The sequence below is a fragment of the Chitinophaga sp. MM2321 genome (assembly GCF_964033635.1).
GTDB lineage: Bacteria > Bacteroidota > Bacteroidia > Chitinophagales > Chitinophagaceae > Chitinophaga.
Genome location: NZ_OZ035533.1, coordinates 4,440,695 through 4,498,365, shown reverse-complemented (window position 1 = coordinate 4,498,365; position 57,671 = coordinate 4,440,695). Strand labels below are relative to the sequence as shown.

Annotated in this window: 34 protein-coding genes (2 of these 34 running past the window's edge); 17 read left to right on the top strand and 17 right to left on the bottom strand. The window is 47.6% G+C overall.

The annotated features are described in order from the left end of the window. The 6 genes from ABQ275_RS17290 to ABQ275_RS17265 all read right to left on the bottom strand — a co-directional run. A protein-coding gene (locus ABQ275_RS17290; RefSeq protein WP_349314405.1) for a TIM barrel protein crosses the window boundary here: on the bottom strand, nucleotides 1–444 show its start. 603 nt of this gene lie to the left of the window's left edge; the window shows 444 of its 1,047 coding nt (coding positions 1–444); its start codon is at nucleotides 442–444; its stop codon lies off the left edge, out of view. Between the two features lie 28 nt (nucleotides 445–472). Next, nucleotides 473–1,687: a hypothetical protein gene (locus tag ABQ275_RS17285; protein ID WP_349314404.1), complete on the bottom strand. Its 1,215-nt coding sequence runs from the start codon at nucleotides 1,685–1,687 to the stop codon at nucleotides 473–475. An 18-nt stretch (nucleotides 1,688–1,705) separates the two neighbouring features. Then, on the bottom strand, nucleotides 1,706–2,755 hold the full coding sequence (locus ABQ275_RS17280; protein ID WP_349314403.1) for an aldose 1-epimerase family protein: 1,050 nt from the start codon (nucleotides 2,753–2,755) through the stop codon (nucleotides 1,706–1,708). Nucleotides 2,756–2,851: 96 nt separating this feature from the next. Beyond that, a complete protein-coding gene (locus ABQ275_RS17275) occupies nucleotides 2,852–5,575 on the bottom strand; it encodes a c-type cytochrome (RefSeq protein WP_349314402.1) in 2,724 nt (907 codons plus the stop codon). 94 nt (nucleotides 5,576–5,669) lie between these two features. After that, a complete protein-coding gene (locus ABQ275_RS17270) occupies nucleotides 5,670–7,151 on the bottom strand; it encodes a RagB/SusD family nutrient uptake outer membrane protein (protein WP_349314401.1) in 1,482 nt (493 codons plus the stop codon). A 24-nt stretch (nucleotides 7,152–7,175) separates the two neighbouring features. Continuing rightward, nucleotides 7,176–10,328 carry a TonB-dependent receptor gene (locus ABQ275_RS17265; RefSeq protein WP_349314400.1) on the bottom strand — a complete coding sequence of 1,051 codons (3,153 nt, stop codon included), beginning with the start codon at nucleotides 10,326–10,328 and terminating at the stop codon, nucleotides 7,176–7,178. Nucleotides 10,329–10,754: 426 nt separating this feature from the next. On the opposite strand from ABQ275_RS17265, the gene ABQ275_RS17260 reads away from it, so the two are divergent. Further along, nucleotides 10,755–13,973: a glycosyl hydrolase gene (locus tag ABQ275_RS17260; protein WP_349314399.1), complete on the top strand. Its 3,219-nt coding sequence runs from the start codon at nucleotides 10,755–10,757 to the stop codon at nucleotides 13,971–13,973. Between the two features lie 36 nt (nucleotides 13,974–14,009). After that, nucleotides 14,010–15,752 (top strand): alpha-L-rhamnosidase C-terminal domain-containing protein, encoded by a 1,743-nt coding sequence (locus tag ABQ275_RS17255; RefSeq protein WP_349314398.1) that lies wholly within the window; start codon nucleotides 14,010–14,012, stop codon nucleotides 15,750–15,752. Between the two features lie 94 nt (nucleotides 15,753–15,846). On the opposite strand, the gene ABQ275_RS17250 is transcribed toward ABQ275_RS17255, so the two are convergent. The 6 genes from ABQ275_RS17250 to nirB form a co-directional block, all read right to left on the bottom strand. Then, on the bottom strand, nucleotides 15,847–17,298 hold the full coding sequence (locus tag ABQ275_RS17250) for a rubredoxin domain-containing protein (RefSeq protein ID WP_349314397.1): 1,452 nt from the start codon (nucleotides 17,296–17,298) through the stop codon (nucleotides 15,847–15,849). A 2-nt stretch (nucleotides 17,299–17,300) separates the two neighbouring features. Next, a complete protein-coding gene (locus tag ABQ275_RS17245; RefSeq protein ID WP_349314396.1) occupies nucleotides 17,301–20,807 on the bottom strand; it encodes a molybdopterin-dependent oxidoreductase in 3,507 nt (1,168 codons plus the stop codon). 22 nt (nucleotides 20,808–20,829) lie between these two features. Further along, nucleotides 20,830–22,119, bottom strand: coding sequence for an MFS transporter (locus ABQ275_RS17240; protein WP_349314395.1), 1,290 nt, complete (start codon nucleotides 22,117–22,119; stop codon nucleotides 20,830–20,832). A gap of 19 nt (nucleotides 22,120–22,138) precedes the next feature. Continuing rightward, entirely contained in the window at nucleotides 22,139–22,648 is a 510-nt protein-coding gene (locus ABQ275_RS17235; protein ID WP_349314394.1) for a hypothetical protein, read from the bottom strand. 76 nt (nucleotides 22,649–22,724) lie between these two features. Next, on the bottom strand, nucleotides 22,725–23,087 hold the full coding sequence (gene nirD / locus ABQ275_RS17230; RefSeq protein WP_349314393.1) for a nitrite reductase small subunit NirD: 363 nt from the start codon (nucleotides 23,085–23,087) through the stop codon (nucleotides 22,725–22,727). Nucleotides 23,088–23,113: 26 nt separating this feature from the next. Further along, on the bottom strand, nucleotides 23,114–25,612 hold the full coding sequence (gene nirB / locus ABQ275_RS17225; RefSeq protein WP_349314392.1) for a nitrite reductase large subunit NirB: 2,499 nt from the start codon (nucleotides 25,610–25,612) through the stop codon (nucleotides 23,114–23,116). A gap of 192 nt (nucleotides 25,613–25,804) precedes the next feature. Here nirB and cobA point away from each other — a divergent pair, with 192 nt between their 5' ends. Both cobA and ABQ275_RS17215 read left to right on the top strand, forming a co-directional pair. Continuing rightward, nucleotides 25,805–26,590 (top strand): uroporphyrinogen-III C-methyltransferase, encoded by a 786-nt coding sequence (cobA, locus tag ABQ275_RS17220; protein WP_349314391.1) that lies wholly within the window; start codon nucleotides 25,805–25,807, stop codon nucleotides 26,588–26,590. Next, complete coding sequence (locus tag ABQ275_RS17215; protein ID WP_349314390.1) at nucleotides 26,577–27,281, top strand: Crp/Fnr family transcriptional regulator; 705 nt, start codon at nucleotides 26,577–26,579, stop codon at nucleotides 27,279–27,281. The genes cobA and ABQ275_RS17215 overlap by 14 nt, the downstream gene beginning before the upstream one ends. Here ABQ275_RS17215 and ABQ275_RS17210 read toward each other — a convergent pair. Continuing rightward, entirely contained in the window at nucleotides 27,271–27,903 is a 633-nt protein-coding gene (locus ABQ275_RS17210; protein ID WP_349314389.1) for a Crp/Fnr family transcriptional regulator, read from the bottom strand. The genes ABQ275_RS17215 and ABQ275_RS17210 overlap by 11 nt on opposite strands. Nucleotides 27,904–28,053: 150 nt before the next feature. On the opposite strand from ABQ275_RS17210, the gene ABQ275_RS17205 reads away from it, so the two are divergent. The 4 genes from ABQ275_RS17205 to ABQ275_RS17190 all read left to right on the top strand — a co-directional run bounded on the left by ABQ275_RS17205 (nucleotide 28,054) and on the right by ABQ275_RS17190 (nucleotide 36,644). Continuing rightward, nucleotides 28,054–29,847 carry a chloride channel protein gene (locus ABQ275_RS17205; protein WP_349314388.1) on the top strand — a complete coding sequence of 598 codons (1,794 nt, stop codon included), beginning with the start codon at nucleotides 28,054–28,056 and terminating at the stop codon, nucleotides 29,845–29,847. 64 nt (nucleotides 29,848–29,911) lie between these two features. Next, nucleotides 29,912–30,943 (top strand): MBL fold metallo-hydrolase, encoded by a 1,032-nt coding sequence (locus ABQ275_RS17200; protein WP_349314387.1) that lies wholly within the window; start codon nucleotides 29,912–29,914, stop codon nucleotides 30,941–30,943. A 143-nt stretch (nucleotides 30,944–31,086) separates the two neighbouring features. Beyond that, nucleotides 31,087–33,813: an aconitate hydratase AcnA gene (acnA, locus tag ABQ275_RS17195; RefSeq protein ID WP_349314386.1), complete on the top strand. Its 2,727-nt coding sequence runs from the start codon at nucleotides 31,087–31,089 to the stop codon at nucleotides 33,811–33,813. A gap of 269 nt (nucleotides 33,814–34,082) precedes the next feature. After that, nucleotides 34,083–36,644 (top strand): TonB-dependent receptor, encoded by a 2,562-nt coding sequence (locus tag ABQ275_RS17190; protein WP_349314385.1) that lies wholly within the window; start codon nucleotides 34,083–34,085, stop codon nucleotides 36,642–36,644. A 131-nt stretch (nucleotides 36,645–36,775) separates the two neighbouring features. Here the strand turns inward: ABQ275_RS17190 and ABQ275_RS17185 are convergent, their stop codons facing one another. Together ABQ275_RS17185 and ABQ275_RS17180 are read right to left on the bottom strand one after the other, a co-directional pair. After that, complete coding sequence (locus ABQ275_RS17185; protein ID WP_349314384.1) at nucleotides 36,776–39,016, bottom strand: cation:proton antiporter; 2,241 nt, start codon at nucleotides 39,014–39,016, stop codon at nucleotides 36,776–36,778. 214 nt (nucleotides 39,017–39,230) lie between these two features. Continuing rightward, the gene (locus tag ABQ275_RS17180) at nucleotides 39,231–40,109 is read right to left on the bottom strand and encodes an AraC family transcriptional regulator (RefSeq protein WP_349314383.1); all 879 of its coding nucleotides are present in this window, start codon (nucleotides 40,107–40,109) and stop codon (nucleotides 39,231–39,233) included. Nucleotides 40,110–40,304: 195 nt separating this feature from the next. Between ABQ275_RS17180 and ABQ275_RS17175 the strand changes: the two genes are divergently transcribed. Both ABQ275_RS17175 and ABQ275_RS17170 read left to right on the top strand, forming a co-directional pair. After that, nucleotides 40,305–41,135, top strand: a complete 831-nt coding sequence (locus tag ABQ275_RS17175) for a phytanoyl-CoA dioxygenase family protein (protein ID WP_349314382.1) — start codon at nucleotides 40,305–40,307, stop codon at nucleotides 41,133–41,135. Nucleotides 41,136–41,159: 24 nt separating this feature from the next. Continuing rightward, nucleotides 41,160–42,533 (top strand): sugar porter family MFS transporter, encoded by a 1,374-nt coding sequence (locus ABQ275_RS17170; protein ID WP_349314381.1) that lies wholly within the window; start codon nucleotides 41,160–41,162, stop codon nucleotides 42,531–42,533. Nucleotides 42,534–42,550: 17 nt separating this feature from the next. Here the strand turns inward: ABQ275_RS17170 and ABQ275_RS17165 are convergent, their stop codons facing one another. Both ABQ275_RS17165 and ABQ275_RS17160 read right to left on the bottom strand, forming a co-directional pair. Then, the gene (locus ABQ275_RS17165) at nucleotides 42,551–43,336 is read right to left on the bottom strand and encodes a response regulator (protein ID WP_349314380.1); all 786 of its coding nucleotides are present in this window, start codon (nucleotides 43,334–43,336) and stop codon (nucleotides 42,551–42,553) included. Beyond that, nucleotides 43,312–46,521, bottom strand: coding sequence for a two-component regulator propeller domain-containing protein (locus ABQ275_RS17160; RefSeq protein WP_349314379.1), 3,210 nt, complete (start codon nucleotides 46,519–46,521; stop codon nucleotides 43,312–43,314). Before ABQ275_RS17160 ends, ABQ275_RS17165 begins: the two co-directional genes overlap by 25 nt. A 136-nt stretch (nucleotides 46,522–46,657) precedes the next feature. On the opposite strand from ABQ275_RS17160, the gene ABQ275_RS17155 reads away from it, so the two are divergent. The 7 genes from ABQ275_RS17155 to ABQ275_RS17125 form a co-directional block, all read left to right on the top strand. Further along, nucleotides 46,658–47,680 (top strand): glycoside hydrolase family 43 protein, encoded by a 1,023-nt coding sequence (locus ABQ275_RS17155; RefSeq protein WP_349314378.1) that lies wholly within the window; start codon nucleotides 46,658–46,660, stop codon nucleotides 47,678–47,680. A gap of 42 nt (nucleotides 47,681–47,722) precedes the next feature. Further along, nucleotides 47,723–49,567, top strand: a complete 1,845-nt coding sequence (locus tag ABQ275_RS17150; RefSeq protein WP_349314377.1) for a sugar-binding domain-containing protein — start codon at nucleotides 47,723–47,725, stop codon at nucleotides 49,565–49,567. A gap of 4 nt (nucleotides 49,568–49,571) precedes the next feature. Further along, a complete protein-coding gene (locus ABQ275_RS17145) occupies nucleotides 49,572–51,623 on the top strand; it encodes a beta-L-arabinofuranosidase domain-containing protein (RefSeq protein WP_349314376.1) in 2,052 nt (683 codons plus the stop codon). A gap of 50 nt (nucleotides 51,624–51,673) precedes the next feature. Next, entirely contained in the window at nucleotides 51,674–54,817 is a 3,144-nt protein-coding gene (locus tag ABQ275_RS17140) for a TonB-dependent receptor (protein WP_349314375.1), read from the top strand. A gap of 18 nt (nucleotides 54,818–54,835) precedes the next feature. Beyond that, nucleotides 54,836–56,794, top strand: coding sequence for a RagB/SusD family nutrient uptake outer membrane protein (locus ABQ275_RS17135; RefSeq protein ID WP_349314374.1), 1,959 nt, complete (start codon nucleotides 54,836–54,838; stop codon nucleotides 56,792–56,794). Between the two features lie 11 nt (nucleotides 56,795–56,805). Continuing rightward, nucleotides 56,806–57,510, top strand: a complete 705-nt coding sequence (locus ABQ275_RS17130; RefSeq protein WP_349314373.1) for a DUF3823 domain-containing protein — start codon at nucleotides 56,806–56,808, stop codon at nucleotides 57,508–57,510. Between the two features lie 150 nt (nucleotides 57,511–57,660). After that, nucleotides 57,661–57,671, top strand: the beginning of a protein-coding gene (locus ABQ275_RS17125) for a YihY/virulence factor BrkB family protein (RefSeq protein ID WP_349314372.1). The gene runs 919 nt beyond the window's last position; 11 of the gene's 930 nt are visible here — the first part of the coding sequence; it begins with the start codon at nucleotides 57,661–57,663; its stop codon lies off the right edge, out of view.

Below are 57,671 nucleotides of genomic sequence, written 5' to 3'. Positions count from 1 at the left end.
AGCCGGATCTTTTGCCCAGCTTTCCGGTGAGCTGGCGGAATCGATACGGATCACACCACCGGGACGAATACCCAGTTCACGCAGTTGCTTAGCCACCTGGCAGGATTTACGTACCTGTTCTACGAATTGTGCGCGTTCTTCTTTGCTGCCCATAGCAGAACCACCGCTGGGAGGCCATATCGGCGCCACCAGGCTACCTATCTCCAGGTTGTAGGAAGATACCTTGTCGGCCAGTTTTTTAAGGCCGTCAGCAGAACTATCCACACTTACGTGCGGATCAAAAAGACCAATATCCACCCCGTCAAACTTTACGCCGTCTACTTCCGCAGCAGCTGTCATTTCCAGGAGTGTGTCAAATGCTATGATGGGTTCAGAACCGGGTCCTTTGCCTACAATGCCGGGCCAGGTAGCGTTGTGTAGTTTTGGATAATTATTTTCTTTCATAACGTAGTCGTATTGATTCAGTAATTTATTACAACACCAGGTCGGGGTTACCCGGACCAAAATGTTTCAGCATTACGATTGGATCTGTAGCAGAGGCGTTTACAATTTTAACACCAGCTACTGCGGCGGCTTCGCTGACAAAGAACTCGTCATTGGTGAGTTGTCCGTAGCGGATGAGCGCAGGTGTTTCAATATCCCATACACCCATTTTACCATGTCCCTGCATCATGATCATACCATAAGCAGCACTGTCTTTTATCACTACGGTGGCACCTGGCTCAATGGTCAGTTCCTTGGCGCTGAAAGCGTCGGATTTGTAACAGATCCAGTTTTCGGTATAACCGGCTGCATTCATTTCTGCCAGTGGTTTCACCGGTTTTGGATGCATGTAGCGGTTTTCGTGCATGTTCGGATCGAGGTTGAGGTCCCAGTCAATTACATCGAGCAGTTGTTCAAAATCGCCGATGCTGTCTGCCGGAGTACCATTCCAGAGCAGTTCTTCCGGGATGATGGCTTCATTTACCAAAGACTGGTACATCGCAAAAACATCAGATGCTTTTTGCGGTTCGTAAGTACACATACTACCGGGTGCGTGCAACAGTCCGGGAGGTACATCCCATCCTGTACCGGGTTCCAGGCGGAAAGCCTGTGAGTAGTTGGTTATTTTATTATCTCCCTTGGTGAAATTTACCAGGCATTCGCGGATTTGTTCGCGGGTTGTACCCGGTGAAATACCCATGAAAGTATACGGGAAATCGCCTCCGTGATTGTTCAGTTGTGGCGGGAAGTAGTATGCTTCCGGTTTTCCCATCTGTCCGATGAGAGCCGCCTTTTCATCATTGTGATGGATGTGGTGGGGGAGTGGTCCCATGTTATCAAAGAACTTGGAGTACATCGGCCATCCACCATGTTCATCCCACAGCCGTTTGCCGATCAGTTTACCTTTTAATTCGCTGACAGCATCTTTCAATAAAACGCTTTCTGTGGCAGCACCATCATTTACGATAACCATGCTTAACCCTTCGTTTTCTCCCGTCAACGGGCCGTTCTTTGCCGGTGTGGTAGACGAAAACCAACGTTCATCGATACCGCCGCGCTGGCCTCCTAATATGTAATAGTCGTCCGGATGTAATTTTATTCTCCGGCCTGGTACACAGAACGATCTGGGCACCCAGGTGGGCGCCAGCCGCAGTATTCCTTGTCCTTGTTCCAGTGCTTTTTCGGCTAAACTTAATTTTTCCATGGGCTTTAATTATATAGATTATGATAGATCAGTTAAAAATTGTGCGATTTTTTCTTTATTCCTGAGTACATCGATTTCCAGGTCGTATTGCCTGCTTTCTCCGGGCGCCAGGAAGAGGAGTGTTCCCTGTTTCCTTGCCACGGATTGCCCGATAGGTGGATTGGTACCGGGTTCCAGCCCCATTACATATTCTCCTTTACCCCAGTGTTGCCAGTTGGTGAGCCAGGGGAGTTGTGCTTTTTTAAAACGTATGGAAAGTGCGATGCCGATATCGGCATTATGAACACCACAGGCGCACCATCCGTTGGTGTCTGCAACGGGATCAATGAACGCAGCTTCTTCACCGGCACCGGCGTGGCTGTCCAGTGGTGCCAGGCATTTATGAAAATCATGATCTTTCTGGAAGATGCGCGTGATATCACCTTCCCTGGCTTTCCAGGACCCTTTCCAGCAGATGGTGGCGCCTTCATCTACGAGCGGCCATCCGAGGTTGAAATGATAGAGGAGCATGTGCGGTGTATCGGTATTGCCCTGGTTGATCACCTCATCTCTGATACGAATGGAGGCTTGCCCCAATGTGCCGGAGATAGTGCGTTTTAATACCAACTTCGGACCAGCTACCCTTGATTGGTGCATGATACCCGTAATGCTCATCTCCATATTGCCCGCTACCGGATCGGGTTGCAGGATAGATATTATTTCGGCAGGTGTGTTACTGATGGGGCCATGCAGACCACGATCCCCGTGTTCATCTTTTTCCGGCCCGCTTATATGCGTAAGACCGCAGGTGGTCATTAATCCACCACCAAAGGTTTGGAGCCAGTCCAAACCTTTATCAGCAGAGCGTTGTGGCGCTATGATGCCTCCATGACTTAACCAGGCGAGACTATGTTCATTGTAAAAAGTATCCACAATATCCATGGCCCGGTCTATCACTACCTTATAGCGTAGGCCCGTTCCCGTATTGATCCAGGCGATGCGTGTGCCGCGGCCCGCGCCATTATCCATTACAGCTGTTTCAATGCCGCCCAGCTGCGCATGATGTGAGATCTTATTCTTCCAGTCCATGTCCATTTTTCATTTACTTATTTATTCACTTTGCCATTTTGCTATTCTTTTAAGATAAAAAAATAACAAAATGGCAAAATGAATAAATGGTAATTATTATTTGTTAGTCAACTGTTTTGAACCGGTAAAAACAGAATCCTGTTTGTTGCCACCGGATTTCAGGTAGGCAATCAGGTCTTTTAATTCATCTTCATTCAAACGGTTGATCAAACCAGGTAACATTACGGAAACCGTAGATACTTTTGTGCCGGTCACATCTTTCTTCAGCAGTTCGCGGTGTGTTTGTGGTGCGAACGGATTCTGAGAGATGATGTATTTATCCTTGTCCTGGCTTACCAGTCTGCCTACAATAGAACCACCATCTTTCAATGCAAATACGGTAGCGCCATATTGATCAGAAATAGTTTTGCTCGGGTCAATGATTGCTTCCAGGATATCTTTGGTAGAAAAGCGTGTACCCAGTTGCGTGAGATCAGGACCAGCTACGCCGCCTTCTCCCTGCATACCATGACAGGAACCGCAAAGTGAAGTATTGAACATGGCTTTACCCTGTTCAAAATTGCGACCGGTTAAGCCACTTTTTATTACAGAATCAGCTTGTTCCAGTTTCCAGTTCCTTCCGGGACCTTTAGGTTGTGCATATCCCTGTGCAAGGCCACCGCTGTTGTTGATGAGCGAATCACCTGAGAGGGTGTTGAAATGTGCGAACTGATTTTTTGGCACATTGGCCAGTGCACTTTTCCTGGCGTTGTTAATAAATCCGATAAAGCTATGTCCGCCTTTAAAAGTAAACGCGTGATAGAACCATTGGAAGTATTGTTCCTGCAGGGCAGGTGTCCAGCCATTCTTTGCCTGGCTTAATGCTACTGCATACCAGGTTTGTTGTAATGGCGGCATTTTAGACAGCATACCGGCTATATCCAATCCGTATTGCGGGTTGCGCATGATCAGATCAGCAGATTGCATCGCTGTTTTCTGTGCAGCAGTATCGTCTTTTGCTTCTGCCAGCAAAGCCATGGTTTTTTCTACTGCATGCGGTGCATCCAGGTATACCAGTACTTTACTCAGGGAGCGGTTAAGATCATTGGTTTTGGCAGGATAGTGCGGATCCAGGTAAGTGGTTATCTGTGCGTTCAGCGCAGCATCCGGTTTACCCATGCGCGCAAATACCAGTTCAAATGCACGGAGGAGATCTATTTGCTGGGATTCAGACAATTGCGCGTAGTCAATTGTTGTGAGTTGTTTCAGCAATGCCTGTTTGGCATCTGACTTACCCTTACCCTGACGGGCCAGTGCGATAGTGCCCTGGATCAGTGTTTCAGGATCTTTTTCCTGTAATAATTTATTCTGCCATTCGCTCACCGGCTGGTTTTCTACTGCAACCCTGGCGGCAAAGCGGATGAAGCGATCACTATTTTTCAAATAAGGCCATGCGAAATCTATAGCACCTGCTTTAGGTCCACCATGGTATTCTTCCAGTTGTCTGCGTGTTTTCTGCGCATCGCTGGGTGTTACAGCTGCCAGTGGTGAGTTGTCTTCCTTGTTGTCTTTGTAAATAACACGATACAGATCTGATTCCAGTCTGCGTCCGCCTGTCAGGAAATACAAGGCGCCATCAGGACCAATCACACCGTCTGTGAGGGGCAGGGGAGAACCAGAAAGGAACTCTTCTGCACTTGCTTTGTAAGAAGCGCCATCGGGTTGTAAATGAACGGCGTAGATGATACCAAAGCTCCAGTCGAATGCAAATAATGATTTGCGGTATTTTTCAGGGAACCTTGCTTTACCACCGGAGACAAAGTTGGTAGGGCAGCCCTGGCCAATGTTCAACACTGCCGGTAAATTATCAGGATAGGCAGGTGACCATTTTTCGGTGCCTGGTCTCCATCCGAATTCACTGCCGCTTGTTACATGGCAGATACGGGTAGGACGATACCATGGTGTTCCGAAATCCCATTCCATATCAGAATCGTAGGTGAACATATCACCTGCGTCGTTAAAAGTAAGGTCAAAAGGATTACGGAAGCCGGAGCTGATCAGTTCCCAGTCGGTACCGGTAGAATCGATATGCGCAATCCAGCCGCCATGTGTGTTTACCGTATTATCATGACCGTTAGGGTCTCTGATTAATGGCAACACGTTATCTATTTCCCAGGATGGGGGTACTTTGTAGTTCTTCATCTCCGGGATCTTGGTAAAGTTACCGGCGATCACGTAGATGGATTGTTTGTCGGGTGACAGTACCACGCTGTGTGGACCGTGTTCACCTTCACCTTCCAATGCTTTCAGCAGGGTGATTTTATCAAACTGATCATCACCGTCCGTATCCTGGAGGCGATAGAGTCCACTGCCTTTGTTAAACTTATCATCACTGTTGTGATTTACCATTACGTACAGGCTGTTAAAAGCATACAGTAATCCCTGTGCGTAGCCCATCGAAACTTTTGCATTGGAAGAGTCAGCGGGATTATCTTTTCCGATGATCAGCTTCTCAATTTTTAGTTTGGATGAATCTTCGCCAACAGCGGGCAGCTGGAGGCGGTAAAGAAAGCCATATTGATCAGATACGATCAGACGGCCTTTGTCGTCGAAGGTCATGGATACCCAGGACCCTTGCTTGTTGTCGCCGGGGCTGTAAAGATGCTCCGCTTTAAAGTTGTCTGGCAGCTTCAAGGCATCGATCCTGGCGTTTTTAGGGCCGATATTCCCTGACGTAGAGTCCCCTGACGTAGAGTCGTTCCCGTTATTACAGGCCACCACTGATGAAACAGTGGCAGCCAGTAATAATAATTTGAAAGTTGATTTTCGTGACGTGATCATATTGTATATACTTATAGGTTCCTGATCTATTAACGCGGAATGGCTTGTTCACTTTGGTAATATAAGCAAACGGTTTCCGTTTTTTCAACATTTTTTACCAACCGGTATTTTGTTCAAATCCATTCAACCGTACTTCTCTTTCAGGTATCGGATAAAGCAATTGAAAAGGCTGAATATTGTATGATGCGGCGCTGAGGCGGCTCAATCTCAGTTTTTCTTCCTTTCCGTGTTGTGTCATTACTTCCACTGCTTTACCGGTGCGGAGTAACTGGTACCAGCGTTGATCTTCAAAAGCCAGTTCCACGCGCTGTTCATGCGCTACCGCATCTCTGAAGGCAACCTGACCCAGGGCGGGTAAACCAGCTAAACCAGCACGTGCACGCACTTCGTTAATGTATGGAAGTGGATCGCCTGTACCTGTTTCATTGATGGCTTCTGCCAGCATCAGCAATACCTGTGCGTAACGATATACCGGCCAGTTTTCATTGGCACGGCCGTCCAGCGCATATGGCGGATGGTAGAATTTTTTGATGAGCGGTAATTTGCCACCAAACGCAACAGATTCTGCAAAAGCTGCATTGGTCGGACTGTCATACATGAAAATAGACGCGTCTTTTCTCTTGTCGTTTGCTTCGTAAGCGTTTACAATACTGGGGGTAGGCATATTCACGCCTCCCAGGTTGCCGTTGAAGCCGGTCAGGTCTTTCTTGCCATTACGCGGACCGAAGTTAAAAATGAAATTACTGCTTTCTGTTTCCATACCTGAGTTATACTGTACGGAAAATATGGATTCAGTATTATTCTTTTTAGCCGGATCAAAGTTATCTGCGTAATTGGTTACCAGGGTATAACCCATTCCTTTCACTTGTTGCAGAGTAGTCACCGCTTTTGGATAATCCTTGGTGGTCAGGTACACATCGCCCAGCAATGTTAATGCTGCACCTTTGGTAGCCCTGCCAATAGCACTGCTTCCGTATGTTGCGGGCAAACTGGCAGCAGCATCGCCTGCATCCTTAATGATCTGCGCATACACTTCTTCTACACTGGATCTTTTAGGGGTGAGCGCCTGTTCAGGGCTGGCCACTTCCTCCACTAATAAAGGTACCCCACCAAATAATCTTACCAGGTGGAAGTAGTAAAGTGCACGCAGAAATTTTGCTTCTCCGATATATTGGTTTTTGGTAGCGTCATCTGCGAATGGCACACCATCTATGCGGGAGATGATAACATTTGATTGCTGGATATTTCTATATAACAGTGCCCAGGTATTATTGATGTAGTTATTGCTGGTGGTAGTCAGGAACTCATCTATTTCTTCCCGTTGCTGTGCACCGCGATCACTTTCATCATACTGGTAGTTGGTATTATCTGACCTCATTTCAGACATGGCCCAGTAATCACTGGTGTATAATGTCTGTAGTTCGCCATAACAGCCATTCACAGCACGTTCGATCTGCGCTTCTGTTTTATAGTAGCTGGATCCGCTGGAAAAAGAGTTTGGCTTTACATCCAGCATGCTGTTGCAACCATTCAATGCTATTGCCAGTAGCGTTATAAGAGTTATTTTAGTTTTCATGTTGCTAGTCTTTTTGATACTGAATTAAAAGGAAAGGTTGGTACCCAGTGAAAAAATTCTGGGAACAGGATAGTTGGAATAATCTATCCCTGGTACCAGTGCACCACTTCCTCCTTTGCCCAGATAGTTGGTCACTTCAGGATTGCCGCTGTATTTGGTGAAAAGGATGGCATTCTGCACACTTACATACACCCTTGCGCTTTGTACAAATCCTTTTTTCGGGATCGTATATCCCAGCGTGATATTTTTAACCCAGGCATAATTGTTTTTCTCTACTGTCAGGGAGCTTACATCTCTGTACATTACCCTTCCACGGCCGGAACCATTGGTAGTAGGTACACGTCCGTTACCTGGATTGGATTCTGATCTCCATCTGTCAGCCACATCTTTTCTTACGTTGAATACGCCATCTATATTACCGTTGTAATCATTGGTGGCGTGGAGTCTGTCTGCTCCCATAGATCCTACGATCAATACGCGGAAGTCGAAGTTTTTGTAGCTCAGAATGTTGGTCAGTCCCCAGTTGAAATCAGGATAAGGATTGCCGATGATGTCAAAATCTTCCCGTGGATTAATTACACCATCACCATTGATATCTTTAAAGCGGATATTTCCCGGAATAGCACCTGGAAAAGCAGGGCCTTTATCTACTTCAGCCTGGTTCTGATAGATGCCATCAAAAACATAACCATACAACATGGCCAGCGGCTGGCCTACCCTGCTCACGTTGGTAGGGTTACCTTCACTACTGTTACCGGAATAAATAGGTGCATTGTCTGTACCTAATGCCAGTACCTTGTTGCGGTTAAAGGAAATGTTGAAGTTGGTAGTCCAGGAGAATCTTGGTGTTTCAATATTGCGGGAAGAAATACCGAGTTCAAGTCCTTTGTTCTCCATATCTCCTTTGTTCTGTGTTACGGTGCTGAATCCGCTGGACTGTGGCACTTCCACATTTAAGAGGAGGTCTTGTGTATTTCTTTTGTAAATATCAGCAGTAACATATACACGATCTTTCCATAAGCCGATGTCGACACCTATGTTCAGCTCGCGCATTTTTTCCCAGCCCAGGCTGGGATTTCCCAGTGAATTCATCACACGGCCACCAGCCAGTGCTCCGCCTAATACGTAATCGCTGGTACCGATATTACTCATGTAAGGATAGTCACCAATATTGAAATTACCGGAGAAGCCATAGGAAGCCCTTATTTTCAGATCACTGAAAGTATTGGATGATTTCATGAAATCTTCCTGTGAAACGCGCCATCCCAGGGCTACAGAAGGAAAAGTACCCCAGCGGTTGTCAGGTCCGAATCTGGAAGACCCGTCACTTCTTACGGTAGCAGTAACCAGGTATTTATCTTTATAAGCGTAGTTGATCCTGGCCAGGTAAGATAATAATGCCCACTCTGTTTTGTCGGTACTACCTGTAATGGTAGCAGCGGCATTTAAAGTTTTGATATCATCATCCGGGTAGTTGCTTCCGTTGAAGCCGGCAAACTGTTCTTTCTGAGACTGTATAGAATAGCCGAGTAAGCCTGTGAAAGCATGACCATTGCTGGTATTATACTGATAGGTGAGGGTATTTTCATTCAACCAGTTTAAGTAATTACCGTTGTAGGCGCTGCCGCTTGGAATGCTGGGTGGTGCCGCATTGGTGTTACCAATAGTGGATGGTCTGAAAAATTCGCCGCTACCTTCCTGATAGTCTACGTTGAAAGTAGATTTGAATTTCAGGTTCTTTATTACTTCATACTCTCCGTAAGTATTGAAAAGGATACGGGTACTCTTGGATTTGTTGGTGACATCATTCAATGTCATCACCGGGTTAGGTAATCCAAAAGTGCCGGGGCTTTGTATAAATTCGTTATAGCTACCATCCGCTTTATAGACCGGCTCAACCGGACTGGCGATCCCAAAAACGTCACCCCTGCCTTCACCTGAGCTAAAGCCTTTACGGGTAGTGTAGGATGGAGCCACGTTAAAGCCTACTTTAAATCTGTCTGATAAAGTAGCGTCTACATTCGCTCTTACAGAAAAACGTTGGTAACCTGAATTGATGATAACCCCATCCTGGTTGAAGTAACCTGCGGATACATAGGTCCTTATTTTTTCAGTACCACCGCTCATGCTGAGATTGATTTCCTGCATAGGTGCTACGCGTGTGATGGCATCAAACCAGTTGGTTCCTTCGCCGATCAGTGACGGGTTGCGATAAATTTCAGGAATATCGGTATCTACTGGTTCCCGGTGTTCTGTAAAACGGATATTGTCTTCGATAGACTCTTTCCTGAATTGTGCAAATTCCTGTCCGTTCATCAGTTCAGGCCGGCCTTTTTGCGGGATCTGCTGCAAACCATAGTTAGCAGTTAACTGAACAACCGGAATACCGGCGGCACCTCTTTTTGTAGTGATCAGCACTACACCGTTAGCACCCCTGGAACCGTAAATAGCGGTTGCGGATGCATCTTTCAATACAGCCATAGACTCGATATCCTGTGGATTGATCGCATTCATTGGATCGGATATCTGGTCGGAAGAGGATGCCAGCGGATAACCATCCACTACATACAGTGGTTGGCTGCCGGCACCTACAGCGCCGATACCTCTTACCTGTACCTGTGGTCCGCCACCGGGGATACCATTGGAAGTACTTACCTGGATACCGGCGATCTGTCCGGCTAATGCCTGATCAGGACCGGATACCGGCATATCCTTGATGTTTTTCATGGAAACAATTCCCACGGAACCGGTTACATCCTTTTTTTGTTGTGTACCATAACCAACTACTACTACCTGAGTCAGTGTTTTGTTGCTGGATTCCAGTGATGCACTGATTTTTGTCCGATTGCCTACATGTATCACTTTTGTGGCAAAACCTACAAAACTGAAAACAAGTGAATCTGTGGATGCGGCCTGGATGGTGTAGCGGCCGTTGGCATCTGTGAATGTACCCTGGTTGGTACCTTTAATGCCGATGGTAACACCTGGAAGCGGTGAACCATCGATTGCATCTGTAAGCTGTCCTGTTATGGGCCCGGTCTTATGGGCAGCGCCATTTGTAGACCCTGTCTGTTGTGCATAGCCATATGTACAAATAAGAAACAGGAGAAAAAATAGTCCCCCGAAGCGTGCAAGACAGGGGTGTCCTTTTTGATAAAGGATGGAAACTTTGATCATAACGAGTGGAATTAGATTTGGTGAAAGGGCATTTGGTTTTACAGCAATGAATTTAATCGAAGAAGAGTATATCCCTGTCCTGTTGCATCCTGTACTGTTCCGTACTGTACTGATCTGACCTGAATTATTTGATTAAATGACCGTATTAACAGGATTTGCAGGACGGAGCAAGTGACCAGGATTAAAGGATGATGGGATTAAGCAGGATGGGACAGGTTCTATAACAGATATAATAAGAGATATAATAAATAAGTACCGCTTTCTATCTCCTTGTTCCATCCTGCTTAATCCTGCTTAATCCTGTTAATCCTGGTCATGAGGGTACAGGACAGTTTTCCAGATCCCCTTTATTATTTTAAAGCAATGTTATGCGACCAATACACCTATGTATATAGGTATGCTGCGTGACGTCATAAAAGAACTGACATGAGAATTCCACGCTATGTATCTCTGCCGTTTATTTGCTGTGCCTGCGCTTTTTCTGCGAAGGCACAGTCATTACAAGCAGGCTTTCATTCACCCCCCGATTCCGTGAAACCGTCCATTTACTGGTACTGGATGAGCGACAATATTTCTAAAGACGGAGTGGTGAAAGACCTGAAGGCCATGGCAAAAGTGGGTATCGGCCGTGCTTTTATTGGTAACATCGGGATGGATAAGGCGGAAACGCCCTATGGTAAAGTGCGGATCTTTAGCAAAGAATGGTGGGATATAACGCAAGAGGCTATACGAACTGCGGGTAAAGAAGGCGTGGATATCGGACTTTTCAACAGTCCCGGCTGGAGCCAGTCTGGCGGCCCCTGGATAAAGGATGAACAGGCTATGCGCTACCTCACCGCCTCGTTGCGCCGTATCAGCGGACCACAGCAGTTTTCCGGTCGTATTGATCCGCCCGCCGGCGCATTGCAGGATGTTGCCCTGCTGGCTTTTCCGGTACCGGCAGCAGATACCGACGAAATCGCCGCACACAACCCGGCTGTGCAGGCAAACGTGACCATTTCAGCACTGCCTGCTGTAGCAGATAAAGACCTCTCCACGGCGGCTTTCCTGCCTGCGGGGCAGCAACAGATAACAATTGACCTGGAAGTAAAAAATAATTTTACCGCCCGTAGCCTGGTTATCTATCCGGCGCCTTCCCCCTTTGCTGCACAATGTGAACTACAGGTATATAACGGTAAAGCATATACTACCATCCAGTCATTTGCGATAGACCGCAGTAATCCAAATAATAATGTAGGCTTTATGCCTTACGGGCCGGTGGGTATTTCCTTTCCGGCTACCACCGGTAAACAGTTCCGCCTCGTTTTTACCGGCATCAAGGGTAAAGCGGGCCTGGCAGAAATACAGCTCAATACTGCTCCCAGGGTAGAACATTATATAGAAAAACAACTGGGGAAAATGTTCCAGACCCCGCTGCCTTTATGGAAGGAATATCAGTGGAGACAGGCGCCTGAACCGGATGAGCTGTCACTGATGATAGATCCTGCGAAAGTGGTGGACCTCACGGCTTATCTGAAAAAAGACGGTACACTCTCATGGAAGGTGCCTGCGGGCAACTGGATTGTGATGCGCTACGCGATGGCAGCTACCGGTGTGCATAATGCACCTGCGGTGCCGGAAGGTACGGGACCGGAAGTAGACAAAATGAATAAAACAGCCCTTGCTGCCCATTTTAAGGCTTTTGTGGGAAAGATACAGGAGAGTATGCCTGCGGCAGACCGCACGGCGCTTAAATACGTGGTGGCGGATAGTTACGAGACTGGTTCACAAAACTGGACGGATGACATGAGCAGCGCATTTAAAAAACAATATGGTTATGATCCCTTACCATGGCTGCCGGTGCTGAGTGGCCGCGTGGTGGGTAGTGCTGATCAGTCCGACCGCTTCCTGTGGGACCTGCGCCGCCTCGTGGCAGACAGGGTCGCCTATGATTATGTAGGCGGTTTGCGTGAAATTAGTCACCAGCACGGATTACGCACCTGGCTGGAAAACTACGGCCACTGGGGATTTCCCGGCGAGTTTCTGCAATATGGCGGACAGTCGGACGAAATAGGTGGTGAATTCTGGAATGAAGGTGAGCTGGGCAGCATCGAAAATAAAGCCGCTTCTTCTGCGGCACATATCTACGGAAAAACAAAAGTATCAGCAGAATCTTTTACCGCAGGCGGACTACCTTATCAACGTTATCCGGCTTTGCTGAAAAAACGCGGCGACTGGTCTTTCACAGAAGGAATCAATAATACGCTGCTGCATGTATATATAGAACAACCCTATGAAGACCGTAACCCGGGCGTAAATGCAGGTTTTGGTACAGAGTTCAACCGCAAGAACACCTGGTTTTTTATGGGTAAGGCATTTATAGATTATATCAGGAGATGTAACCTGCTGCTACAGCAAGGTAAACCCGTGAACGATGTGGCCTATTTTATAGGAGAAGATGCACCAAAAATGACAGGTACCCGCGACCCCGCATTACCTGCGGGCTATGGATTTGATTATATCAATGCAGAAGTGATCGAAACACGGTTACAGGTAAAAGATGGCAGACTGGTATTGCCGGACGGTATGGAATACCGCGTACTGGTATTACCAAAACTAACCACGATGCGTCCTGCGCTGTTGCGTAAACTGAAAACGCTGATCGCTGCGGGTGCAGTAGTACTGGGGCCGGCACCGGAACGGTCACCCAGTATGCAGGATTACCCGGCGGCAGACGCCGAAGTGAAAAAACTGGCAAAAGAAATATGGGGTAACGTAGACGGACATACGATAAAATCCGGATCTTATGGAAAAGGGATGATCCTGTCTGGTATGAGCATACCCGAAGTAATGGCCCTGTTGAAAACAGTACCTGATTTTAATTTGCAGACAGACGCACCTGTATTATATACACACCGCACTACGGCGGATGAAGAAATTTATTTTGTTACTAACCAGGATGCGCCGCAGGTAAATATCGCCCCGGCTTTCCGGGTAACCGGTTTACAACCGGAGTGGTGGGACCCTGTAACGGGTACCTGTCGCGCTTTACCGGAATATACCCAACAGGATGGTACCACCACGGTGCCGCTCAAACTGGATGCTTTTCAGAGTGGGTTTATCATCTTCCGGAAAAATAAAATAACAACTGCTGCAAAAAAGAACTTCCCCGAACCACAGGTACTGCAACAATTGCAAGGCCCCTGGGCAGTGCAGTTCGACCCGGCTATGCGGGGACCTGCATCCCCACAGCAATGGACAACATTACAGGATTGGAGTAAAAATAAAAATGAAGCCATCCGCGATTATTCCGGCAAAGCAGTATACACCACGGTACTGAAAGTAAAGACGCTGCCAAAAGACCAGCGGATATACCTGCACCTGGGTGAAGTAAAAGTGATCGCTACGGTAAAGATTAATGGCGTAGATGCCGGTACTGCATGGACAGCCCCCTGGCAGGTAGATGTAACCAACTTACTCAACGCGGGTGATAATAAAGTAGAAATCACCGTAGCCAATACCTGGGTAAACAGGTTGATAGGAGACGCCAGGCTCCCGGCAGAACAACGGGGTACCTGGACAAGCTCGCCACTGTACAAAGCAGATAGTCATTATGAACCGGCAGGTTTGCTGGGACCGGTCACTTTACATACAATCGCATACTAACAAAAAAATAAACACTTTAAACGTAATCACTTGTTGATGAAGAAGAGACTGATCATATTTTTTTTGATGCTGCATCAGGGCATCTACGCGCAACTGCCGCCGGTATTTGACAGCAAACAGGCGGCTGCAGCCCAAACAACACCCACTATCCGTAAATACCTGTCGCCGGTACGTGTTGTGTGGCAGGCAGGAGATATTCAGAATACCGCCGCATTGCTGCGTACAGGCAATGGACAGGCGGACCTGGCCGGTAAAAATATCTGCACATTAAAACCGTCCGGTACCACGAAACCGGCTATCCTGCTGGATTTTGGAAAGGAACTACAGGGTGGTATCCAGATTGTTACGGGCATGACAGCGGGCAATAAAGCCGTGAAGATCCGTATTCGTTTAGGCGAATCCGTTAGTGAAGCCATGAGTGATATAGAACCGGAAAAAAATGCCACCAATGATCACGCGATGCGTGATATGATTGTACAGGTACCCTGGCTGGGAAAACTCGAAATCGGTAATTCCGGTTTTCGTTTTGTAAGAATAGATGTAATAGATGAGGTCCCTGCATTTTTATTGCAGGAAGTAAGGGCCATCTTCAACTACCGCGATATTCCCTACCTGGGCTCTTTTCATTGCAGCGATACTTTATTGAATAAAATATGGATGACCGGCGCCTATACCGTACATCTCAATATGCAGGACTACCTGTGGGACGGTATCAAACGTGACCGGCTGGTATGGGTAGGGGATATGCATCCCGAAATAGCTTCCATCAATGCGGTGTTTGGCTACAACGATGTGGTGCCCCGCAGCCTGGACCTGGTACGTGATATCACGCCGCTCCCCGGCTGGATGAATGGTATCAGCACTTACTCTATGTGGTGGGTGATTATTCATCACGACTGGTACCTGCATCAGGGCAACCTGGCTTACCTGCAACAACAGAAAGCATATTTGCTGCCATTGCTGCGGCAGATCATGCAACATATTGATGAAAACAACAGCGAAAAACTGGACGGACGTTTTCTTGACTGGCCTTCCAGCGAAAACCCCGCAGGTATACATGCAGGGCTGCAAGCTATGATGGTACTGTGTTTACAGTCGGGCGCAGATTTATGTAAAACATTAAAGGAACCTGCTGTAGCAGCGGAATGTGAAGCAGCGGTAGCGCGGTTGAAAAAACATGTACCGGATGTAGCGGGTAGTAAACAGGCAGCTGCATTGCTTTCCCTTTCCGGGTTAGCGCCTGCGGAGAAAATGGATAAAGAGGTATTGTCGGTGAATGGTGCGCATGGCTTCTCTACTTTTTATGGCTACTACATGCTGTCGGCGATGGCCCGTTCCGGTAACTACCAGGGCGCACTGGATGCGATCCGTTCTTACTGGGGCGCGATGTTGCAATTGGGCGCTACTACTTTCTGGGAAGATTTTAACCTGGACTGGATGGATAAAGCAGGCCGTATAGATGCATTGCTGCAACCGGGAGAAAAAGATATTCATGGCGACTATGGCGCTTATTGTTATAAAGGATTCCGGCATAGCCTGTGTCATGGCTGGGCTTCAGGACCTACACCCTGGCTGACCGAATATGTACTGGGCATCAGTGTAAAAGCGCCGGGATGTAAGGTGATCAGCATCACCCCTCACCTGGGTGACCTGGAATTCGCATCCGGTACCTTTCCTACTCCTTATGGCGTAGTAAAAGTACAGCATGTAAAACAGCCTAATGGAAAAGTGAAAACGACCTGGAACGCACCAAAAGAAGTCAAAGTTATTCTGCAATAAATAGCAACAAGATTCTCATGACAAATAATACGTGTTAGGTTAAAAAGGGCCGGATTCTTCCGGCCTTTGTTTTTTTATACGCGTATTTTTTCTGCTAATGATGTTGTAAAGATGCTGCGGTGATGAGCCGGAAGTCAGATAACGGTGACGTACATACGTAGCAATGGTAATCTGCCGGTAAATTAGCAAACGGGGTGCCTGGAGTCACCGCCTGTCCTTCATCTCCCGATAATTCATCATACACGGTAAAGCAGCGTTGACATTGATGCAGCGTTTTTTCCGGCGCACTAATGCCGGGTGGCGGTTGTTGTGCTGCTACATATTTTTGCAACAGGTCGGCTGCACTGTTTTCTTCATAAAATTGTTTGCAGAGTGCTGTGATGTAAGGTCCCAGGTATTCTTTCGGCACACCTTCGCGGTATACCAGCAACTGCGCGGAATTAGGATTGTAGCCGGCAGTATGCAGAATATCATACCGTTGCATATATTTCAGTTTGCTGCCGTATTTATTTTCCTGTTTTCTGATCACGATGGTGCCAAAAAGGCTATCCGCCTGTTCAATACGTATGCTGAAGCACAGGCCATAGGTGCGCACATCCGCCGTATCGAAGTAGCGGATAATGTGCCGCTTCAGAATCAGGCCATCTTCGCAATTATCTTCCACCTGCCAGCTCAGTTCATTGGCAGCATGCCGCACATTAATGCCGTATTTGCCCAGCACATAATCCCACAGCCGACGGTGCGTAGGGTCAATACCTTTGATGATGAGCGATTTCCAGGTGGTAGTATACAATTGTCCCGTGCGGGTTTCAAGACAAATAGAACAAATATCTTTCAGGAATGCCACCGGAAATTCTTCCTCCCGGCGGTAAATTCCCAGCCAGTAATTGTTGTCATATTTATTAAAACCTTCGTAATAAGGGAGATGGAATGCCGGTAATTCCAGCGCCTGGTCCGCAGGGCGACTGATATAACTACACACCGATTTTACTTGTGCATAAAGGGTTTCAGGGGAATCTGCCTGTGGCGATAATTTTTCAATGGCTTTGCTCACAGCAGAAATATTATTGGTATAGATCAGTTCCGGCCATGAAAAAAGCTGCCTGCTGCCCGGCACCCGTACATACAGGTGCCAGTAATGCAGGTGGGAAGAAGTGATCCAGTTGATATGTCCCGTAAAAAAAGGAACAAATGTTTGCTGGCTGTCACAGATATTTATTTTGAGGGAAGGTATATAATCAAACAAATCAAAAACATCTTTATAAATCCCTTCACTCAGCCAGCTGTTACTGATAAAAATACCTGCTGCGGGGTAAGAGCTGATGATATTTGGTGTTGTGGGGAGATGGATATTTTTCTGCGCACAGTTTTTTCTGAATGCTGGCAGTTCTTTCTCCGGGATATGCAGTATTAATTGTTGCCGCAAACCAAAACGAACATGCGTTACCTGGGCTGCGGTGGCCACTTCCAGTACTTCCAGCAGATGCCCCGGTGAGATGATGCCACCGATAAAATTAACAGCAATAGTATGTGTATGCCTGGCCATATTTATGCAAATGCTTTAACGGGTTTGTTAATCTGCTGTTGCAGTATCGCTTTCACTTCCGGTTTACAGCTACCACAACCTAATCCCGCGCCGGTGAGCTGGCATAATTGTTCCAGGTCAGCACAGCCTGATCTTATTTTTTCCCGGATGTTGCCTTCTCCTACATTTCCGCAGGAGCATACCAGTTTACCCGATACGGGGGTAGCTTTTTTGTTGGAGCGCAATAGTTGCAACCGCTTGTCAGACAGCTCGATCCTGTTTTGTATGAGATCTTTAAATTCATTGAATTCTGTTTTATCACCGATCAGGATGGCGCCTACCAGCCGGTCCTGGTGGATGATACATTTTTTATAATAGCGTTTGGCTTTGTCTATAAACACTACCTCTTCATAAGCCGGATCGTTGGGCATTTCCACCATGCCAAGTGAGCAAAGGTCTGTGCCATGCATTTTCAGGATGTTCATAAATAAGGAGCCCTGGTAATAGGTGCTGATGTCGCCGTTCAGGTGGCGGGCTACCACAGCGGCTTGCTGTTCTGCGGCGGCGGTGATACCATACAGGGTTCCATTGAATGCAGCAATTTCGCCAATGGCGTAGATCTCCGGATCGCTGGTTTGCAGGTATTCATTTACAACAACGCCGCGGTTGCACAAGAGTTGTGCGGCCGTAGCCAGCTCAATATTCGGAACGGTGCCGATAGACATTACCACCGCCTGACAGTCAATGTGGCGGCCACTTTTCATGCGGATGCCTTCCAGTTTCGTTTGCCCGGTGAAGCGTTCAATTTCATCATTGTAAAATATTTCGATGCCGCGGTCAGTCAGTTCCTGGTAAAGCAGCTGACCGCCCAAGAGATCCAGCTGCCGGTCCATGAGCCGCGAAGTGCGTTGTATAACGGCAACGTCTATATACATTTCTTTCAGGGAGGCGGCGAGTTCTATACCCAGCAAGCCGCCACCGGCAATCATTACCCTGCCTTTTGCCGGATCGAGGTGTTGTTTGAAGGCGTCCGCATCCAGGCGGGTGCGCATGGTGAAAATGCCGGGAAGGGCCGGTACATCTTTTAAAGTAGCCGCCCTGCTGCCTGTTGCCATGATCAGGATATCATACGTATGTACGTTGCCGTTACTATCGGTTACTACTTTATGTGTGCGGTCAATATGTGTAATGCTCACGCCTTTGTGCAGCATGACGTTCAGCTCCAGTTCTTCTTCTTCCGTCATTTTAATAAGCTGTTCCCATTGCTGTGTGCCGCTGATATAATCCGGTAGCATCACGCGGTTGTAGAAGGGAAGATTTTCTTTGCTGAACACCACGATTTCATCGGTGGTATTTAGTTGCCGGTACGACTTCACAAACCCGCAGGCACCCGCCCCGGCGCCAATGATGACGATCTTTTGCGCTGGTTTTCTGTAGCGTTGTACCTGCACGGCGGAGTATTTAAAATCCGGTTGCCGGGAAATGGGGTCCAGTAGATTTTGGGTTAAATTATTTGCCCGGTTAAGATCATTGTTTAATATTTTCCCCCAGTGCATCGGTAAGAATACCACCCCTTTTTTGATAGTATTGGTCAACTGTGCTTTTACCCTTGCCGTTCCCCGGCTGTTGTTGATCTCTACCATATCATCCTGCCTGATCTGCCGCCGGCGGGCATCTTCGGGGTGTATTTCTAAAAAGGCGCGGTCAATATGTTGTTTCAGTTTGCCCACTTTACCCGTTTTACTCATGGTATGCCATTGGTCACGGATCCTGCCGGTGGTGAGGATGAGCGGATAGTCATGGTCGGTAGGAGTGGATTTATTTTCATCTTCAAAGCTGTGGATAACTGCTTTGGAATTATCTGTATAAAAATGATGATCTGTAAAAAGCCGGGCGGTACCATTCCCCGAGGCGCCGCCGGGGTAGGGCCATTGCACGCTTCTTTTTTCTTGCAGGACTTCGTAGCTCAACCCGCTGATATCAATATTGGTGCCTGCTGTCAACCGGCAATGCTCTGCATATATGGCGGCCATATTCGTATAATCGAAACCGTGATACCCCATTTTTTGTGCGAAGCGGCAGATGATGGTGGCATCCGGCAATGCTTCTCCCGGCGGGGATATTATTTTTGTGAGATAACTGATGCGACGCTCGGCATTGGTCATGGTACCTTCTTTCTCTGTCCACGCTGCTGCGGGCAGCACCACATCTGCATAGCGAAGTGTTTCGGGTTTGGATGATATTTCCTGCACCACTACAAATGTTGCTTTTTGCAGGGCGGCTTCTGCGAAGCGGGCGTCAGGAAGACTCACCAGCGGATTGGTACACATGATCCAGATGGCTTTCAGCCGCCCGTCGTGCAGGGCGGTAAACATCTCGGTAGCTGTTAATCCCGGTTTGTCTGACAACGCTGTGCCACCCCAGAATTCCTGTACCGCCTTGCGATGCGCCGGGTTGCTGAGTACACGGTGTGCAGGCAACAGGTTCGATAAGCCGCCTACTTCGCGCCCACCCATGGCGTTGGGCTGCCCCGTTAAAGAGAAGGGACCGCTGCCCGGTTTACCGATATGCCCGGTGATGAGATGCAGATTTATTAAACTAAGGTTTTTGTGTACGCCTACTACACTTTGGTTGAGGCCCATCGTCCACAATGTCATAAACCCGGTGGCATTGCCGATGTAAGCGGCGGCTGTATAAATATCTGCTGCATCGATGCCACATATATCAGCTGCTTCTTCTACCGTCCGTTGCATAACGGTTTCCTGGTACTGTGCAAAGCCTTCTGTATGTTGTTGGAGGAAAGCACTGTCTGTATGGCCTTCCATGATCAGTATCCTGCCGATGGCATGATGCAGGGTGATGTCGGTGCCGGGCAGGAGTTGCAGGTGTATATCCGCGATGGCGCAGCTTTGTGTGGCCCTCGGATCACTTACAATTATTTTCAGCGCAGGATTGGCGGCCTTGGCGGCTTCCACGCGCCGCCACAATATCGGATGACACCAGGCAGGGTTGGCGCCGGCTACAAAAATACAATCAGCCAGTTCAAGATCATCGTAAGTGCCAGGTACGGCGTCTTCTCCCAATGCCATTTTATAAGCCGCTACGGCACTGCTCATACAGAGCCGCGAGTTAGTATCAATATTATTGCTGCCAATAAATCCCTTGATCAACTTATTCACCACATAATATTCTTCTGTAAGGCATTGTCCGGAGGCATAGAAAGCAACGGCATCAGGCCCATACTTTTCGATGATGGCGGCAAATACGGCAGCGGTCCTGTCCAGCGCCTGGTCCCATGTAACCCTTTGCCGTGGCAGGTTACGATGATAGCGCATTTCAGGATACAGCAACCGGTCGGAGGTATCCATCACGGTATAATGGAGGTTCATGCCTTTGGAGCATAACATACCTTTATTCACCGGATGGTCTTTATCGCCTTCTACATGCAGTTTCCCCTGCCGGTCCTGGTGTACCTCAATGCCACAACCAACGCCACAGTAACAACAGGTAGTTTTATATGATGACTGCATGTGTAAGGATTTAATGAATGATTCAGGATACGGCTACAGGTGTTCTTACCGGCGCGTCAACCGTTGCTTCCTGTTTGCTGAACCGGGTCAGCATCACTATGCAGGATACGCCGATCACAATAAAACCAATATACGTGAACGCCTGTACGTAGCTGATGGTATCTGATTTAAACAGGAAGCCGAAAAGCATCCCGCCCATGTTGCCGCCAGCACCTACGATGCCGCTCACCATGCCTGCATTTTTTTCATGAAGAAACGGCACAATGCCATAAGTGGCGCCATTGGCCATTTTCAGGAACAGGGCAAAACTCAACATGGAGATGATCGCCAGCGTAAGGTTACCTGACTGTGCAAACAGTAACAGTCCTATTCCTTCAGCCAGCAACACCAGCGCCAATAACCATCCTTTGCCTTTCATGCCATATTTAGCGCCGGCCTTGTCTGAAATATATCCGCCTAATGCCCTGGCAAAGAGATTCATGAATCCGAAAATACCAGCCCAGAATCCGGCGCTGCTTTGAGAAAGATGAAAGGTGTCTACGAAATGTAAGGAGGCCACATTATCGAAAGTGATCTCCATGCCGAAACACATACCGTAGGCCAATGTGAGCGCCCAGATGCGCCAATCGGCCAACAGTGACCAGTCTGTTTTGCTGTTGTTTTTGTTGTAGCCGGTTTCCTCAAAATTCCCTGCGGGTGTATCCTGGGTATACCGGTAGTAGAGCCAGGCCACGCCCAGCATCATCAGGCCCGGAATGATCATGGCGTATCGCCATGCTTCTGCTTTCGTATAACCGAAACCAACGATGGCGGCAAAGATCAGCGGCATCACCATGTTGGTAACACCACCACCAAGATTGCCCCAACCGCCGGTAATAGCGTTGGCAGTACCTTTGATGGCTGGTGCAAACATGAGCGAAGTATGAAATTGTGTGATCACAAATGAAGCCCCTATAACGCTGATGGCTAAACGGAATAATAAAAAGGAGGTATAATCTTTTGCCAGTCCTACGAAGAAAACAGGTAGCGCACCTATCAGTAGTAGCCGTATCGCGGTTTTACGCGGCCCCCATGTATCGCATAACCTGCCTATCACCAGCCTGGCGATAATGGTACCGGATACGGATGCAATAATGATATTGCCTATCTGTGCTTTTGATAATCCCAGGTCTTCGCGGATGGTGGGCATCAGCGGCGCCAGTCCGAACCATCCGAAAAAGCATACAAAGAACATGAGCCAGGTGATATGAAACGTGCGCATCTGCACGGTGTCAAGACTAAATAGCTGTAGTTTATTAAGCGGTGCTGCCATAGTAAAGATATTGGTTGAATTATTTAATAAGGATTTCCGGCCGGATGCTGATCATCAGGTATGCCCAGTTGCTGTTGCTGCTGGCATCGGTGATGTTTTTCACCGTGGGCGAGGTGAGTGTGGCGGTATTCCAGAAGTGACTGTAACCGGCTTCAAATGCGATCATTTTAGTGAGGGCATAGGTGGCGGTGAGGTCGGCTTCCGTACCAAACTGTTTGCGCATGGCCGTAATATCCGTGTCCTGCGTAGTAGTGCGGTTGATGGTAGAAGCGTCTTGTCCCCATACGCGTGTATCCTGTACCGTTAGTCCGAGTTTAATGCGGTAGGTGCTGAAAGTGCCAAAGAGCCGGCTGCGTTGTGAGGTGAAGAGTGCCGGACCGGCGCCCCGGGGGAGTGGGGTGCCTTGTCCGTCGCGTAGCTCCGTGCGTGTTCTGAGTTGCGCACCAAGCGAGAGTTGTGCATAACAATGGGCTATAAACAGTGTATCCGAAAGGATAAACAATGCCCCGCCAAGGAACCATTTTTTCATGTAACTTCGGTTGATTTTAAATGAGCCATCATATTAGAATCAGAAGCCCGGATGGCCTGCCAGCCTCCGGGTTTCGTTATTTTACTACTTCTACACCGATGTATACCAGGTCGTCTATTATTTTTACAGGATATACGGTGAGACTGCATTCCGCTTCATCGGAGAGGCAACGGCCATCTGCCAGCGAGAATGTTTTTTTGTGAAAAGGACAGGCTACTTTGGGTTCATCCTGGATGGTGCCGGTCATGCCGCGGCTGAGAGCCATCTGCCGGCGGTGCGGACACAGGTTTTGTGTAGCATACCATTCATCCCTCCGGGCAAAATAGAACAAGGCAATCTGTTCATCTTTATACTTTACACATACGCCTCCGTTGGCGGGTACATCAGATGTTTTGCAGGCGAAGAACCAGTTGGTGGTAACGGTTTGAGTTAAAGACATAGCGGTATCATTTTATTATAAAAAGATTATTTCCATTCTGCGGCTTTCTTCTGTGCGCGCAGCGGATCAAATTTTACGGTCGGATCTTTATCTTCAGGTGCATTCACGAAGTGAGAGAAACGCTTGCGTAGCGCCGGGTTTTCCACCACTTCTCTCCACTCACATTTGTAGTTGTCTACCAGGAACTGCATATCTGTTTCCAGTTGAGCGGCAATACCAAGACTGTCATGCACCACGATGTTGCGGAGGTAGTCCATGCCGCCATCGAGCTTGTTGAGCCAGGTGGCGGTACGGGTGAGCGGGTCTGCTGTTTTGATGTAGAACATGAGAAAGCGGTCGATGTAGCGGATGCAGGTATCGCTGTCCAGGTCTGCTGCCAGTAGTTTGGCGTGCTGTGGTTTGGAGCCGCCGTTGCCGCATACATACAGGTTCCAGCCTTTTTCTGTAGCGATGATGCCGAAGTCTTTCGACTGTGCTTCTGCGCATTCGCGTATGCAGCCGGATACGGCTGATTTTATTTTATGCGGGGCCCTGAGTCCGCGGTAACGTTCTTCAATCCGGATGGCGAAGCTCACGCTGTCGTGCAGACCGAAGCGGCACCAGGTGGAGCCTACGCAGCTTTTTACGGTACGTAATGCTTTGCCGTAGGCATGCCCGCTTTCAAATCCGGCGGCAATCAGTTCTTCCCATATATCGGGCAGGTCGCTGAGATGCGCGCCGAAAAGGTCGATGCGTTGTCCGCCGGTAATTTTCGTATATAGGTTGTATTTAGTGCCGATCTGCCCGATGACGATCAGTTTTTCCGGGGTGATTTCACCGCCGGGAATGCGGGGTACTACAGAATAGGTACCTCCTTTCTGAATATTGGCGAGATAGCGGTCGTTCGAATCCTGTGCGGTATCGTTGCCTTTTACGAGGATCATTTCATTCCACAAACTGGCCAGTATGGATGATACCATGGGTTTACAGACTTCGCAGCCTTCGCCGTGACCATAATGATCCAGTACTTCATCATAAGAGCGGAGCGATTTTATTTTGATGAGATCCAGCAGTTCCTGGCGGGAATAGGTAAAGTGTTCGCACATCACCTCGCGGATGTATTTGCCCTGTTCCCTCATGGTGGCGGTGATGAGATCTTTTACCATCGGGGTGCAGCCGCCGCAGCAGGTGCCTGCTTTGGTATATTTTTTTACCGCTTCCAGTGTTTCCATACCCTGTGTTACGGCATTGCAGATGGCGCCTTTGCTCACGTTTTCGCAGCTACAGATCATGGCATCATCGGGGAGGGCGCTTACACCGGGACCTGTATCTGCGCCACCACGGCTACCGCCCAGGAGTATGTCTTCGGGGTTGGGAGGCAATACCAGTTTATTCCGGGTTGTTTGTAATAACATATTATAGGCTGCTGCATCGCCGATTAAGATACCGCCCAGCAGGTACTGACCATCGGGGGAGATGTTGATCCGCTTGTAAGTACCTTTCCGGTTGTCTTCATACACAATGCTGTGGCAGCTTTCAGGGGCGGGGAAGGGATCGCCGAAGCTGGCCACGTCTACGCCGATGAGTTTTAATTTGGTGCTCATATCAAAACCGGTGAAGCTTTTTTCTTCACCGGTGATATGTGCGGCGGCTACTTCCGCCATTTCGTAGCCGGGTGCTACCAGGCCATAGATCATGTTGTTGTATAAGGCGCATTCGCCGATGGAATATATAAAGGGATCTGTGGTTTGTAATTGTTCGTTGACGATAATGCCGCCACGGGCACCTGTTGCCAGTCCTGCCTGCCGGGCCAGTTCATCGCGGGGTTTGATGCCGGCGGATACTACCAGCATATCAGCGTGCAGGATGCTGTTGTCGGTAAACTGCAGACCGGTAATGGCCCCGTTGCCCAGAATTTCGCGGGTGTTTTTGTTGGTATGTATTTGCAGACCAAGACTTTCGAGTTTACTTTGCAGGATGAAAGCGCCTTTATCATCAATTTGCCGGGGCATGAGGCGGGGGGAGAATTCGATCACATGGGTGTTGCTGACGCCAAGGTCCAGCAGGGATTTGGCGGCTTCCAGTCCTAACAGGCCGCCGCCGATAACAACGCCTGCAGTGGCTTTGGGCGCGTAAGCCTGCATCATTTCCAGGTCTTCGATGGTGCGGTAAATGAACACACCCTTTTTGTCCATGCCGGGTATGGGCGGAACAAAAGCCGATGAACCGGTAGCGAGTACGAGATAGTCGTACGTTTCAATAACGCCTTTATAAGAGGTCACTGTTTTGGCTTGCCGGTCGATGTGCAGTACGGGATCACCCAGGTGTAGCCGGATGTTGTTTTCGGCGTACCAGTCGGTTGTTGCGAGGGAAAGTGCTGCTGCTGTTTTGCCGGCAAAAAATTCGCTGAGGTGTACACGGTCGTATGCGGGCCTGGGTTCTTCGCCAAATACAACCAGATGGAGCGGGGTGTGGGTTGATTTTGCGATGATCTTCTCGCAAAATTTATAACCTACCATACCATTACCAATGACTACAATTTTCATCTGATTAGATTTTAGCGTTCGTAGATGATGAAAACTATTTATATTATAAATAAATTAATATAATATAAATTATTGCTTTGGAGATGATTTTATGGGTAGGTGTATGATGTTAATGGTGAAATTACAGGTTTTTGTTCTAAATTTAAGTATGGTTGATGTTAAATTTGTTAGATAATTATAATTATAATATGTATGAATGTGCCAAAACCCCGCTTATCTTTAGTAGGTGCAGGACCCGGAGACCCGGAAATGATCACGCTCAAAGCCATTAATATTATCCGTCAGGCAGACGTGATTTTATATGATGCACTGGTAAATGAATCATTGCTCGGTTATGCATCGCCGGCGGCTGTGTTGCTATTTGTAGGCAAACGTTATGGCTGTCATGCGCTCTCCCAGGAGGAGATCAACCGGCTGATCGTGGAAAATGCGCGGGCACACGGGCATGTAGTCAGGCTGAAAGGCGGTGACCCGTTTGTTTTTGGCCGCGCCACAGAAGAAATCCTGTTTGCCCGGCAGCACGGTATCCCGGTGGCGGTCATCCCCGGCATCTCCAGCGCGATAGCTGTACCCGCTTCCCTAATGATCCCGCTTACGAGCAGGGGCGTTGCGGAAAGTTTCTGGGTAACAACCGGTACCACGCGCTCCGGCAGCATCTCGGCCGACATTGAGCTGGCAGCGCGTTCTTCTGCTACCGTTGTGATCCTCATGGCGATGAGTAAACTGGAAGGCATTATGGATTTATTTGCACAACAAGGAAAAAGTGAGATGCCCGTAGCGATTATAGAAAACGGCACCACTCCGCAGGAAAGGATCGTGACCGGCACAGTACGCGATATTGCCCTGCGGGTACAGGAAGCGGGCATCGGCAACCCGGCGGTGATTGTAGTGGGGGAAGTAGTGCACCTGCATACCTTATTAACAGGCGATGCTTTTCAGGAGATCCGGAAAATGAATAATACACATGAAGAAAGATAAACAGGGCTGTGATCTGAAAACCTGTCTCTTATGCCGACTGTCGCTCAAAGAATGGACACCGGCCATCAAAGAGCACCGCAGGAACTTCATCTTAAACAAAGGCCAGACGCTTTTCAACGAAGGCGATAAAGTAACCGGTATCTATTTTATCTATGAAGGCCGCATGAAAGTACACAAACACTGGGGGCCCGAAAAAGAACTGATCGTGCGTTTTGCCCGGCAGGGTGATATTGTGGGGCACAGGGGCGTTGGCGGAAATGACCAGGTATACCCGGTATCTGCTACGGCACTGGAGCCGGTAAAAGTATGTTTTATTGAGATGGAATTTTTTCAATCATCTCTCAAAGTAAATCAGTCGCTCTTATATGAACTGATGCTCTTTTATGCACAGGAATTGCAGGAGTCAGAAAAAAATATGCGCAACCTGGCCCATATGTCTGTTAAAGAACGCATTGCCTGTGCGTTACTCTTCTTAAAAGATAAATTCGGTTTTAATAAAGAGGGATTTATCGACCTGTCGCTCAGTAAACAGGACCTCGCTTCTTATACGGGTACTACTTATGAAACGGCTTTCAGAATGTTGAATGAACTGATAGAAGCGCGTATGATAGCGGTTTCGGGAAAAAATATTGCCATCCTGCATGAAGCGAAGCTGCAACAGCTATGCCGTCAATCGGGTATTACCCCGTAATTAATTGTTGTAATTTTTTTTCCTGTAAGATGGTAATTGCTTTTCCATCTACGGCTATCAGGCGTTGCTGGATAAAGTCCTGGATGATCCTGTAAATGGTTTCATAGGTGGTGCCTGCAAAAGAGGCGAGGTCCTGCCGGTTGATCGTGAATTGTTTGTCATGATACGAACGGCTTATTTCCAGCAAAGCATTTGCCAGTCTGCCTTTCACATCCATATGCACGAGGTTGCGCATTTTTTTCTCTGCTTCTTCCAGTTCTGTCGCATAAAACTGCATCAGCTTATAAGTGAGGGTGGTATTAACTTTCAGGGATGCTTCAAAAAAAGGTAGGTCCATATAACATACGGTGATGTCTTCCATTGCGGTGGCGGATACCGGGTATAAACGCTGGCTGCTCACAAATCCACGATGCCCCAGGATATCTCCTTTCCTGGCGAAGCGAACGATGAGGTCTTTATCTTCTCCCCATTGCTTATGAACTTTCACCCTGCCTTCATATAAAAAAAAGATGCCTGTAGCCGGAGATCCTTCCAGGAAGATGGTTTCCCCTTTTTTAAAAAACAGGTGTTGCCTGTTTATCTCCACAGAAGAAAGCCATTCCGGTATACAGAACTGGCACAAAAAACATGTCTTTAGGTCACAGGCTCCGGCTTTTTTCATGTGTGCAATACTAATACTTTTTTGAGTTTAGAGAAGAAAAAATAGGGTTTAATATGATTTAGATCATACTTTTGCAGGGAATTTAAGAAAATAGTTGTCACTTAATATATTATGGATCATATAAAAGAGCCAAAATTGGCTGGTGCAGTATCAAGAAGAGTACTTTATTTAAGTTTACAGGCACTTATCAACGCAATGGTGATTGGTGCTGTTGCAAAAGGGCTGGTAATGCTGATTAATTTAATTACCAACCTGTCATTTTACGGGGAATTTACATTTGCAGAAAAAGGACCGGCAGGTAACCACCTGGGATGGTATGTGGTATTGATTCCGGTAGCCGGTAGCCTGTTGGTAGGCGTGATGGCGCGTTTTGGCAGTAAAGCAATACGCGGACACGGGATTCCCGAAGCCATGGAAAATATTATCCTGAATGAGAGTAAGATACCTCCTATCATTACCCTTCTGAAACCTTTGTCGGCTGCCCTTTCCATTGGTACGGGCGGACCCTTTGGTGCGGAAGGCCCTATCATAGCCACAGGTGGTGCCATCGGATCATTTACCGGTCAGGTCATTCATATTTCTTCGGCAGAGCGCAAAGTGTTGCTGGCAGCAGGCGCTTGTGCCGGTATGGCGGCCATTTTCGGTAGTCCGCTGGCGGCCATCCTGTTGGCGATTGAACTGTTGTTGTTTGAATTTTCTCCCCGCTCTGTTATTCCCGTAGCCATCGCTTGTGTTACCGGCGCGGGAATGCACCTGTTGTTTTTTGGCAACGAGCCGGTGTTTGCGATGCCGGCGATCCCGGCAGTATCTGATGTGGCACTGATCACTTATGTACTGATGGGTGCTGCCATTGGCGTAGTAGCCGCTTTGGTGTCCAAATCAGTATACCTGGTGGAAGATCTCTTTGAAAAATTACCGATCCACTGGATGTGGTGGCCCGCGCTGGGCGCTGTAGTGGTGGGTGTGATTGGTTACTATGCACCGCATACCATGGGTGTGGGTTATGATAATATCAAAGACCTCCTGACGGGTAATCTGTCTATGGCGCTGATCATCTCCCTCTGTGTACTGAAATATCTTTCCTGGGTTATTTCACTGGGTAGCGGTACTTCCGGTGGAACACTGGCGCCGTTATTCACTATCGGCGGCGCTTTTGGCGCATTGATGGGTGTGTATGTACTAAAAATATTTCCCGGCAGCGATATCAATATTGCTACGGCAGCACTGATAGGCATGGCAGCGATGTTTGCCGGCTCATCCCGCGCATTACTTACCGCCATTGTGTTTGCCATGGAAACAACCGGGCAGCCACATGGATTACTGCCACTAATAGGCGCTTGTACCACCGCTTATTTTGTATCGTTTTTCCTGATGAAAGGTACCATCATGACAGAAAGAATCCGGCGCAGGGGCATCATTGCTCCGGATGAGTATACCCCTGATGTGATGCAGCAGATCAGCGTATCTACTGTAGCTGTGCAGCCGATGCTGCTGCTCCTGGATAGCATGACACTGGGACAGGTAAACATGTTGCTGGACAATTACGCTTACTATCACCGTCAGATGGTGGTAACGGATGCAGCCGGCCATTTCAAAGGATACCTGAGCCGGGATAAATTATCCGGTGTGGAAACGGCCACGGTGGAATCTGTACAGGATCATACGTCGCCTTTTGTATATGCAGGAGATGATATTACTACCGTGGCGGCGCTGTTTAATAAATACAGCAACGATGTATTGGCGGTAGTGGATAAAGATAAAGTAACCGGCCTCGTCACGGCTGATGCGGTACTGCGGGAATACGGAATGCGCCGTACCACAGAAGCCAGGTATCATTCCGCATTCTTTGGTAACACCCGCCTGTTGCGGCTCATGGCCCGCGGAAAGAAGTTGCTTGTACGTTAATCATGATAGAAGTTCTGATGGTGTGCGCAGAATATCCGTACTTTTGTAGCAGTAATACACCAACATGCTATACAAGTCCGCAAGAATAAGAGAAAGGTTACTTCAGTCCGGCAATTTTAAAAACGGGGCGTTTCAGAATTTATCACTCACTCCCATGAAGCTGGAAGAGGTATCTTATTTTAAATTATTAAAAGACAGCTTCAGACGGCCTGACACGATCAGGCCGTCTGCTCCTTTGCCCAGCGTACAAAGAAATCTGAAAACCGTTCATTCAACAAAACCGGTAGTAACCTGGTTCGGGCATTCTTCTTATCTGATACAGATCAATGATATCAACATCCTGGTAGACCCTGTTTTCAGCGGCAGCGCCGCCCCCATGTCATTTATGGTGAAAGCGTTTCCCGGTGCAAATGTATACAGTGCTGCGGATATGCCACCCATCGATATGCTGATCATTACGCATAACCACTATGATCATCTTGACAAAAAAACCATTGCACAGCTAAGACCGATTACGAAAGAAGTGTACACCGCATTGGGTGTAGGGAGAGATCTGCAGGGTTGCGGTATGGGTCAGCGGCATATCACGGAACTGGACTGGTGGGATACCGTGGAAGTAGCGGAAGAGATCACACTAACGGCCACGCCTGCACGTCATTTTTCCGGCAGGGGGATTAAAAGAGGCGGCAGTCTCTGGGCCTCTTTTGTACTGCAACTTTTCGGGTATACCATTTATATCGGTGGCGACTCCGGTTATGATACGCACTTTAAAGCCATCGGGGAGGAGTTTGGTCCGTTTGACCTGGCGATCCTCGAATGCGGACAGTACAACGACTCCTGGCCTTTCATTCATATGAAGCCGGAAGAAACGGTGCAGGCAGCCATCGACCTGGATGCGAAAGTATTGTTGCCCGTACACTGGGCAAAATTTGCATTGGCCAATCACCCGTGGGACGAACCCGCCATCCGTGTTGTGAAAAGCGCGGCGGAGAAAGGAATGGCTACCACCACGCCACTCATAGGCGAGCCGGTGATCATCGGCGAAAGTTATCCACAGCAACACTGGTGGATGGATATATCCAACGGGCATGGCTAAACGGAATGCGCAGTCATTGCAACAAGCCGTAAGCCAGACCTGGAAATGAAGGGAACAGGAAAATAATAAAAATTTTAAGCCGGGAAGATAATAAACAAAAAGGTCCCTTTGTTGTTTGAAAGATACGTCATCAATACAGAACTATGCAACAACGAATCGCGTCTCTCAGCAAATTGGAGCAAGAGGGCAGGCAAATTTCCCGGCTGCCTTTCTCCATCAGGATTTTATTGGAAAATGTATTGCGCAACCAGGATAACTTTGCCATTACAGCAGAACATCTCGATACCCTCGTAAACTGGGTGCCGGCGGGCATGGACAAGGAAATTCCTTTTAAACCGGCGCGGGTACTCATGCAGGATTTTACAGGTGTGGCCGCTGTTGTGGATATTGCCTCTATCCGCGCGGAAGTGATCCGGAAAGGGAAGGATGGGTCGCGTATTAATCCGGCTATCCCGGTAGACCTGGTAGTGGACCATTCTGTGCAGGTAGATTTCTTCGGAACGGATTATTCCTATACTAAAAATGTAGCCTACGAATATCAACGCAATAAAGAACGTTATCAGCTGCTCAAATGGGCGCAGCAAGCCTTTGATAATTTTACCGTTGTACCACCGGGTATGGGTATTTGTCACCAGGTAAACCTGGAATACCTTGCCAAAGGCGTGATTGAGCGCGATGGCTGGCTGTTTCCCGATACCCTGGTAGGTACGGATTCGCATACGCCTATGGTCAACGGCATCGGTGTGCTGGGCTGGGGTGTAGGTGGCATTGAAGCAGAAGCCGCTATACTGGGACAGCCTATTTATTTCTCCTGTCCACAGGTGATAGGGCTGAAGCTCACAGGACTGCTCAGTGAAGGCACTACCGCCACCGACATGGTGCTGGCCATCACAGAAATGCTCCGCAAGTACGGAGTAGTGGATAAATTTGTGGAAGTGTTTGGCGACGGACTGGATCATTTATCAGTACCCGACCGTGCCACCATCTCGAATATGTCGCCCGAGTTTGGCTGCACCGTTACCTATTTTCCCATTGACATGCAAACCTTGCAGTACATGCGCCGCACCAACCGCTCTGAAGAACAGGTGGCGCTGGTAGAATCTTATTGCAAAGAGAACATGCTCTGGCGTCATGGCAATGAAAATATTACGTACTCAGATATCCTGGAGCTGGACCTGTCGCAGGTGCAATCCGCCGTGGCAGGCCCCAAGCGGCCGCAGGACCGCATCCTTGTAAAGAATGTACATGCGGATTTTGAAATGCTGCTCAACAAAGAATTCAAGCGTATGTATACGCCGGAAAGCAAGCGCCGCGACACCGCCTGGCTGTCGGAAGGCGGCTCCGGTACCACTTTCACCTACGAAATTCAGAAACATGTGGAAGAGGTGGCCGTGGAAGTGGACTACCTGAAATCAGTCCGCATCAAACTAAAAAATGAGGAATATGTGCTGAGTGATGGCGCTATTGCTATCGCCGCCATTACCAGTTGCACCAATACATCCAATCCCAGTGTAATGATAGGTGCGGGGCTGGTAGCCCGGAAAGCCATCAGCCGCGGGCTGAATGTGAAGCCCTGGGTAAAAACAAGCCTGGCGCCTGGTTCCAGGGTAGTAACGGAATACCTGAAACGTTCAGGATTGTTATATGAGCTGGAAGCACTGCGTTTTCATACCGTAGGCTATGGCTGTACTTCGTGTATTGGTAACAGTGGTCCGCTGCCACCGCATATTGCAGAAGCAGTGGATAGGGGCAACCTGATTGTCGCCTCCGTGCTGTCCGGCAACCGTAACTTTGAAGCCAGGGTACATCCGCAGGTGAAGATGAACTTCCTGGCATCGCCACTGCTGGTAGTGGCCTATGCTATCACCGGCCGCATCGATGTGGACATGCTCAACGATCCGTTGGGCTACGATCCTAACGGAGAACCCGTGTTTCTGCGCGACATATGGCCCACCCAGGAGGAAATCAATGAAGCTGTAGCTGCTGCTGTGAAGCAGGAAGATTTTGAAAAAATATACGCTGTTATATTCGATGGAGATGAACAATGGCAAGGACTACAGGCGCCATCCGGGAAAGATTATCACTGGAGCCAGACCTCTACCTACATCAAAGAAGCGCCGTTTTTTAACGGGCTGCCGGAAGAATGGGCTGCGATAGAAGACGTTAAAGACGCCCGTGTATTGCTGAAACTGGGCGATTCTGTTACTACAGACCATATATCACCCGCAGGCTCTTTCAAATCAGATACGCCTGCCGGCAAATATTTGCTGGACTGCGGCATAGATCCTAAGATGTTTAATTCTTACGGCTCACGCAGGGGGAATCATGAAGTGATGATCCGTGGTACTTTCGCCAACGTGCGGATTAAAAATGAACTCTCTCCCAAAGAAGGTGGCTTTACTACTATGATTCCGCAGGGCGTGGTGCTGTCTGTATACGATGCCGCCATACAATATGCTGCGGCAAAAGTGCCTTTGATCATACTGGCCGGCAAAGAATATGGCAGCGGCTCTTCCCGCGACTGGGCCGCGAAGGGCACCAACCTGTTGGGCGTGAAAGCTGTTATTGCAGAAAGCTATGAACGGATTCACCGCAGCAACCTGGTAGGAATGGGTGTACTCCCACTGGAATATGTGAATGAAGAAACCGCAGCATCGTTGGGATTATCCGGTACAGAATCATATAGCATCACGGATATTGCACAAGATCTTACTCCTGGAAAAATAGTAACGGTAACGGCTAAACCGGCAACAGGAGCTGCCATCGTTTTTAAAGCGAAATGCCGCTTAAACTCTGCTATAGAAATTGAATACTACCGCAATGGCGGAATATTACAGTTTGTGTTGAGAGACTTTTTGAAGAAAGGATAGAAAGCATTTATTTATTTATTTAGAGATGTAAATATCTACATCTCTAAATAAATAAATAATTACTACCATCAATAACTCCACTTTATAACGCATACACTTTAACGCTCGCCCCCACTAATTTTTCGTTTTCTCCCCAAGCATAAATCCTGCATTGTTAAAAAAAATATAAAAAAGTTCTCTCACAGTATTATATTTGTCTACCAAGTTGGTAGACTATATAGACTATTATAGCAACCAAATATCATCACATAACCTATATTATCATTATCATGAAAAGATTACTATCGCTGCTATTCCTTACAGCCTTTGTGGTCAACACCGCAATTGCACAAAAAGTAATTAAGGGTGTTGTTAAGGGAGAAGAAGGATCCCCTGTACCTGGTACTACCATTAATCTCAATGGTTCTACCAACTATGCTATTGCAGACAATAAGGGAGAATTCAGTTTGAGCACCTATGCCCCCTTTCCCGCTTCCCTGACAGTTAGATCCATTGGTTTTGCCACCCGTGAAGTGGAAGTGACAGCGCAAAACCACAGCAACGTGGAGATCATTCTCAAAATAGACAGCCGCCAAATCAATGAGGTATCTGTTACTGCACGTCGCCGTAACGAGAAAATACAAAATGTGCCTATTGCCATTTCAGTGGTACGGGGTGGCGTCATCGAGGAATCCGGCTCTTTTAACGTGAACCGGGTGAAAGAGCTGATCCCCTCTGTGCAACTCTATTCCTCCAATCCCCGTAACACCACGCTCAATATCCGCGGCCTCGGATCTACGTTCGGCCTGACCAACGACGGTATTGATCCGGGTGTTGGATTTTACCTGGACGGTGTGTATTATGCGCGCCCTGCGGCCACTACATTTGATTTTATAGATGTTGAGCAGATTGAAGTATTACGTGGCCCACAGGGTACCCTGTTCGGCAAGAACACCACGGCAGGTGCCCTGAACATTACCACCCGTAAACCCTCCTTTTCTCCGGGTGCTACCGCGGAAGTTAGTTATGGCAACTACGGATACATTCAGGCAAAAGCTTCTGTTACCGGTAAGATTGTCAACAAGCTGGCCGGTAAGGTTTCCTTCTCCGGTACACAGCGCGATGGTACCGTTTACAATGTGTCTACCCAGAGAAATGTGAATGATATCAACAACATCGGCGCGCGGGCTCAGCTCCTGTATACCGCCTCGGAACGTGTGAATATCACCCTCACCGGGGATGCCTCCAAACAGCGCCCAGAAGGATATGCGCAGGTAATAGCGGGTGTCGTAAAAACACAGCGTGCTGATTACCGGCAGTTCGACAATATCATCGCGGACCTTAACTATCAACTCCCCAGCCGCAATGCTTTCGACCGGGTGATCGACAATAACACCCCCTGGCGCTCCGGTAATGACCAGGGCGGGGTATCCGTAAACGTTGACGCGAAAATAGGCGGTGGTACGCTGACCGCAACCTCTGCCTGGCGCTATTGGAATTGGGATCCCTCCAACGACCGTGACTTTACCGGGTTGTCTGTATTGTCCTTATCACAAGCTACCTCCAAACACCAGCAATGGTCACAGGAAGTAAGGTATGCCGGTGATTTCTCCTCTAAACTGAGTGGTGTGATCGGCGTATTCGCAATCGGTCAGGATCTTAAGACAGATCCTGTACATATCGAAGAATCTGGTTCGGCGCAATGGCGTTTCTCACAGACTACCACCAGCGAATTATGGAAAACCCCGGGGTTACTGGACGGATACGGTATTCACACAACTTCCCGTTTGAAAACAGTCAGCGCGGCGGTATTCGGACAACTGGACTGGGCCATCACAGAAAAGCTGCACGTACTCCCTGGTCTGCGGTATAATTATGATGAAAAAAAGCTGGATTTCAGCCGCAAAACTTATGGCGGCCTTGAAACTACAGACCCCGCATTACTGGCGTTGAAGAAAGCAGTGTATTCAGACCAGGTATTTTCCGCCAACACGGATAACACCAACCTTACCGGCCAACTTACCATTGCGTTTAAAGCCAACAACAATATCAATACTTACGCCACCTACTCCACCAACTATAAACCTGTAGGACTTAATCTTGGTGGACTTCCAACCGCCGATGGTAAACCGATGCTGGAACTGGCACAGGTCAAACCGGAATATGTGCAGCACTTTGAAGTAGGTATCAAAACAACCCCTTCTGCGTCCTCTACCCTGAACCTGGCTATTTACAATACAGATATCAAGGATTTCCAGACACAGGTACAGACAGCTGAACTGGGCGTAAACCGTGGCTATCTTGCCAATGCGGAAAAAGTGCAGGTGCGTGGCGCCGAACTGGATGGTAACATCAGGTTTAGCAATCAGTTCTCTATCTTTGGCGCGGCATCCTATACAGATGGGAAGTACAAATCTTTCAAAAATGCACCGGTACCACTGGAAGAAACCGGAGGTGCCAACGCCTTTAAGGACATTTCCGGCAGCAGGCTGCCTGGCATTTCCAAATGGGCAGCTTCCCTGGGCGCTGAAACATCCATCGGTGGAAAATTCCTGGGCCAGGGCGGAAGATACTTCCTGGCGCTCGATGGATACTATCGCTCTGAATTTTCTTCCAGTCCATCCCCTTCTCCTTACCTGAATATTGACGGCTACGTGCTGGTAAACGGCAGGATTGGCTTCCGCGCAGCAAAAGGAGTATCCTTATTTGTATGGGGACGTAATCTCTTCAACAAAAATTACTTTGAGCAATTGCTTGTAGCAGCAGGTAATGCAGGACAATATGCTGCAGTACTGGGTGATCCCAGGACATATGGTGTAACGATCCGCTACAACTTCAGTCCATCCAACTAAAAGAGATGTAGGGATTTTTTGATTTGCGAATTTAGGAATTTGAAATGCAGCAGAGATTTAAGCGTATGTGTTTATCTCCGCTGCATTTCAAATTCCTAAATTCGCAAATCAAAAAATCCCTACATCTCTTTTTATCCTTTCCTTGTAAACTCAGCAATCATCTTCCTGTCTCCTACCAGCCAAACCACATCTTCCCATTCAAACTGGGTATCAGAAGCGGGGTTGAGGATACGTTCACCACCACGGGCAATACCTACTACCAGTGCTTTTGTTTTTTCACGGATGCCGGAATTGCGAATCGTCTGTCCTTTCAGGCCGTTGTGTTCATCTACTACAATGCTGGTCAGCCCGATATTTTCATCTGATACATCATCATTTCTTTCCAGGATCAGGGTGTTCAATACCCGGTTGAACTCTTCCAGCTGGGCTTCTGAGCCGATAGCAATGATTTTGTCGTACGGAAATAATTTTTCTTCACGGGTGGGTGCGTAGATGGTGATGTCGCCTCTTTTGATAGCGCCTACGTTGATACCGAATTTTTCACGCAGCTGCAAATCAGCCAGGGGTTTGTCTATCAGGGTAGACCACGGATTGATTTCTACTTCAGATACCTGTGCATCCCAGGGTAGCAGGTCTGCTGCCTGTGCTTTTTTAGCGGCGGCATCTGCATCTTCGCGGGCATTCAGGTTGCTCAGGAAGCGGGATTCAATACGGTTGTAATATTTCTGTAGCTGTTGACGCAAGGCCAGCAACACAATAAGCATAACAATAGAAGTGCCGAGCAATGCCTGCCAGAAAGGAAAGAACTGGATGAGCAGGAAACCTACCAACATCACGGCGAGTACGTTCCTGACCACTTCCACCACTACCAGCGGACCGTGGTTGTATTTGGAATCCAGCCACAATGCTTTGTAGGCGCTGCCCTGTACTTTTTTTATGGTGAGTGCCGAAATGAACGGCGCCATCATGGCAATGGCTAATACCACCGCAATAAATTTGGCCACCAGCTGATTCTCCAGATGTCTGGCTATAAACGGACTAACATAATAGGTATTGAGCAGGATGATCGCTATCAGGATCACACTGTTTAAGATGATCACTTTCAGGTAGGAGCGCAGTACAATACGCCAGTCGCTTTCGCCCTGTAGGGTCTGGGAACTGGCACTATAGCGGTTGAGCGCCGCCAGCCACCGTGCCGGAATAACTTTCTCCATCCAGTTATACAGCGGAGTGGAAAACTTGATCATATACGGCGTAGTGAACGTGGTGATAGCGGAAACGCCTACTGCTACGGGAAACAGGAAGGAGCTGGTTACCCCCAGTGTCACACCAAGGGTAGCGATGATGAAAGCAAATTCACCCACCTGCGCCATGCTCATACCTACCTGTACTGATTCTTTCAGGGGGCGTCCGGAAATCAGTGCACCCAGCGTAGTAGTGAAAAACTTACCAAAAACGGTTAACAATGTTATCCATAATACCGGCCATCTATATTCTACGATCATCTCCGGGTTGATGAGCATACCCACTGATACAAAGAAGATAGCGCCGAAAAGATCTTTCAATGGCTGGATGAGGTGTTCCACTTTTTCAGACGAAGTCGTTTCTGCAATGATGGAGCCCATAATAAAGGCGCCCAGTTCAGCAGAGAAGCCTACCTGTGTAGCCAGGATCACCATACCAAGACAAAGAGCAATGCTGAGGATCAGTAATGTTTCGTTGTTGAGGTACTTCTCCATTTTTTTGAGAAAAGTAGGCAACAGGAAGATGCCCGCCAGGAACCATACGGCCAGGAAGAACATCAGTTTGGTAATGGTGAAAAGCATTTCGGTGCCTTCAAATTGTTTGCTCACTGCCATGGTAGATAATAATACCATCAACAGGATCACCACAATATCTTCTATCACCAGTACCCCGAAAACTATTTTGGTAAAAGGCTTTTGCTTAATGCCCAACTCTTCAAATGCCCTGATAATAATGGTTGTAGAGGAGCTGGCGAGTAACCCGCCCAGGAACAGGCTGTCCATCACACCCCATCCCATCAGTTGCCCGGTGAAGTAACCGGCTACGGTAATACAGGCTATCTCCACAAATGCCGTTATGGTAGCCGTGCCTCCTACCCGCATCAGTTTCTTGAAACTGAATTCCAGTCCCAGTGAAAATAAAAGGAAAATTACGCCGATCTCCGACCAAATTTTTATCCCTTCCCCATCGCTGATAGAAGGGAATAAATGAAAATTGGGGCCTACTATAAAGCCCGCTATAATATAACCCAGCACCATAGGCTGCTTCAGCCGTCTGAATAGTAAAGTAATGATACCCGCCGCGCCTAAAATCAATGCCAGGTCAATAATTAATTGTGGTACATGCATACAGAGATAATCGGTTTTATAATATTGCTTAATGTACTTTTATGACGGCCCGTAAGGGTCGTACATATGTGTTAATGCCAGTTTGCTGATTTGCTGAATATCGCTAATATATCGTTTTTTGGGGCAGCCACCAACAGAAAGAATAACAAATTACCCATGATGGGGTGGTGTAAATAAAATAAAAAAAGACACTTTTTAAGGATGCAGCCCGGTGCTATTGTATATCACCCGGATGACTGTTTATAAGATCTTCGGCAAAATATTTCCGGTATTGCAAGGGCGTAAGTTTTTTAATTTTTAAAAACTGCTTATGGAAATTGGCGATGGTATTATAACCGCTTTCATAACAAATATTTAATACGGGCTTCCGGGTTTCCAGCAGTAAGGTACAGGCATAGCCAACGCGTACTTCATTTAAAAAATCAAAATAAGTTTTTTGGGTACGCTTTTTAAAATACCGGCAAAAAGCCGGAATGCTCATACAGGCAATACCGGCCACCCCGGTAAGCGTTACCGGTTCCCGGAAGTTATCAATGGTAAACCGGAAAACTTTATCTATACATTCTTTGTCTTTATGGTTTAGTTGTCTTGTTTCCTGGGTAGACACCTGTAGGTATTCCCTTTTTTCTGCCATGATCTGCAGGCAACTACCCAACAGCAGGATGCGGTTAAAGCCGGTTGCGAACTCCAGTTCTCTTATCAGTGGCTGTAACCTGGATTTGCTTTCACCGGTTATTTTCAGCCCGTAGCGGGATGTTTCAAATAGTTGTTTGATCTGCCTGCTTTCAGGCAGGTTCATAAAATGGGCGCCCCAGAAATCATCACAGAACTGGATAACCATAGAACTGCCTATTGATACCGGATCTATTTTTTGAAAAGTATGAGGAAGATTGGTGCCCAGAAAGTAAACGTCACCCGTTTCAAATTTGCTGACATGGTTGCCCACAAAACAAAGACCGGAACCTTCGGTCACCAGCGTCAGCTCATACTCGATATGCTGATGCCAGCCCACTTCAAAATGTGGTGTACGATAGGTGCGGGCAACAAAAGAATGATGCTCACCTAGTGGTAGTTTCTGGATCAGTGGTTTCATGCGACTTGATGATATTCCATAAAATAAAGATAAAAAATGGATTTTTCTGTTAAAATAGTTTAGTTTTTGAATAGTATAATGGAGCTCTTGCTAAAATAACCTGCCTATTTTAGTAGAACCGTTATGAATAGCTAAACAGTTCCCGTTCCAGTGCATGCGTGCATAGCCTCTTTAAAATTTTAAATAATCAACATCATGATTACGCTAACCAATCAACAGATTATTGATTATCAGGATCAGGGTTACCTGATCATCCCTGGTTTTTTTACGGAAGAAGAAGCAAAGAAACTTTACCAGGTAGCCATTGACGACAATACCATTAGCAAACATGCTATTGATGTGAATGATAGTAGTGGCAAACGCAGTAAGCTGTCGCTATGGTACAAACCCGGCGATGATATTTACGGATTGCTGACCCGCAGTGAAAGGATGGTCAATGCAGTTGACAAACTGATGGATGGAACCACCGCGGTTTGTCATTTTCACTCCAAACTAATGCAAAAGGAGCCCAGGGTAGGCGGGGCCTGGGAGTGGCACCAGGATTATGGCTATTGGTATAAAAATCAGTTCCTCTTTCCCGATCAGATGATGTCTGTTATGATTGCCGTATCTGATGCAAACCGGCTAAACGGCTGCCTGCAAGTGATCAAAGGGTCGCATAAAATGGGCCGGGTAGAACATGGATTTGCCGGTGAACAAAATGGCGCTTCTCTAACTTATGTGGAACTGGCTTTAAAAACCATGGAACATATTTATGTAGAATTAAAAGCGGGAGATGCACTTTTTTTTCATAGCAACCTGCTGCACCGCTCTGAAGCCAATCTTTCAGATAATGCACGATGGTCCCTGATCTCCTGTTATAACCGTGAGGCGAATATTGGTTACAATGACTCTGCGTCTGATAAATCCAGTACTACACCCATTGCAGTGGTGCCGGATGACGCACTGCTAAGCAGGGAAGCGAAAGGGGTGAATGAGGACGCCGCTGATTTTTTAAGAAAAGAAGATGATAAGTCTTTACAATAAAACTCCTCCGCTTAAAAAACATACATGGCATTTATCCCGGAAGTTAAATCAGGCGTACCTGTCATCAGCTACAACTATAACCGCAGGTATATTTATATTATCAGTGCTGTAGCAGCCTTGGGGGGGGTACTTTTTGGATTTGACCTGGTTATTATTTCAGGAACTATCCCCTTTTTTAAAAACTATTTTAATCTGAACGAATTGTCTACCGGATGGGCCGTTGGCTGTATCAATCTTGGTGCGGCCATAGGCGCGTTGATGGCGGGTAAACTGAGTGATAAACTAGGCAGAAGAAAGGCCCTGATGTTTAGTGCTGTTTTATTTGCGGTGACAGGTCTTGGTACCGGTTGGGCAACTGATTTTAACAGCTTTATCCTTTTCCGGATGCTGAGTGGCGTAGCCGTAGGTGCTGCTGCTTTGGTATGTCCCATGTATGTGGCTGAAATTTCACCTGCCTCCATGCGTGGAAGGATGGTATCTTTTTACCAGCTTTCTATTGTCTGCGGAATTATGCTCGCTTATCTTTCAAACTACCTGCTGCTTAATACCGGCGTCCATAACTGGCGGTGGATGTTTTCTTCTCAATCGCTGCCTGCCCTGTTCTTTTTCGCCGGTTTATTTTTTGTAGTGGAAAGTCCCAGGTGGCTGATCGGGAAGCAACGTTCCAAGGAAGCTTTCACTATACTGGAGCGGATCGGTGGAACAGCATATGCCGGCTTTGAATCCGGGCAAATCGTTGAAAGCTATCAGCACCAGGCTAAAGGAAGTGTAGCTGAATTATTCCGCAAAGGTATCTGGCCAATTGTGTTTACCGGGATTGTTATTGCTGTTTTTTCACAGGCAGTAGGACAAAATTCCTTATTCTCCTATGCGCCCGAATTATTTAAACAAGCCGGGATGTCGCAGGATAGTGCTTTCTTACAAGCGATTATTATAGGGCTGATCAATTTTATATTCACTTTCATTGCTATCACCACCATTGATAAAGCGGGCCGGAAAAAGTTGCTGATGTGGGGCACCCTTTTACTTTGTATAGATGCCCTTGCATTGGCTTCCGCTTTTTACTGGCAGCTACCGGGTATTTATGTGCTGATCTTCCTGCTTTCCTTTATCGCTATATATGCGGCTACACTGGGTCCTGTTACCTGGGTTGCCCTGTCGGAGATATTCCCCAACCGGATCAGGGGCAATGCCATGGCACTTGCCACCCTTGCTTTATGGATCGCCAATTTTTTCACAACGGCTTCTTTTCCTGTTATGAAAGGATACCTGGGACTGCCACTCACTTTCGTGATCCACGCGGTAATTTGTTTTGCTTACTTTCTTTTTATTATCGTCAGGATTCCTGAAACCAAAGGAAAATCGCTGGAAGAAATAGAGAAAATGATGATCGGTTAAAAAAGCATAAAAGAGGATCAATCGGGATGATTCCGCGTTACATATTCCGATGGCAGCATGCCAAACTGTTTCTGAAAATTCCTGCCGAAATTGGATGGAGAGGCAAAGCCTGTCATCTCTGCTACTTCATTGATCTTGTAGTGGCCTGTTGCCAAAAGAGTAGCGGCTTTTTTTAAGCGGGCAATGTTAATAAGTTCATGCGGAGTAAGATCGGAGATGACTTTTATTTTCCGGTAAAAAGTAGGACGGCTCATATTCATTTTGTCCGCGAGTTGTTCCACGTCGAGATTGATGTCTGTGAGGTGTTGGGTGATTACCTCATTCAACTTTTCGAGGAACTGTTCATCTGCGCGGGAGCCGGCCATGCTGCGGAGGTGTACCAGGGGTGAGCTGGCGAAAAATTCTTTTATTTTATTACGGTTGGAGAGAAGATTGGCGATTTGTACCTGTAAGTGTTCCGGTGAAAATGGTTTTTCGATATAGGCATCAGCGCCCAGTTCCAGCCCTTCTATTTTGGATTGTAGTGTGTTGCGCGCGGTCAGTAATACTACGGGAATATGGCTGTAGGCCGGTTCTGATTTAATGATGCGGCATAGTTCAAAACCATCCATAACGGGCATCATCACATCGCTGACTACCAACTGTACCGGCGCTTCACGCAAGGCCTCCAGCGCAGTGGCGCCATTGCATGCCGTCATCACTTTGTATTTATCTTCCAGGTCATCTGCAATGAATGACAGGATATCTTCGTTGTCATCTACCAGCAGGATCAGTGGTTTCACGATGGCTGTATTTTTTTCCATTTACTTAAATTAAATTCTATTTCCTGGTGTACCGGTAAAGTAAGAACGAAAGTATTCAGGTTGTTGTCTGATCTGATAAGCACCAGCTTTCCTTTGTGCAGGATCGTGAGCGATCTGGCGATGGCCAGCCCGATACCTGTACCCGGCTGGCTTTCTGCGGCCTTGCCCCGGTAAAAGGGTTCGAAGATTTTTTCTGCTATCTCCGGCGGAATAATATGTCCGTCATTTTTTACCTGGATGGTAAAGGTGGTATCTGTTTCCGCTACCGGCAACAGTTGAATGTATACACAACTGTCTGCGTATTTGATGGCATTGTTGATCAGGTTACTCAGTATTTTATGCAATGCTTCCATGTCTACATACGCGAAGAAATGCAGGCTGGATAATTCTATTTTAAAACGGATTTCTTTTTGTTCCGCTGCCGGTATGAAACGCAGGTGGTTTTCTTTCAGCAGATCGGGGATGTTGGTCTTTACAAAATTGAGGCGATAGCCGTTGATTTCTGTTTTCCTGAAATCAAGTAACTGGTTGGTGAGGTCCAGCAACCGGTTGGTATTCCGTTCCATGATGCGGAGGTTCTTTTGGATATCCGGTACGGCTTCGGATTTCCGGATCACCTTTTCCATAGGGCCTTTAATGAGGGTAAGCGGCGTACGTATTTCATGCGCTACGTTGGTAAAGAATTCTATCTTGGCCTCATAAATTTCTTTTTCTTTTTCATGTTCCAGTAATTCCATGCTGCGTTTATGTTTTTGTTCTGCCCGGCGGTGATAGCTGCTGATGAGCAGGTAAATAATGCCGCCGCATAAAATAAGATAGAGCGCATATGCCGGGTAGCTGGCCCAGAATGGCGGCAGGATCCTGATAGTGAGCAGGCGCGGGTGAATACTCCAGTTGCCGCTGCTGTTGGCAGCTTTCACCATAAAGTGATAAGTGCCGGGAGATAATTTTGTGAAGAAGGCTTTGCGATTTGTTTCCAGGTGTGTCCAGTCTTTATCCAGTCCTTCCATTTTGTACGCGTATTCCGTCATTTCAGGCGCGGTATAACTGAGTGCAGCGAAGTCGATACTAAAAGAAGACTGATCATGCGTCAACACAATGGTGTCGGTAACATTAATGGCTTTCTTCAGCGTACCGCCCACATGCAGCGGATTGTTGAATACCTGGAAACCGGTAATGTATATGGGTGGCATGAAATTGTCGGGAAGAAATTTATCCGGGTTAAACCGGATCATCCCTCTCACACTACCGAAGTACATATTGCCGCTGCTGTCTTTGTAAGCGGAGTTATAATTAAACTGATCATTGAGTAGGCCGCTGGCTTTGGTGTATACTTTTGTTTTACCCGTTTCCGGTGAAAGACAGGCCAGTCCTTTGGAAGTGGTTATCCAGAGATGTTGTTTATCATCTTCCAGCATACCAAATATCATATTACTGAGTAAACCATTGCGGGTGGTATAACGTGTAAAGTCGCGCTGCTGCTCATTCAGGAGACATAAGCCATCTTCAGTGCCAGCCCATATACGATGACGGCTATCTTCAAATACGCGGTTTACGTGGTTGTTGCCCAGGCTGCGGATGTTGTTTTCGTCATGCAGGTAAAGTCCTTTTTTACCTGTTTCCGGATGATAATAATACAATCCATCGCGGATGGTGCCGAGCCAGATGGTGCCCCGGCTATCTTCAAAAACAGTGGTATAAAAAATATACGATGGTACTTCCTGTACCAGGTCAAAACCATCCTGTTGCCGGTTATAACGGTAAAGCCCCCTCGAAGTGCAAAGCAGCACCTGCCCGGTATGGGTTTGTATAATGCTGTATACAAAGTTGCTGCGCATATCATACTTGCCATTACCGGCTGCATAGTGCCGCAGGAATTTACCGGAAGGGATATGCATCAGATCCAGGCCATGCTCGAAAGTACCTATCCACAGGGTGTCGCCGGTTACCAGTAGTCCGTGGATGTTGGTATGGGATAAGCTGTTTTGCTTGCCTTGCGGTTTTATGTTGGTGATGTTACCGGTACTCAGCGATAATTTATTAAGCCCGCCGTCTTCTGTTCCTATCCATAGCTGCCCATATTTATCCGGACAGATTTCTCTTACCGCATTGCCGCCCAGCGCGTTTTCGCCGGTTTTGGGGAAAAACTTTTCGAAAGGCGCATACTGTTGCGGGAAATAGTTGATACCACCAAAGTAAGTACCTGCCCATATGCCGCCTTCTTTATCCTTGAAGAGACTGTATACAGCGTTGTCAGAGATGGCATAGGGATCGTTGTATTTCTTTTGCAGGTTTGTAAATTTTCCGGTAGAGAGGTGATAGATGAAGATGCCGGTTTCGGAGGCAATCCAATATTCATCTGCCGAACGTTGGAGCAGATCACGGGCGTAGATCTCCGTTTTATCGCTGTTGTAGGGCAGGATGTCTGTATACGTATAGGTTTTTGCACTGAATAATTTTACGCCCTGGTCTGTAGTGCCCACCAGAAGAGTGTCTTCACTGGTGGCCAGGATTTTTGTTGTCCAGTAGGCGGCTGGTTTATTGGAATGATCAAACAGGGAATAACTGGTAAAGCTGTCTTTTGCCCGATCATATACTGCTATTTTCCCTTCGGGAGATGACAGCCATATTTTTCCCGCCGGGGTACGGCATATTGCTGAGGCATTGGGGTAGCCGGCAGGCGAATGAAGACTATTTGTTTGCGGGTTGTAGCGGTACAACTGTATGCCGGAAATAAACCAGATATTGCCTGCTGCATCTTTATCAATAGCCCGTATTTCCAGGTCGGCTTTAGGGCCTATTGGGCGGAACTGTTCACTCGCAGGGTTGTACAGATAGAGGCCCTTGTCTGTGCCAACGTAGAGCATACCATGATCATCTTCATAAAGACTCCAGATAAAATTATTGCCCAGGCTGCTGGTGTCTTCCGGGTCATGCCGGAATACGCGGAAGGTATAGCCATCAAACCGGTTCAGACCGTCTTTGGTGCCAAACCACATAAAGCCCTGCTTGTCCTGCATGGTACAGATAACCGTATTGTTGGACAGCCCGTTCTCTACCTGGTAGTGAACGAAGCCGGGTGACTGACTGTAAAGTGTCTGGTGAACAATCAGTACGAATAATAAGCAGGAAATAATGTGGCGTATTGGCAAGATGGTGTTGCTGGTTATGCCAAAGATAATCATCCGGCGATGAATAATATTGAGACAAAATAAGGAAAGAATGAGACAATTGAGCGTACTACCTATAGCAGGATTCTCTTTCTTTGGAGTATTGTTTTAAGCGTTATTTTTACGCTTAAATAAAAAAAAGATCCATGTTATGAAATGTAGCCGACTACTTTCATTGTTACTATTACTGCTGATGGGCGGCGCTTGCCGTGCAGGAGGACCGGATACCACCGGCACCTTCACCAATCCGTTGCTGCCCGGTGGACCTGATCCCTGGGTGATCCAACAGGATGGGGTATATTATTACCTGCATACCACGGGACATAATATTACGATCCGTAAAACACGCGCTATGTCGGAACTGGATAAGGCGCCAGCCATTGTTTTATGGACACCACCGGCCAAAGGCCCCGATGCGCGTGATATCTGGGCGCCGGAGCTGCACCGCCTCGATGGCAAATGGTATCTCTATTACACCGCAGGATCTTCAGACAGCATCCACCCGCAACACACCTTTGTATTGGAAAATACCGCTGCCGATCCTACCACCGGCACCTGGGAAAGCAAAGGACAACTAAAAGATCCCGCTGCCGACTACTTCGCCATTGACGGCACTATCCTGGCATATAAGGACCGGCACTATTTTATCTGGAGTGGGCATAACGGGAAAGATGTTGTACAACGTCTCTATATTGCACAGCTGAAAAATCCGTGGACACTAGCCACCGCACGTGTAGAGATTGCCGCACCCACCTACAGTTGGGAAAAGAACGGCATCAATGAAGGCCCTGAAATATTAAAGAACGCTAAAAATGATATCTTCCTCATCTTCTCTGCGAGTGGCTGCTGGTCAGAAGATTATGCGCTGGGGATCATGCAGCTGAAGAAAAACGGTGATCCGCTGAAAGCTGCCGACTGGCACAAATCGCCTTTGCCGGTGCTCACCGCTAAACCGGAAAACGGCGCCTATGCACCCGGTCATAATGGTTTCTTTAAATCGGCAGATGGCCAGGAAGACTGGATCATCTATCACGCCAACTCCAAAGCAGGACAGGGTTGTGGCGGATTAAGAAATCCACGCATGCAACCATTTACCTGGAAAGCCGATGGCAGCCCAGATTTTGGCGAACCAGTGAAAATAGGAGAACAGATCAGGAAGCCCGGTGGGGAATAAAAAATATTGATCAGACCAAAAATTGTATTTCAAAAACAGACCATGATAAAAAAGCACTTATTATTTGCCTTGATGTTTGGATGTGGACTCAACGTTGCGCAAGCACAGGGCGACTGGAAAATTGTAGCAGGAAAAATTACAACTCCCTGGAGTGAAAAAGTTTCACCAGCGGAGACATTACCTGAATACCCGCGTCCACAGCTCGTGAGGGCCAACTGGAAAAACCTCAACGGACTTTGGAATTATGCTGTCAAAGCAAAAAATGAAAGCACCCCGACCACTTATGAAGGGAAGATCCTGGTACCTTTTGCCATTGAATCTGCATTATCCGGCGTTGGAAGAACAGTAGGGAAGGACAGTGTGCTGTGGTATAATACAAGCATTACTTTGCCGGCCGGTATGAAAAGTAAAAAGATCCTCCTGCACTTTGGTGCGGTAGACTGGAAAACAACCGTATATGTAAACGGAAAAGAAGCAGGCACCCACGAGGGCGGTTTTGATCCGTTTTCTTTTGATATTACGCCGCTCCTGAAAAAAGGCAAACAGGAGATCGTTGTACGTGTGTGGGACCCTACAGATGAAGGTCCGCAGCCAAGAGGCAAGCAGGTAAAAAAACCGGAAGGCATCTGGTACACACCCGTTACCGGTATCTGGCAAACCGTATGGGTAGAAGCAGTGGCGGCTACTTATATTGCGGGTACAAAGCAAACACCTGATATTGATCAGCAAACGATCACCGTAGCCGCGGATGTTCAAAACCTGCAAGCGGGCGACCAGGTAAATGTTTCCGCCTGGGATGGCGCTACTAAAGTAGCAGAAGGTCAGATCAGCGGGGAAGCTGCCGTACTGAAAATTGCTTCACCGAAATTGTGGTCACCTACTCATCCTTTCCTGTACGACCTGCGCTTGTCTGTAACCCGCAAAGGCAAAACCATTGACGAGGTACAGAGCTATTTCGCGATGCGTAAATCATCCATCGGTAAAGATGCCAATGGTATCCAGCGCATGTTGCTGAATAATGAATTTGTGTTTCAGTACGGCCCGCTGGATCAGGGCTGGTGGCCTGACGGCTTGTACACCGCGCCAACAGATGAAGCACTGAAATTTGATATTGCACAAACCAAAGCCATGGGCTTTAATATGATCAGAAAACATATTAAAGTAGAACCTGCCCGCTGGTATTACTACTGCGATCAGTTAGGTATGCTCGTATGGCAGGATATGCCGAGCGGCGACCTGGGTAATGGCTGGGAACAACGTCCGGGTATCATTGGTCGTGGTACAGATCAAAATCGTTCTGCTGAATCAGAAGCCTACTATAGGAAAGAATGGGATGCTATCATCAATACCCTGTACAACTTCCCGTCTATTGTGGTATGGACACCTTTCAACGAAGCCTGGGGACAATTTAAAACAGTGGAAATAGCGGAATGGACGATGAAAAAAGATCCTTCCCGTTTGGTGAATACTGCCAGTGGTGGCAACTTCTACCCGGTAGGACCGATCATCGATCTGCATAACTACCCCGAACCTGCGATGCCTGATCCGGCTGTTTTTGGCGATAAACGCGCTATTGTACTGGGCGAATTTGGCGGCCTGGGATTACCGGTAGAGGGACATGTATGGCAACAGAAAAATAACTGGGGATACCAGAGTTTTAAGAACGCCAACGACCTGTTTAACCGCTACGCCGGTTTTATGGACAGACTGGAAAGTCTTATCAAACAAGGGTTATCAGCCGCCGTGTATACGCAGACCACTGATGTGGAAGTAGAAATAAACGGATTGATGACCTACGACAGAAAAGTGCAGAAGATGGAACTGGAAAAACTGAAACAGGTACATCAGAAACTATATAATCCGGCATTGGTCAACATAAAAAAATAACAACATGCTCCGGAAGCCCTTACTTTTTTTAACCCTGTCATCCATCATGGCTGGCTTCACACCGGCGGATGCAGCTCATTCGCCGGTGGCCGGCCTCGATACCACTTCCTTTGTAATGCCCGTGTACAGCGAGCTTGCACTGGGCGCGGTAAAGCCAAAGGGCTGGTTGCTGCACCAGTTGCAGCTCATGCGCGACGGTACTACCGGTCATCTTGATGAGGTACATGACAAAATAAAAAAAGATAACGGCTGGCTGGGAGGTAAGGGAGATGGTTGGGAAGAAACCCCTTACTGGCTGGATGGCGCCGTGCCGCTGGCCTACCTGTTGCAGGACAAAACCCTTACAGATAAAGTATTACAGTATATCAACTGGACGCTGGACCACCAACGGCCATCGGGTTATTTTGGTCCGCTGACAAAAGCAGAGCGGGAGAAAAATATATCCATTGACGTTAGTAACAGCGATCAGGGAGAAGACTGGTGGCCAAAAATGGTGATGCTAAAAGTATTGCAGCAGTATTACACTGCTACCCACGATGTCCGCGTAATTCCCTTCATGACGCGATATTTCAATTATCAGCGGCAGGTGTTAAAAACCTGTCCGCTGGGCAAGTGGACGGAATGGGCTACTTCACGGGGTTCAGAAAATGTGCTGGTAGTACAATGGTTGTACCGTATCATTAAAGACGATAAATTATTAGAGCTGGCGGCGCTGATCGAGGGACAGGCATTCCCCTGGACCACCTGGCTGGGTAACCGCAGTTGGGTGATGGAAGCGGCGGCACAGCAAAACGACGAGCACTGGATGCGGCGTCATGGCGTGAACGTAGCCATGGCATTGAAAGATCCGGCGCTGAACTATCAGCGCACAAAAAATAAAAGATACCTCGACTCCCTGCAAACAGGCTTCCACGACCTGATGACATTGCACGGCCTGCCAATGGGTATTTTTTCTGCTGATGAAGATCTTCACGGTAACGGACCTACGCAGGGAACAGAACTATGCGCCATCGTAGAGTCTATGTTTTCGCTGGAAGAAATCATCAGCATAACCGGCGATCCGCGCTACATGGAGGCATTGGAGCGTATGACCTTCAACGCATTGCCTACACAAACAACAGACGATTACAATGCCAAACAGTACTTTCAGATAGCCAACCAGGTACAGGTAAAGAGAGGCGTATTTAATTTTTCACTTCCTTTTGACCGGCAGATGAATAACGTATTCGGACTACGCAGCGGTTACACCTGCTGTACGGCCAATATGCACCAGGGCTGGACGAAATTCACCACACACCTCTGGTATGGCACCCGCAATAATGGGCTGGCTGCACTCACCTACAGTCCCAATGAAATCACTGCCAAAGTGGGTAAAAACAATACGGAGATCACAATTCAGGAAGTAACGGCTTATCCGTTTGATGAACAGATCCATTTTAATATCAGTACAAAAAAATCCGTCGCCTTTCCTTTGGAGCTGCGTATCCCTGAATGGTGTACAGAAGCCACTGTATCGCTTAACGGGCAACCACTCCGGAAAGAAAAAGGTGGCCGCATTATTACAATAGACAGGACCTGGGACCACAACGACCAGCTCACGTTGCAACTGCCCATGGAAGTACGTACTTCCAATTGGGGCCGCAACTCCCGCACGGTAGAAAGAGGCCCGCTCGTATATGCGTTGAAGTTAGCAGAGCAATGGGAGAAAGGACGTGATGAAGCAGAAGGCGATTATTACAGCGTATTTCCCAGAGGCGACTGGAATTACGGGCTGCTGGAAAAAGCAATCAAAGCACCCGCGCAATATCTGACTGTAACAAAAGTAAAACCGGTGTCAGATCAGTTTGTATGGAACCTGGATCATGCACCCATCGCGATCACCACCACCGCAAAAAAGATTCCCGGATGGAAGATCGTAGAGGATGTAGCACCTCAGCCGGTAACAGACAGGAACGGTATTTACAAAGGCGCCGTTGATGACAAAGAAGAAATAATAACACTTGTGCCATATGGTTGTACAAAAGTCAGGATAGTAGCGTTCCCCGTGGTTAGATAGGATATAAAAGACCGCAAGGCGGCAACCAAAATCACCATCAAATCCTTGTTATGAAAACAAAACTGCAAATTCCCGGATTGATCCGGAGGGTCATGCTTATCGGCATGCTCATGGCCAGTATGTTGTCCTATGCACATGCTGCCCCGTTAGACCTCACTATTACCGGTAAAGTGACGGATGACCAGGGTAATGCCCTCCTGGGTGTTAGTGTAAGCATAAAAGGTACTTCCAGGGGTACCGCCACCGATGGTAAAGGCGCTTATTCGCTGACCGTACCCGATAACAACGCGGTACTGGTATTTACTTATGTCGGATTTATAAAACAGGAAGTACCCGTTGCCGGAAAAGCGGTGGTGGATGTACAACTGGTAACCGACAGCAAAGGATTGGGCGAAGTGATCGTAATAGGCTATGGTACACAGAAAAAGGAATCTGTTACCGGCGCCATCTCCGCCGTTACCAGTAAAGACCTGGAGCGGGTGCATGCGTCTACCGTAAGTGCCACCCTCGCTGGTAAAATTCCCGGTGTTACTTTCCGGATGCCGGATGGCCGCCCCGGCGCCGGTGCCAACATACAGATCCGTAATCTCGGAAATCCATTGTATGTGATTGATGGTATTCAAAAGGATGCCGGACAGTTTAATAATATCTCCCCCAATGACATTGAAACGATCACTGTGCTGAAAGATGCATCAGCAGCCATTTACGGTGTAAGAGCAGCCAACGGGGTAGTGGTAGTAACCACCAAAAGAGGAAAAGCCGGCAGCGGTAATTCCATTAACGTAGACGCCTATACGGGATGGCAGAACTGGTCCAGGTTTCCCAAAACAGTAAACGCCTATGAGTGGATGCTCGGCAAAGCGGATGCTGAAATGAATGCACAGAATCCTAAAACGGATATTACCCGCGAAGAACTGGATAAGTGGAAAGCCGGTACAGAACCGGGTTACAAGAGTTTCGACTGGTACGACTTCATCATCAAAAAAAATGCGCCGCAACATTCTATCAACGTAAATGCGACCGGCGGTACAGAAAATATCAACTACTATCTCTCTGTTACCCGTCTTGATCAGAAGTCGGTATTAGGGCGGGAATTTGATTTTAACCGCACCAACTTCCAGAGTAATGTGGATGCAAAAGTAGCCAAACGCCTGAAGGTAGGCGTGCAGCTCAATGGCCGTATCGAAGAGCGGGATAACCCCGGCGTGCCCGGTGGGGACGACTATTGGGCGCCCCGCTTTGCACTCTTCCGTAACAGACCTACCGAACACGCATATGCCAATGATAACCCGGCGTATCCCAATGATATAGGTCATAATACAGAAAACTGGGCCGTACAAAGCAAAGCGATCTCCGGCTACTGGACGGAAGACTGGCGCGTACTGCAAACCAACTTCAACGCTACCTACGAAACACCCATTAAAGGACTCACCCTGAAAGGGATGTATTCGTATTACTATGCCGACAGGCTGATGAACGGGCACGAATACACGTACGATACGTATACTTTCCATCCGGCAGACAGCTCCTATGAACGTACCGGCGGCAGCTCTAACCCATGGCGGGAACGCGGCACCCATAAAGTGCTGGAAAATGTATTGCAGGGACAGGTCAACTACAACAATACTTTTGGTAAACATACCATCGGTGCAACGTTTGTATCCGAAAGGATCAAACGCCGGGAGCTGGATGTGTGGGTGCACGCTGTTCCCAAAAACAATGTATTGCCCCTGTTACAGTTTGCCGACATGGATACCTATAATGATAAAGACTGGACAGAAGCGCGCTTAGGCTATATCGGCCGTTTAAACTATAACTATGCAGATAAATATTTCCTGGAAGCAGCCGGTCGTTACGACGGCTCCTGGAAATTTGCACCGGATAAAAGATGGGGCTTTTTCCCCTCTGTATCTGCGGGCTGGAGAATGACAGAAGAACCTTTCTTCAAAGCATGGCTGGGTGGTAACAGCTTGCTGAGTGAATTGAAACTGCGCGCCTCTTATGGTGAACTGGGGGATGATGATATTGGTATCGGCGCTTACGACTACCTGCCCGGCTATACGTACGCTACTTCCACAGTGATCCTGGATGGACAGGTGATCAAAGGTTCGCGCGATAAGGGCGTACCAAACGACCGCTTGTCATGGTTTACCAGTAAGATCACTGATATCGGGCTGGATTACCAGTTGTGGAATGGTAAGGTGTACGGATCGCTGGATTATTTCAAACGTAAACGTTCCGGGTTACGCGGCAGCAAATATGATGTATTGGTGCCTAACGAAATCGGTTACGGATTACCACAGGAAAATGTAAACAGCGATCAGCAGGTGGGCGGTGAATTTTCCGCAGCCTATACCGGGAAGGCCGGCAAGGTGGACTTTGTAGTAGGTGGTAATGTATCCTATTCCAGGAGCAGGTTTATTTCTTCCTACAAACCGGTATGGGGTAATTCACTCGATTATTACCGCAATTCAGGTGAAGACAGGTGGAGTAATATTTACTGGGGATATGAGGCTGTTGGCCAGTTCCAGTCGCAGGAAGAAATTAACAAGTATCCCGTAAATGTAGATGGGCAGGGAAATAAAACGCTCTTACCAGGAGATATTATTTATAAAGATGTGAATGGAGATGGGGTGATCAATGGGTATGATGAAAGACCAATCGGTTATCAGACAAGCGGCAACCCAACGGTAAACTTTGGGCTCAACCTGGGCGTAAGGTGGAAAGGCATTGACTTCTCGGCCGACTTCTCCGGTGGTTCTCTCTATTCCTACAATCAGAACTGGGAAATGAGATGGCCTTTTCAGAATGGTGGTAACCTGCTGAAACAGTTTTATGATGACCGCTGGCACCGCGAAGATCCTTTTGATGTAAACAGCAAATGGATTCCCGGCAAATATCCTGCACTGCGTTTCAACGATGGCGGACATAGTAACTATAACAAAGCATCTACTTTCTGGCTAACCAATGTGCACTACGTGCGACTGAGGACCATGGAGATTGGCTATACCATTCCGCAGTCTGTTCTCGACAGGGTGAAGATCAAAAAGATCCGGGTGTATTTAAATACTTACAACCTCTTTTCTATTGACAACGTGAAAGCCCTGGGTATAGAGCCGGAAATCGCTGATGAGAACGGGTTGCAGTATCCGCAGAACAAACTGGTGAATGTAGGCTTCAACCTTACTTTTTAAGTTTTAAATGATTGCGTCATGAAACAAAGTTTCTTATATATACTGGTGGCGTTGCTCGCATTAAATGCGGGATGCAACAAGGATAAAGAATTTTTAAACCAGCCACCTACGGATATACTCGTGAATGATCAGATCTGGAAAAATGAGGGGCTGGTCCTCTCTGTGCTGGCCGATCTGTACGACCGTTATCCTGACAGGCAAACAGATCCTGCTTTGGGAGTGCCGTCTGTGGTTGCACAAACCATCGACAACTGGGCAGAGTTTGCGCGTTTTGATGAAGCTTTTGCATCGGAAGCGGGACAATACTGGCGGCATAAGAACCAGGAATATGATTACCTGTTTCCTGGTATGGTTGCCCGGGTGAATGGTAATAATGTAGATGTAACTTATTGGGATTACGCTTATATCCGCGAGTTGAATCTTTTTATCCAGAAATGCAGCGCGGCTACAGAACTTAAAGAAGAAGTGAAGTCGAGATTTGTAGCAGAAGCACGTTTTCTGCGGGCCTCCGTTTATTTTGAAGAAGTAAAAAGGCTGGGTGGTGTGCCGCTGATCCTGGAGCCGCTGGAATATGATTATGCCGGTGATCCTGCTTATCTCCAGCATGCACGGGCAAAAGAATCTGAAGTCTACGATTTTGTGATCAGTGAAATGGATAGCATCAAAACATTGTTGCCCAATGATCCGAACAACAAATCGAGGGCTACTACCGGCCTGGCGCTGGCCATGAAGGCGCGTGCAGCGTTGTATGCAGGTTCCATTGCGAAGTATGGCGCCACCACCCCACAGGTGTCGCTGCCGGGTGGTGAAGTGGGTATCCCTGCTTCCGCTGCTGTTGGCTACTACACTACCGCATTGAAAGCAGCACAGGATGTTATTTCATTGGGGGGCTACTCCCTGTATCTGAAGAAGCCTGATAATTTGTCAGATAACTTCTCCAGCCTGTTTATCGACAAAGGAGGGAACCCGGAAGTTATTTTTGCAAAGGACTTCAAATTGCAGAGCGGAAAAATACAGCCGTGGACGTTATGGAGTCAGCCCCGTTCTTCTGCAGAAGAGCAGCAGGGCGGCAGGTTGAATCCTTCGCTGAATCTCGTACAGTCGTTTGAGTTACTGGATAATTCTTTTGCCCCCTATAAAATTAAGGATGCAGGTGGCGCCTATATTTATTACGATAAACCTACAGATCTTTTTGAAGGAAGGGATGCGCGTTTAGCCGGTACCGTTATATTGCCGGGTACAGAGTTTAAAGGCAAGCGGGTGGATATCTGGGCGGGTTATATCCGCAAGGACGGCAGTATTGTTACAGCTGCAAATTTCGGCGGCCAGGCAAAGCTCACCCCCAACGGGCCGGATGTGCAGGTAGTGGGTTTCGATGGGCCCATTGACAACCTGGAGTTCAGCGCGCAATCGGGTTTCCTTGTCAGGAAGTACCTGGACCCGGCTATCGGATCAGGGCGTATTGGTACGCAGAGTGAAGTGTGGTGGATCCGTTATCGTTTCGGCGAAGTATTGCTCAACGCAGCTGAGGCAGCCTTTGAACTGGGACAGAAAGGACCCGCAGCCACCTATCTCAACGAGGTGCGTGCCAGGGCCGGTTTCCTCACGGCACTCACCGCGGCAGATATCACTTTCGACAGGATCGTACATGAAAGAAAAGTGGAACTGGCCTTTGAAGGACACGAATTCTGGGATATGAAACGCTGGCGCCTGGCCCACATCGTATGGAATGGCGATGCGGCTGACCTCACGCAACATCCCGGTGTAGCCAGGGAAGTAAGTACCCGCGTATTTGCTTTATGGCCGTATAAAATTTATGATCCGGGCAATGCGAATGATGGTAAATATGTTTTCCGTCAACTGCTGCCGGGTGCAGTTACTTCTGCACATAAATTCCGGCTGGGCAATTACTATTCCTGGATCAGTGATGAGATCAGGAATAACAACCCGAAAATTGTAAAAAATCCTAACCAGTAAAGTGATTTAACATGAAGAGCAATATTCATTATATCTTATGCATGGTGTTGGGTATCCTGTGCATTTCCTGCAAAAAGGATAATTACCAGGCACCCGGCTCCAGCTTCCAGGGCAGGCTTGTTTACAAAGGCGAGCCTATCAATGTCAGCTATAACGATGTGTATTTTGAATTATGGGAACCCGGCTGGGGTAAAAATACACCGATCACTGTCAGCATTACCCAGGAAGGTAACTTCTCCGCGCTGTTGTTCGATGCCAGCTATAAACTGGTGATCCCCGCATCGCAGGGGCCTTTCAGGTCCGTTCCGGATAAAACAACCAACACGGATACCATGCTGCTGCATCTCACCGGTAGTCAGACCATGGACATTGAAGTGATGCCTTACTACATGATCAGAACACCCAAATTTGCAGCTGCAGGTAAAACAATCACGGCTACCTGCGCCGTAGAAAAAATCATCACAGACATAAATGCCAAAGATATTGAACGGGTATATTTATATATCGGCAAAACACAGTTTGTAGATGGCAGAACCACCCTCAAATCGGCCAGTATAGCCGGTGCAGATATTACCAATCCTGCCGCTGTGAGTTTGCAGGTGGATGTACCGGATATTACGCCTGCGCAGCACTATGTATTTGCACGTATAGGCGTGAAGGTAGCAGGCGTGGAGGATATGATCTTTTCGACGGTGCAACAAATAGAGGGAATATAGTTATTTACGGATTTTTTGATTTACGAATGTAGGAATTTAAAATGCAGCGGAGATTTATGCGAAAGTCCTCGCTGCATTTTAAATTCCTACATTCGTAAATCAAAAAATTCGTAAATCTCTAAATCTCTAATATTCGTTAAATTGGGCCGTATGGAAACTGG

What these genes read in the sequence shown, in the direction of transcription:
- ABQ275_RS17180 (WP_349314383.1), bottom strand. Translation starts at nt 40,109, where the DNA reads ATGAAACCACTGATCCAGAAACTACCACTAGGTGAGCATCATTCTTTT.
- ABQ275_RS17150 (WP_349314377.1), top strand. Translation starts at nt 47,723, where the DNA reads ATGATAAAAAAGCACTTATTATTTGCCTTGATGTTTGGATGTGGACTC.
- ABQ275_RS17240 (WP_349314395.1), bottom strand. Translation starts at nt 22,119, where the DNA reads ATGGCAGCACCGCTTAATAAACTACAGCTATTTAGTCTTGACACCGTG.
- nirD (WP_349314393.1), bottom strand. Translation starts at nt 23,087, where the DNA reads ATGTCTTTAACTCAAACCGTTACCACCAACTGGTTCTTCGCCTGCAAA.
- ABQ275_RS17200 (WP_349314387.1), top strand. Translation starts at nt 29,912, where the DNA reads ATGCTATACAAGTCCGCAAGAATAAGAGAAAGGTTACTTCAGTCCGGC.
- ABQ275_RS17280 (WP_349314403.1), bottom strand. Translation starts at nt 2,755, where the DNA reads ATGGACTGGAAGAATAAGATCTCACATCATGCGCAGCTGGGCGGCATT.
- ABQ275_RS17265 (WP_349314400.1), bottom strand. Translation starts at nt 10,328, where the DNA reads ATGATCAAAGTTTCCATCCTTTATCAAAAAGGACACCCCTGTCTTGCA.
- ABQ275_RS17145 (WP_349314376.1), top strand. Translation starts at nt 49,572, where the DNA reads ATGCTCCGGAAGCCCTTACTTTTTTTAACCCTGTCATCCATCATGGCT.
- ABQ275_RS17205 (WP_349314388.1), top strand. Translation starts at nt 28,054, where the DNA reads ATGGATCATATAAAAGAGCCAAAATTGGCTGGTGCAGTATCAAGAAGA.
- ABQ275_RS17275 (WP_349314402.1), bottom strand. Translation starts at nt 5,575, where the DNA reads ATGATCACGTCACGAAAATCAACTTTCAAATTATTATTACTGGCTGCC.
- ABQ275_RS17270 (WP_349314401.1), bottom strand. Translation starts at nt 7,151, where the DNA reads ATGAAAACTAAAATAACTCTTATAACGCTACTGGCAATAGCATTGAAT.
- ABQ275_RS17130 (WP_349314373.1), top strand. Translation starts at nt 56,806, where the DNA reads ATGAAGAGCAATATTCATTATATCTTATGCATGGTGTTGGGTATCCTG.
- ABQ275_RS17160 (WP_349314379.1), bottom strand. Translation starts at nt 46,521, where the DNA reads ATGATTATCTTTGGCATAACCAGCAACACCATCTTGCCAATACGCCAC.
- ABQ275_RS17175 (WP_349314382.1), top strand. Translation starts at nt 40,305, where the DNA reads ATGATTACGCTAACCAATCAACAGATTATTGATTATCAGGATCAGGGT.
- ABQ275_RS17190 (WP_349314385.1), top strand. Translation starts at nt 34,083, where the DNA reads ATGAAAAGATTACTATCGCTGCTATTCCTTACAGCCTTTGTGGTCAAC.
- cobA (WP_349314391.1), top strand. Translation starts at nt 25,805, where the DNA reads ATGAATGTGCCAAAACCCCGCTTATCTTTAGTAGGTGCAGGACCCGGA.
- ABQ275_RS17285 (WP_349314404.1), bottom strand. Translation starts at nt 1,687, where the DNA reads ATGGAAAAATTAAGTTTAGCCGAAAAAGCACTGGAACAAGGACAAGGA.
- ABQ275_RS17185 (WP_349314384.1), bottom strand. Translation starts at nt 39,016, where the DNA reads ATGCATGTACCACAATTAATTATTGACCTGGCATTGATTTTAGGCGCG.
- acnA (WP_349314386.1), top strand. Translation starts at nt 31,087, where the DNA reads ATGCAACAACGAATCGCGTCTCTCAGCAAATTGGAGCAAGAGGGCAGG.
- ABQ275_RS17135 (WP_349314374.1), top strand. Translation starts at nt 54,836, where the DNA reads ATGAAACAAAGTTTCTTATATATACTGGTGGCGTTGCTCGCATTAAAT.
- ABQ275_RS17165 (WP_349314380.1), bottom strand. Translation starts at nt 43,336, where the DNA reads ATGGAAAAAAATACAGCCATCGTGAAACCACTGATCCTGCTGGTAGAT.
- ABQ275_RS17170 (WP_349314381.1), top strand. Translation starts at nt 41,160, where the DNA reads ATGGCATTTATCCCGGAAGTTAAATCAGGCGTACCTGTCATCAGCTAC.
- ABQ275_RS17255 (WP_349314398.1), top strand. Translation starts at nt 14,010, where the DNA reads ATGAAGAAGAGACTGATCATATTTTTTTTGATGCTGCATCAGGGCATC.
- ABQ275_RS17215 (WP_349314390.1), top strand. Translation starts at nt 26,577, where the DNA reads ATGAAGAAAGATAAACAGGGCTGTGATCTGAAAACCTGTCTCTTATGC.
- nirB (WP_349314392.1), bottom strand. Translation starts at nt 25,612, where the DNA reads ATGAAAATTGTAGTCATTGGTAATGGTATGGTAGGTTATAAATTTTGC.
- ABQ275_RS17245 (WP_349314396.1), bottom strand. Translation starts at nt 20,807, where the DNA reads ATGCAGTCATCATATAAAACTACCTGTTGTTACTGTGGCGTTGGTTGT.
- ABQ275_RS17140 (WP_349314375.1), top strand. Translation starts at nt 51,674, where the DNA reads ATGAAAACAAAACTGCAAATTCCCGGATTGATCCGGAGGGTCATGCTT.
- ABQ275_RS17260 (WP_349314399.1), top strand. Translation starts at nt 10,755, where the DNA reads ATGAGAATTCCACGCTATGTATCTCTGCCGTTTATTTGCTGTGCCTGC.
- ABQ275_RS17155 (WP_349314378.1), top strand. Translation starts at nt 46,658, where the DNA reads ATGAAATGTAGCCGACTACTTTCATTGTTACTATTACTGCTGATGGGC.
- ABQ275_RS17235 (WP_349314394.1), bottom strand. Translation starts at nt 22,648, where the DNA reads ATGAAAAAATGGTTCCTTGGCGGGGCATTGTTTATCCTTTCGGATACA.
- ABQ275_RS17250 (WP_349314397.1), bottom strand. Translation starts at nt 17,298, where the DNA reads ATGGCCAGGCATACACATACTATTGCTGTTAATTTTATCGGTGGCATC.